The following is a 50,435-nucleotide window of genomic DNA, read 5'->3' on the forward strand; positions in this document are numbered from 1 at the left end:
TTTTCCATGCCCTGGTCCAGCTCCACCGGCATATCCATGCCGCCGGCTCGATGCTCTTCCATCTTCAGGGTGAGCTTGGGCAAAGTCAGGCTGGGCACGTCGCCCTGGAAACTGATGCCATCGACGAACAGGTTCAGGTTGGCCACCCCCGCCCCCTGGCCGGGTCACTGCCCCGCCTCGCCACTGGTCGGCGGCACTTGCCCGAGGCCCAACCGCTTTGCGGCCCAGCGTTCGTACAGGCCGATGGCAACATCGGCGCCGGCCATTGCCGTGAGGCATCCGATCCCGCCTGCTGCCAGGATCGAGACCCCGGCAGCGTGCAGCAGCATGATGGTGCCAAGCCCGCAGACCACACAGGCCCCCGATCTCAGCGCCAGGCGGCGAATCAAGGACCAGCCTCGGGCGCCTGCCTTGTCGGCTCGCCACATCTCCCCGGAGACACCACCGACCAGTGAAAGGACAATCACCATCCAGATCGGCATGTCCACCAGCGTTTGCTGCTCGTTCGTCATTCCCCTGCCCCTTAAACGCAAAAACCCGGCGCAAGGGCCGGGTCTGGTGAGTGTGGTGCCTGCCGCTCTCTGCGGGTCGCACCTATCGAAGATGGCTACTTTTTACAGGTGGATTTTACTGGCAGCAAGCCTATTTTAATGCCACCCGCGAATAAGTGGGCAATACAGGGTGAACGTCTAGCGAATGTCGGTGAATATCCCGTCCCGGCATTCTGTTGATTCGGCGGTGTCTCATATGTCCCATATTTTAAAATTTCTATGGGACACCTGAGAGCGCCTATATTCGGGGCTCTGCCCCATTGTCCTATCTATTTCTTCTTTTTCTCGTGTAAAGAAGAAAATCTAAAAACACGCATGCGCGCGATAGCGCGTACAGGTCTGCGCTCCGCTCATGCGGGCGGGTGGTGTTCCTGATGGGACAATGGGACACACCAACAAACACAAGGCCCGCGCCTGCCCCATCATGTCAAAACACAACGGGACAACGCGGGCCAATGGGACAGCGACAACTGAGGTCATGCCTAAGGTCACGCAGCCTTCCCCATCAGCATGCCCTCGATCTGAACATGCGCCTCATATAATCGCATGTAGTAAGTCCGAGAACTACATGCACAGTGCAACAGCTTCTGAGAGAAAAAGCTGTCCTGATTGCAATAGTGCTCCCACACAACTGTCGAAAGCCGAGGTGGTAGGTGTTTTCTAACGATCAACTCAATACCCCCATCAAGGCAGGCAATCTAGCAAGTCGATGGACCTGCAGCGCGGTTACGCCCTTATCCGTGAGGGCCAAGCCGCGCTGGGCCATTTCCCGGATAATGCGGACAGAGCCATACCCCCTACGGAACAGCTCGATGACAAAGCGAACGCCTTCGGCCCTCTCGGGAATCAGACGAAACTCCTGTCCATCCCACCGCAACCACTGGGGATCTTTGCCGTTTCGAATGACGCCTCGATATGTGCCGGCAATCCAACCCTCGCACTGCCGGCGAATGGCCGCCTTAACCCGCTTCGACTTAGTGTCGGACTCTTCATGCGCACGTATCATCACCAGCAACGAATACACCAGGTCCATCGGCTGAGCCTTCAGGCCGGCCCGGTTGTACTCTCGGCCGTCACTGGCGGTGACCACGGTGATACCGGCATTGATGATCTGAGCCAGCTGCGCCTGGGCCTGGATCGGCTCAGCGCGACTCAGCCGGTCAAGTCCCTCAACAACCAAGACAGAACCGTCGGCGATCCGGCCGTCCTCAACAGCCTGCAGAAAGACGCCCAGTGCCCCCTGCTTGACGTGACGCTGATGATAGGCGGATAACCCCTCATCTCTCAGGGGTAGCGACTCATCCAGAACGAGCCCCTTTTCAGCCGCCCAGCGCTGTGCGTACTGGAGTTGACGGTCGGCACTACTGCCGGTCGCTTGCCTAGGATCGGAGAACCGTAAATAGCTGTATACTCGCGCGCCGTTTTTAGCCATTAGAAAAGATAAGCCCTGATGAGGATCTACCTATTATGATGACAGAGAAAGCCCCACGTGTAGGTATGATATCGTTAGGGTGCCCGAAAGCGCTGGTCGATTCCGAGCGCATCCTCACGCAACTGCGTATGGAAGGTTATGACGTGGTGTCCACCTACCAGGACGCCGATGTCGTGGTGGTCAACACCTGCGGTTTCATCGACTCGGCCAAGGCCGAATCCCTGGAAGTGATCGGCGAAGCCATCAAGGAAAACGGCAAGGTCATCGTCACCGGCTGCATGGGCGTGGAAGAAGGCAATATCCGCGACGTGCATCCGAGCGTGCTGGCCGTGACCGGCCCGCAGCAGTACGAGCAAGTGGTCAGCGCGGTGCACGAAGTGGTGCCGCCGAAACAGGACCACAACCCGCTGATCGACCTGGTGCCGCCACAAGGCATCAAGCTGACTCCGCGCCACTACGCGTACCTGAAGATTTCCGAAGGCTGCAACCACAGCTGCAGCTTCTGCATCATCCCGTCGATGCGCGGCAAGCTGGTCAGCCGCCCGGTCGGCGATGTACTGGACGAGGCCCAGCGCCTGGTCAAGTCCGGGGTCAAGGAACTGCTGGTGATCTCCCAGGACACCAGCGCCTATGGCGTCGACGTCAAGTACCGCACCGGTTTCTGGAACGGCGCGCCGGTGAAAACCCGCATGACCGAGCTCTGCGAAGCTCTCAGCACCCTGGGCGTCTGGGTCCGCCTGCACTACGTCTACCCGTACCCGCACGTGGACGAGCTGATCCCGCTGATGGCCGCCGGCAAGATCCTTCCGTACCTGGACATCCCGTTCCAGCACGCCAGCCCGAAAGTGCTCAAGGCCATGAAACGCCCGGCCTTCGAAGACAAGACCCTGGCCCGGATCAAGAACTGGCGCCAGATCTGCCCCGAGCTGATCATCCGCTCGACCTTCATCGTCGGCTTCCCCGGCGAAACCGAAGAAGACTTCCAATACCTGCTCGACTGGCTGACCGAAGCCCAGCTCGACCGCGTCGGCTGCTTCCAATATTCGCCGGTGGAAGGCGCGCCGGCCAATGACCTGGACCTGGAAGTGGTCCCGGACGAGGTCAAGCAGGACCGCTGGGAACGCTTCATGGCGCACCAGCAGGCCATCAGCTCGGCGCGCCTGCAACAGCGCATCGGCAAGGAAATCGAAGTGCTGATCGATGAAGTCGACGAACAGGGCGCCGTGGGCCGCTGCTTCTTCGACGCCCCGGAAATCGACGGCAACGTGTTCATCGACGGTGCCGGCGACCTGAAGCCGGGCGACAAGGTCTGGTGCCGGGTGACCGACGCCGACGAATACGACCTGTGGGCCGAAGTCCTGTAAGGCGTAAAAAACCGCAAAGCCCCGCTCTCTTCGCGAGATACGGGGCTTTTTTAGGTCTATCGTTTGCTCAGGACCACGGATGCGTCACCACACAGGAGCAAGCGGCATGCGCCATCATTCGGTCATCCACACCCCGAAACACAGCGACTACCCGGAACTGACCCGGGTCTGGGAGGCCTCGGTGCGCGCCACCCACGACTTCCTGCCGGACAGCTACATCGAACTGCTGAGAAACCTGGTGCTGAACCGTTATCTGGATGCGGTGATGCTGATCTGCACCCGGGACCAGCGCCAGCACATCACCGGCTTCGCCGGGGTCGCCGCCGGCAAGATCGAGATGCTTTTCATCGATCCCGCCCATCGCGGCCAGGGCCTGGGCAAGCAATTGCTCAGGTACGCCATCGAACATCTGAACGCCGACGAACTCGACGTCAACGAGCAGAATCCGCAAGCCCTGGGCTTCTACTTCAAGCAGGGCTTCGAGGTCATCGGTCGCTCCGAGCACGATGGCATGGGCCAGCCTTATCCGCTGCTGCACATGCGTTTGAAACAGCCCCAGCAGCAGGCGCTGCGCGGCTAAAAGCCACAGCGGGCAAATGGACCCGCGATTAACCGGCGCCGGGCAGGTACAATGCCTGCCCCCTTTTGCTACGGCCCCTGTCATGACTGACCCGATTCGTCTCTCCAAACGCCTCATCGAACTCGTCGGCTGCTCCCGCCGGGAGGCTGAGCTGTTCATCGAGGGCGGCTGGGTCACCGTGGATGGCGAGGTCATCGACGAGCCGCAGTTCAAGGTCGACACCCAGAAAGTCGAACTCGACCCACAGGCCAAGGCCACCGCGCCGGAGCCGGTGACCCTGCTGCTGAACGTGCCGGCCGGCCAGGACGTCGACAGCGCCATGCAGTCGCTGAGCGCCGCCAGCGTGTCCGAGGAGCACCGCTTCGGCAAACGGCCGCTCAAGGGCCACTTCCTGCGCCTGACCGCCAGCGCCGACCTGCAAGCCAATGCCAGCGGCCTGCTGGTGTTCACCCAGGACTGGAAGATCCTGCGCAAGCTGACCGCCGACGCGACCAAGATCGAGCAGGAATACGTGGTCGAGGTGGAAGGCGAGATGGTCGCCCACGGCCTCAACCGCCTGAACCACGGCCTGACTTACAAGGGCCGCGAGCTGCCGCCGGTCAAGGCCAGCTGGCAGAACGAAAACCGCCTGCGCTTCGCCATGAAGAACCCGCAACCGGGCGTGATCGCCCAGCTCTGCGAAGCGGTAGGCCTGAAGGTGGTCGCCATTCGCCGCATCCGTATCGGTGGGGTTTCCATCGGCAAGGTGCCGGTCGGGCAATGGCGCTACCTGTCCGCCAAAGAGAAATTCTAGGCCGACACCCCATTCAGACGCCGCGCGTGCATGCGGCGCTCAACGTGAACAGACCAGGACTGTAGACATGATTCATAACGATGTACTGCGCAGCGTGCGCTACATGCTCGACATCAGCGACAAGAAGGTCGTCGAGATCATCAAGCTCACCGGCTTTGACGTGAGCCTGGACGACATAGTCGGCTACCTGAAAAAGGACGAGGAAGAAGGTTTCGTGCATTGCCCGGACGAGGTCATGGCGCACTTTCTCGACGGCCTGGTGATCTTCAAGCGCGGCAAGGACGAAAGCCGTCCGCCGCTGCCGATCGAACTGCCGGTGACCAACAACATCATCCTGAAGAAGCTGCGGGTCGCCTTCGAGCTGAAGGAAGACGACATGCACGCCATCCTCAAGGCCGCCGACTTCCCGGTGTCCAAGCCAGAGCTGAGCGCGCTGTTCCGCAAGTTCGGCCACACCAACTACCGCCCGTGCGGCGACCAGTTGCTGCGCAACTTCCTCAAGGGCCTGACCCTGTGTGTCAGGGCTTAAGACAGCTACAAGCTGCAAGTTCAAAGCTTGTAGCTCGAAGCTTGCAACTTGAGGCTGCAAAATGACCTACAGCGTTTCCCCCATCGGCTTCGTGCGTTCCTGCTTCAAGGAAAAGTTCGCCATCCCGCGCCAGCCGCAACTGGCCCCGGCGGCCCGTGGCGTGCTGGAGCTGATGGCGCCCTTCGACCAGGGCGACGCGGTGCAGGGCCTGGAACAGGTCAGCCACGTCTGGCTGCTGTTCCTGTTTCACCAGGCGCTGGAAGACAAACCGCGGCTCAAGGTCCGTCCGCCGCGCCTGGGTGGCAACAAGTCCATGGGCGTCTTCGCCACCCGCGCCACCCACCGGCCCAACGGCATCGGCCAATCAGTGGTCAAGCTGGACAAGGTCGAGGCCAATCGCCTATGGATCTCCGGCATCGACCTGCTGGACGGCACGCCGATTCTCGATATCAAGCCCTACGTGCCCTACGCCGACATCATCGACAACGCGAGCAACAGCATCGCCAGCGCGGCGCCGGCGCTGATCCCGGTGCAGTGGAGCGACAACGCCCTGCAACAGGCTCATGCGCACGCTCAACGCCTGCAGGAGCCACTGGTGGAGCTTATCGAGCAATGTTTGGCCCAGGACCCACGCCCGGCCTACCAGATGCCCACCCCGGAACGCGAATACGGCGCGCAGTTCTGGGATCTGGACGTGCGCTGGCACTACCCGCAGCCGGGCCTGATCCAGGTCCTGGAAGTGGTCCCCGCGCGCTGACCGGCAACCGGAAACGAAAAAGCCCGCGCTGCCTTCCCAGGCAACGCGGGCTTTTTCTGTGCTGCGAGTCGCTTACTTCTCGACAAAAGCGCGCTCGATCAGGTAGTCACCCGGCTCGCGCATGCGTGGCGAAACGGTCAGGCCGAAGCTGTTGAGCACTTCGCTGGTCTCGTCGAGCATGCTCGGGCTGCCGCACAGCATGGCGCGGTCGTCCTGCGGGTTGATCGGCGGCAGGCCGATGTCGCTGAACAGCTTGCCGCTGCGCATCAGGTCGGTCAGGCGGCCTTCGTTCTCGAACGGCTCGCGGGTCACGGTCGGGTAGTAGATCAGTTTTTCACGCAGCGCTTCGCCGAAGAACTCGTTCTGCGGCAGGTGCTCGGTGATGAACTCACGGTAGGCGACTTCGTTGACGTAACGCACGCCGTGGCACAGGATCACTTTCTCGAAACGCTCGTAGGTTTCCGGATCCTGGATGACGCTCATGAACGGCGCCAGGCCGGTGCCGGTGCTGAGCAGGTACAGGTGCTTGCCAGGCTTCAGGTCGTCCAGTACCAGGGTACCGGTAGGCTTCTTGCTGATGATGATCTCGTCGCCTTCCTTCAAATGCTGCAGCTGGGAAGTCAGCGGACCATCGGGAACCTTGATGCTGAAGAACTCGAGATGCTCTTCCCAGTTCGGGCTGGCAATCGAGTAAGCGCGCATAAGCGGGCGGCCATTGGGCTGTTGCAGGCCGATCATCACGAACTGACCGTTCTCGAAGCGCAGGCCCGGATCGCGGGTGCACTTGAAGCTGAACAGAGTGTCGTTCCAGTGATGAACACTGAGGACACGCTCGTGGTTCATGTTGCTCATGTACGGGGGACTCCTGGAAAGTTGTCGGCGCCTGCTCTGCGACAAGCGAGCCGAGCGCAATTGCACAGCATTCTAATGGCGGCGACAATATCTGTTAACTGGATTATTAAGATAAGGGTTATCGGTTATATCGATATGCGATTTACTCTCCGTCAACTGCAAGTATTCGTCGCCGTCGCCCAGCAAGAGAGCGTTTCTCGTGCTGCCGGCCTGCTGGCCCTTTCCCAATCCGCGGCAAGCACTTCAATCACCGAACTGGAACGGCAATCCAGTTGCCAGTTGTTCGATCGCGCCGGCAAGCGCCTGAGCCTCAACGCCCTGGGCAAACAGCTGCTGCCGCAGGCGGTGGCGTTGCTGGACCAGGCCAAGGAAATCGAAGACCTGCTCAACGGCAAATCCGGCTTCGGCTCGTTGTCGGTGGGCGCGACCCTGACCATCGGCAACTACCTGGCGACCCTGTTGATCGGCAGCTTCATGCAGGTCCACCCGGAGAGCCAGGTCAAACTGCATGTGCAGAACACTGCGCATATCGTGCAACAGGTCGCCCACTACGAAATTGACCTGGGTCTAATCGAAGGCGACTGCAGCCACCCGGATATCGAAGTGCAAACCTGGGTCGAGGATGAGTTGGTGGTGTTCTGCGCCCCGCAGCACCCCTTGGCCAAACGCGGCCATGCGAGCATGGAGGAGCTGACCCACGAAGCCTGGATTCTGCGCGAACAAGGCTCGGGCACGCGCCTGACCTTCGACCAGGCCATGCGTCATCACCGCAGCGCGCTGAATATCCGGCTCGAACTGGAACACACCGAAGCGATCAAGCGCGCGGTGGAGTCGGGATTGGGGATTGGTTGCATTTCCAGGCTGGCGCTGCGCGACGCCTTTCGGCGTGGCAGCCTGGTGCCGGTAGAGACGCCGGACCTGGACCTGGCCCGGCAGTTCTATTTCATCTGGCACAAACAGAAATATCAGACCTCGGCGATGCGCGAGTTCCTCGAACTCTGCCGCACCTTTACCGCCGGGGTGCAGCGCAGCGACGAGATCGTGCTGCCGAGCATTCCCTAGGGTCTGTACGAAAAGTCGGCGAGCGAAGGTCAGGCAAGGCAAAAACAGGCGAGGAAGCGGAGTGTAGGGGCCTACATGAGCATTCCGAGCCTGTTTTTAACGCAGCATGGCCGAGTGCAGCCACTTTTCGTACAGACCTAGATCAGGATGACTGCCCAGACCACAGTGATCATGCTCAAGGCCACGAGTTGCGCGGCGCTGCCCATGTCCTTGGCATTTTTCGACAGTGGATGGCGATCCAGGGAGATGCGGTCGATCGCCGCCTCGACCGCCGAATTGAGCAGTTCGACAATCAGCGCCAGCAAGCAGACAGCAATCAGCAATGCCCGCTCGACCCGGCTGACATTCAGCAGGAAAGACATGGGGATCAGAATCACGTTGAGCAGCACCAGCTGACGAAACGCAGCTTCGCCGGTGAAGGCGGCACGCAGGCCATCGAAGGAGTATCCCGAGGCATTGAGGATGCGTTTAAGACCGGTTTGACCTTTGAAAGGCGACATAAATAGGCAACTAGAACAATAAGGAATGGGAAAGCTAGTTCAACAAAAGTCAAAAAAGCGTGAAGAAAGAGCCAGTTACTGGCTGGAAATTGACTCAAGTTGTTGCAGGAGCAGCGCCGCCTGAGTGCGGGTCCGCACCCCCAGCTTACGGAAGATTGCCGTCACATGGGCCTTGATGGTGGCTTCCGATACGCTCAGTTCATAAGCGATCTGCTTGTTCAGCAAACCCTCGCAGACCATGGTCAGCACGCGGAACTGTTGTGGCGTCAGGCTCGCCAGGCCTTCGCTGGCCGCCTTGGCCTCGGCGGAGACGCTGACCTCTTCGAAGGCCTGTGGTGGCCACCAGACATCGCCGTCAAGCACGCTGCGCACGGCCTGTTGAATGACTTCGAGAGAACTGGACTTGGGAATAAAACCGCTGGCGCCAAATTCGCGTGAACGCACCATCACTGATGCTTCTTCCTGTGCCGACACCATCACCACCGGAATCTGCGGGTACTGACCGCGCAACAGCACCAGGCCGGAAAAGCCGTAAGCGCCAGGCATGTTCAGGTCCAGCAGCACCAGGTCCCAATCGGCCTTTTCGGTCAGGCGGGCTTCCAGTTCGGCAATGCTCGCCACTTCCACCAGACGGACATCCGGGCCAAGGCCCAGGGTCACCGCTTGATGCAGTGCGCTACGAAAGAGGGGGTGGTCATCGGCAATCAGGATTTCGTATGTGGCCATTTTTCAAATGATCCTGTTTTTTATGGGAGCACCGATGCATTCGGTCCTCGCCAAGGCAACACAGGTGTCAGCCAGAATGCTGCACCCAAAGAGCACGATCAACGCCAAGAGCCCGAAAATACGGCGTTTCAAAGATCGGTCGCGCCCTAATCGGCGCCAAGCATGCCCAGCGAAGGCCGGGGTGGTCAAGCTTCGGGCTGTGCGGCATCTTAGCTTGCTAACTAATAAAAGTGCCATCATGCAAAGCCACGCTCGCGCGGCTGCGCCTCGATGCTGAGCGGGATGCTGGTAGCGCAGCTCTGGCCGAAAAAATTCCAGTCCCTTGCCTCAGGTCTTACAGAAAAGGCTTGAGGCGCGTGTGCGTCTCGTCGTCAGGGTCGATCTCAAGCTGGAACTTGGCCGACAGATAATGGGTGCTGAACACATCCAGATAAGCATCCAGCACTTCGCCGGCCTGCCGGTCCGCGGCCAACTCCAGGCACAGCGCCGCAACCTCCGCGGTACAGAAATGGTCATCGCGCTTGGAGCGCCGCAGCTTGTAGCGCGACAACTGCTCGGGCTCCAGGCTCAATACCGGCAAGTGTTCAAGATAAGGACTCTTGCGAAACATCTTGCGCGCTTCGCTCCAGGTCGCATCCAGCAGGATAAACAGCGGGCGCTTGCCCGCCTCCAGGCGGACTTCGTTCACCACCCGTTGTGGCGCGACGAACTCTCCGGGGAACACCACATAAGGCTGCCACTGGGGATCGGCCAGCAAGACCAGCAATTGTGGGTCGACTTCTGTTCGCGACCAGGGGAACGCGATGGTGTCTTCTATGACATCGGCGATCAGCCAGCCGGTATTGCTCGGTTTCATGGGTTCGACGTCATGCATGATCAGGCACATCGCCGACCGCGCGGAAACCTTGGGGCGCCAGGCGCACATGCAGTGGCTGGGAATCACCCGACAGCCCGCACAGCGCTCCGCCCGCGAACCCCGGGCGGTAAAAGGTCTGACGGCACGCGCCAGACGTTGAGCACGCAGGCGGGATACGGCATGATTCATTAGAAGCCGCCCTGGCAGAAAGAAGGAATCGACACGAAAAGAACTCGGAAAGCTGAAAATTCGCACAAGTTTATCAGAGCTCTCTGCTCAAACCTGTACCGCCTACCCTCGCTCCCCTATAATTCGCCGCCACTGAACGCACAGTCGCGTGATTGGTCGAAGCATCAGTCACTGAACCAGGAGAGTTTCATGTTGCGCTTTATCGTTCCCACCGCCGCCCTTCTGCTGGCCTTGCCGTTCAGTGCCCAGGCTGCATCGCTGCAAGACTTCGAACTGAACAAGACCCTGCAGAAAACCGCCGAGGAAAGTAACGTCGGCACGCCTCGGGAAGTCAACGAGAACATCCTCGACCAGGGTTATACCGTCGAAGGCAAGGAGCTGATCAACCACCTCAGCGTCCAGGCCGAACACGCGGAAAAAATGCGCGCCAACCCCAAGGCGGTCTACCTGCAACTGGGCGCTAGCGTTTGTCGTGACCCGAACTACCGCAAGCTGATGGCCAAGGGCGCGATCATGCGCTACGAATTCACCGAGAACCGCACCAACCGCCCGGTCGCCTCGGCACGCTTCCAGGAGTCGGACTGCCCGACCCCGACGAAGAAGAAAAAGTAATTCAGTGCTCCGCTGCGTGCCGCTGTTGATCATCGGCACGCAGCTCCGCCAACAGAGCCTGCAAATAGCTCGAATGGCGCTCCCCACCTTCAAGCCGGCGTCGGCATTCCTCTTCAAGAGTCAGATGATTGGCGTCTGCCGCTGACTTCAGCAGTTGATACAGCTGCTCATCTATTTCCAGTACGACTTTGTGCATGACCAGCCTCCGTGCCCCACTCGCCACTACCTGCGCGACAACTCCGACCTGTGTATCCTGCCCTTTGACGCCAAGCTGTCTTGCTAGCGCTGTAACTTAGTAAATCAGAGCCTCCACCGGTCGGCATGCGTCCAGACAAGCGGTGAAAACGCTGCACGCCACCGCTAATAAGTGATTGCCAGCCCCGACTTTCAAGGCCCATGATCAAGTCAGCGCGAATCATCATGAAGGTCTAGATTTCAAAGTGTTCATGCTGAATTTTCCTGGGTGGATCCGGAGGCCGCCCAAGCGCGTCTTGCAGTGCACATGCTTTCTAAATCAAGGAATAGCAGAACCTGTATGGATGGCCCGCTGGCCACGTCAGGGTTTTTCCTCCCTGGCGAATCAGCCGCCAAAGCCGGGCTGACAGCGACACATGCAGTGTCGTGATACCAACGAATGCTTCGTTCGTGTCAAAGGTTCTGTGCAGAAGGAGAAGTTGAATGCCTTACGAACCGAATGACCTCCTCAGTCGTCATTTTCAGAGCAACGGTATCGACCTCAGCAAGGTCGAAGAACAACTCAACCTGATCGCTCCCAACAGCCCCAACATTCCTCTTTATCGCGACATGATTCTCACCGTCCTGCGCATGGCCCAGGACGATCTCAACCGCTGGAACGCGAAAATCACCCTGCAGGCCCTGCGCGAACTGGAACATGCTTTTCGCGTACTGGAACAGTTCAAGGGGCGACGCAAGGTGACGGTATTCGGCTCCGCGCGCACGCCGATCGAGCATCCGCTGTATGGCCTGGCGCGAGAACTCGGCGCGGCCCTGGCCCGCTCCGACCTGATGGTCATCACGGGCGCCGGTGGCGGCATCATGGCCGCGGCCCACGAAGGTGCCGGTCGCGATCACAGCCTGGGGTTCAACATCACCCTGCCCTTCGAGCAGCATGCGAACCCGACGGTGGACGGCACGGAGAACCTGCTGTCCTTCCACTTCTTTTTTACCCGCAAGCTGTTCTTCGTCAAGGAAGCCGATGCCCTGGTGTTATGCCCGGGTGGCTTTGGCACGCTTGATGAGGCGCTGGAAGTACTGACCCTGATCCAGACCGGCAAGAGCCCGCTGGTACCGGTGGTGCTGCTGGATGTCCCGGGAGGAATCTTCTGGCAAGGGGCGCTGGACTTTATCCACAACCAGCTCGAGAACAACCGCTACATCCTGCCAACCGACATGAAGCTGATGCGCCTGGCGCACAACACCGAGGAGGCGGTCGAAGAAATCAACCAGTTCTACAGCAACTTCCACTCCAGTCGCTGGCTGAAACATCAGTTTGTCATTCGCATGAATCACAAGCTCAGCGAACCGGCGCTCGAGCAGATGCAGACGGCTTTCGCCGACCTGTGCCTGAGCGATCGCTTCCATCAACATGCCTACAATGTCGAGGAGCACAACGAACCGGAGTTCAGCCATCTGGCACGCCTGTCGTTCACCTTCAACGCCCGCGACAATGGTCGCCTGCGCGAACTGATCGACTTCATCAACCTGCCGGAAAACTGGGCGATGAATCAGGCCAGGACGCCACAACGCAATAGAGAACCGATCAAGGTCACTTGAGCGGAGAAGCAGCGGCCCGCGCATTCGACTCGCGGGCCCTACAGGTCAATCGTCCACCCTTCGACCGCTCAGCAAGCGGCCGATCATGTCCATCGAATATCCCCGATACCCCAGAAAGCGGCCTTGTTTGGCACGCTCCTTGGCATCTATCGGGAAATGCCCGGCAAACTTGCGTCGCCAGACATCCTCCAGTTGTGCTTGCCAGTCGATGCCGCTCTCACGCAAGGCGAGTTCGATATCGGCACGCTGTAAACCGCGCTGGCTGAGTTCTTCGCGAATACGCATGGGACCGTAGCCGGAACGGGCACGATAGGAAACGAAACTTTCGAGGTAGCGGGATTCGGATAGCAGCCCCTCTTCCGTCAAACGGTCAAGGGCTGTTTCGATCATCTCGAGAGAGGCGCCGCGCTGACGCAGTTTACGCGTCAGCTCGACTCGACCGTGCTCGCGTCGCGCGAGCAGGTCCATTGCGGTTCGCCGCACCGCGACGAGGGTATCGAGTACGGCGGTCATCGGATCGATCAGATATCCGCGTCGGCCATGTCATCGATGGTCTCGTTGACCGGCGAAGCTTTGACATCAGCGGTCGGAGCCAGCAGCTTGTCGCGAATCTGCTTCTCGAGGGCATTACCGATTTCCGGGTTGTCCTGCAGGAACTTGGCCGAGTTGGCCTTGCCCTGACCGATCTTGTTGCCCTGGTAGCTGTACCAGGCACCGGACTTCTCGAGGAAACCATGCAGCACGCCCAGATCGATGATCTCGCCGTTCAGGTAGATACCCTTGCCGTACAGGATCTGGAATTCAGCCTGGCGGAACGGTGGAGCCACCTTGTTCTTGACGATCTTGACCCGGGTTTCGCTACCGACGACTTCGTCACCTTCCTTCACCGCGCCAGTACGACGGATATCCAGGCGAACCGAAGCGTAGAACTTCAGCGCGTTACCACCGGTGGTGGTTTCCGGGCTGCCGAACATCACGCCGATTTTCATACGGATCTGGTTGATGAAGATCACCAGGCAGTTGGCGTTCTTGATGTTGCCGGTGATCTTGCGCAGCGCCTGGGACATCAGGCGGGCTTGCAGGCCCACGTGCATGTCGCCCATCTCGCCTTCGATCTCGGCCTTGGGCACCAGTGCCGCCACGGAGTCGATCACGATCACGTCGATGGCATTGGAGCGCACCAGCATGTCGGTGATTTCCAGCGCCTGTTCACCGGTGTCCGGCTGGGAAACCAGCAGGTCGTCAACGTTGACCCCCAGCTTGCCGGCGTATTCCGGGTCCAGTGCGTGCTCGGCGTCGACGAAGGCGCAAGTGGCGCCCATCTTCTGTGCCTGGGCAATCACGGACAGGGTCAGGGTGGTTTTACCGGACGATTCCGGACCGTAGATTTCAACAATACGGCCCTTTGGCAGGCCGCCGATGCCGAGTGCGATGTCCAGACCCAGAGAGCCAGTGGAAATGGCCGGGATCGCCTGGCGGTCGTGATCGCCCATACGCATTACGGCACCCTTGCCGAATTGACGTTCGATCTGACCCAGGGCCGCAGCCAAGGCTTTCTTCTTGTTGTCGTCCATTAAAGTCCTCACGTAATCAATAAGGCCTGACGGCCAACACCTGTATAAGTAGCCAGTATTATTCCACAGCGTTCGTGGATCGCCTACCCCTGTTTTGAGATTTCTGCCGCGGCATGTTGCAGCAAGCCCTCTAGCGCGGCCTTCACCGTTTGTCGGCGGATGTCGTCCCGATTCCCGACAAAGTGTCGGCACTCGGCCGTTACCGCCTCTCCCACGCCCCAGGCCAGCCATACGGTGCCCACCGGCTTCTGCGGCGAGCCGCCGTCCGGGCCGGCCACGCCGCTGACCGCCACGGCAAAACGCGCCCTGCTTTTGCCCTGCGCGCCCCGCACCATCGCCTCGACCACCTCGCGGCTGACCGCGCCGACGGAAGCGAACAGCGCTTCCGGCACCGCCAGCTGTTGGGTCTTCTGCCGATTGGAGTAGGTCACATAACCCGCTTCGAACCAGGCCGAACTCCCGGGAATGCGGGTGATGGCCTCGGCAATCCCGCCACCGGTGCAGGATTCGGCGGTGGTGACGTGGGTATTCAGAATCTGCAGGCGCCTGCCAAGTTCAGCGGCAAGCTGGGTGATTTCGTTCACGGTCCTCTCCTGATCGGGTTGGCGGAGGTCTTACCGTACACGAGCGATACGCGCTTGCAAGGCACGGAGCGGATCAAAATGTTTAGCGGTTCAACGCCCTGACGTAGGCCTGACACGCCTGCAGGGCGATCAGTCCCTGGTCGCCGGCATCGGTGATACCGATAATTCGTTGAGCATGCGCCGGGTCAAGTCGGGCTCGCGGGGCTCCATGAACCACGCCGGGGGGGGGGGGGGGGGGGGGGGCAGGCACCGGGCAGCCGCCGGCGCTGTCATCGGCGGCGAGGAGGACTGACAGGCGCAGATCAGCAGTGGCAAGACGGTCGCGCAGGCGACCTTGATCACGTTGTGCATCGTTCAAGGCTCGGTAATGGGTTTGGTCGCTGGCTTGCAGCTGTTGCTCCAGGTTCAGCTGACTCAGCGCTTCGCCGTGCAGCCTGGCCTGCTCCGCCAGTTGCCGGCCAAAACGCCACGCCTGGACCTGCCAGGCCAGCGTCCCCGCGACGCCGGCCACCACGGCCAGCAGCACGACGACAGCCATTGCCCGGGAAGACAGGGGCATCAGGCCGAAGGCTGGCATAACACCTCCCGCGCCCGCGCCCAGAGTTGCAGGCGGTCCTCCAGCCCGTTCAAGCCGCCATTGATACGACGGGTGATGCTGTTGAACTGGTCGCGGTCGGCCAGTTCGTTAAGACCGTTCTGCTGCCAGAACCAGGCGGCCGACTCGGCGGCCCACTGCGGCTGTTCCAACAATTCGGGCAACGCCAGCAAACGCTCGTCGCCGAACAATCCGAGGCTGCATTGCCGGTAATTGTCGCGACCGGTGACCTGGATCAGACCACGGCCGCGGTATTTCTGGCCGTCGCCATCGGCCTCCGGGGTATTGCCCAGACGGGCCGCCAGGCTGCCGGTGTCGTATTTGCTCAGGTACTGGTCATTGCCCAGCTCCCGCACATAACGCAACTGCCCCGACTCATGACCGACCTGCGCGAGGAAGGCGGCCATGCGTTTAGGCGTGTTGATATGGCGGTTCAGCATGGCAGTGTTAAGCGCAGAAACAAAAACGCCCGCTTGGGAGCGGGCGTTGGGCATGATGCGTTGAATCATTTCAAGGGTGACAGGCATTTCACTCTACCTCCTCTGCGTCGAGGACGTTCGGAACAAACAGGGTCATTTGTGCTCCTGGAGAACACTTTCAAGCCAGGCTGGCTCGACAGGTCGATATTCATCATCAGGAAAGTCGACAGCTGAAGGCCAGTCCCGCAACGCCTGCCTATAAGTCAGAAGCTCCTTGAACTGCTCGGTATTCAGCGTCGTCCCTTCGCCCATTTCCAGCTCTTCGTTATCACGAATAACCAGCCACTGAGTCGACTCCAAAATCTTGTTACGCCAGGCCCTTTCAACCTCAGGAGTATTTTGGGATGCCGAGGAAATACGCTCGGGAAAACCTTTGCTATTCAGGGATAAAACAGTACCAGGCAGTGCCTCTATTACCAGTGACTCATAGTCTTTATCACTGATCACGAAGGCATCTACTGGAATATTTTTCCCGTGCAGTTCTGAGTTGTAGAAACCGAAAGTTTCGGGAGAAAAGTAATACATATTCAATACCCTATGCCAATAACCCGCGCGGCGATAGTTTGCGACGGCCAATCGGGGCAACGCACATTAATCCCGGTAAGGCTGCTCGCAACCGAAAGATTGCAGACCGTTAGAAAGGTTCCAGAAGCTGTTCCTTCATGAGTGGCAACTGCAAGAAAACGCGCATTGGGAAATGCCAGAGGCCAAGGGTTGTACTCACCGTAGCCATTATTGGCAGTCTGACTTGCACTCCCCGTGATCCATTGAATGATCAGGCCGCCCATCCATGAAGGAAAAACAATGTACCCGGAAGCCCCCACTCTTATCAGAAAGCCCAATCGAAGCTTTTTAGGAGTCACGACAGAAGTGTCACTTGCACCGGCATTGACTTCCGCCTGCGAAGCCACTTTGGCAATACCTGCGATAGACTCCGTTGCCTGGACCAACTTCTTGGCAATAGCCTGAAACACGCGTAATGGCGACATGGTTTTGGCAGTATTGATTCCGGCCTCCGCCTCTTCCTGAGTAGCCAGATTTTCACTTTGTTTCTTTGAAATCAAAGCAGAAATCGCCGCTTTCAGTTGCGAATTGTCAGACTCATTCGGCGTATCCCCTGCTGCTCGAATAACCTCCAGAACTTCCTGTGTAACAGCATTCCCCCAATCAGCCGGAATCAAAGACCCTGGCATACCCGTGAGGGGATTTTCATCGACAAACTTTCCGTTTACCAAACCGGCACTAGGTACACTCTTTGGGTAGTCCACTGTCTAGCCCTCATACAAATTAAACATAAAAAACTTCAGCATTCGGCAAAACCCAATACAGAGTCGACAAACTCAAACGGACTCGGTCATCTGCACCGGCTTTCTCACCCTCTTTCTTTTCACCGTCGCTCCTGTAGTGCCGGAAGTCATTCGCAGCACGGGGCGATCTGCGGCGGCAGGAAACTTTCGTGATTTTGGCCAGCTGCGCAAATCGCAGCGATAGGCTTGCAGGGCGTTGTAGTCGGCATCGGACAAAGTGGTGGCGGCTTGAGACTCCAGTTCATCGCGGTGCCGGGCGACCAGCGCATCGGTCTTGAGCAACTCCGAGTCACGCCAGGCGCGCTCAATTGAAACTAATTGTTCAGGCGAGGGACCGGCAGGGTCGACAAGAATGGGCGCACCGTTGTCATTGGCCACAATCCGCTTGCCCACGCCCTGCCCGGCAAAGAGTTCGGCATATTCAGCCTGGCTGATTTCCACTGCGCCTTCTGGCGGGGCCTCGCTCGCAGAGGCGACAACATCGAAGCCGAGGGTTTTCGCAAAGAAATAAATCTTCATGGTTATCGCCCCCAAACCAGTACGCGACCAGATATGCCCGAGTTCACTCTGATGGTTCCACCAACCTCGACCCATCTGGCCCGGGCGACAGCTGTTGACGTGCTCGATGACGTTACGTCGAATGACCAGACGGTAACGTTGCCTCCCCAGCCTGGCGGATGACCTTCATCAGCGATGCCTCCCAATATGGCATTGGGAAACTTTATGGGCAGCGACAGAGACATGACCCCATTGGCATCGGTTCCACCCATCGCCCATTGCATGATCAGCCCGCTCGGGTACTTCTGATAACCCGCCGTCGACAACTGAGCCCCATACAATGCTGAGTACTTGAGGCTAGCCGTACCATAAACGGTCCAGACTCCCCACTCCCGGACCAGATTCGCACTTTCACCACTGCTCATCACAATGGAGTTCAGATAGTTCCCTTGTGGACTGATCTGCGCACCGCTCTTGCTAGCCACGGTCACCTGCGCGCTACTACGACAATGCAAGCTGATCGTCGCGCCATCTGGAACAGTCGAGACATCCGGCAGGGTGACGGTAAAGGCGGTAGTCCCACCCAGGCCGATGGAACAACCGACATCGGCAATGGTCAGTTGCGTGCTTTCCGATATTCCTCGAGCGCTGGAGTAATTACCCAGCGCGCGCTGTACAAACTCTGGAGTAGCGACCGACCGACTCACGTCAAAACGAGGAGGTGTAGAAAAGAACGTTGGACTGCGTAATGCGCCCAGCAGTTGATCATTCGCCCCCTCGTCTGGCGTCATGCCCGCCGCCTGAACTACGCCGAGAATTTCCTGGGTAACGCTATTCCCCCAACTTGCCGGAATAAGCGAACCAGGCGTGCCGGCCAGCGGGTCTTCATCAACAAACTTTCCATTCACCAGCCCTACACTGGGCACACTCTTTGGATAATCCAAGGTCTTGCTCCTGATAATAAATTCTGTTGGCCCACCTGCGGACCGGGGTCATGCAGCGGCCAACTGCGCGCAAAAAAAACGCCCGCTTGAAGCGGACGTTTTTATTGATGAGCGCAATGCAGATAAATACGCTGCTGATCTATTTGAAATAAACGCAGCACTCGATCAATCAGCTATCTGAAAAAAACTCACTGACCACTCTGGAATCGGCGGACGGGCGGTCATTTCGGGAAAGCTATCGGAGGCGGGCCAATCGCGCAGTGCCTGGCGATACTCGAGCAACTCCAGATACTGTTTCGCCGTCAGCGTCGTGCCCCGTCCCAGCTCCTGTTCATCACGATGGCGGGTTACTAGCCATTGGCTGTCCGTCAACACGGACTGGCGCCATTTGCGCGCCTGCTCCGGAGCATCCTCGTCAGTCGCCTTGCCCCGTACTTCGGAAGCAAACGCCACTGCTGCCGCCACGTCCACCACGGGGGAAAGCGGCGCAACCTGTTCGGGAAGGTGGATCGGCTTCCCCAGCTCAACCTCGACACCCTCAGGGACAGCGACCATCGAACTGAGAAAATCCGCGGCAAACAGCTGGGAAATCATGAAGCTGCCGGTCTCGATCAGCTCGACGACAACGTCGTCTTCGACTCGTGCATAGAGGGCCATTATTCGTACTCCCAGATTTCACAAAAGGCATTGCCGCCGGCGCCACTCACATATGAAGCAGATGGATTGCTCGAGCAGCTGCCGCTGCCGCCGGAACCTCGTTGTCCCGCATTGCCATTGCCATTCACCCCGTTGAAGGGGCCGCCGCCATCGAATGGACTGGCAGCCCCCCATCCGGAAAGCAGGCCCCAATTGGGATTACTCATCGCATAACCGCCCGTTGCACCGCGCGCATTGGCAAGGTTGCCACCCGTTACGACTTGGCCCCCCATACCGCCCTGGACAAATCCAGGGGTGTTCGACACGAAGGTCAGAATCTGCCCCCCTCCTCCCCCAGCGGCGCTCATGAGGCTGCCAAACGACGCAGCGCCTCCCGCGGCCCCCGCACTGGTTCTAGCGGCCCCACCGGCACCCAATGTGACGGGTACACCCGCCAGCATTTCCGGAGTCACGTCGTAAAGACCCTCCGCATAGGCACCAGCCCCTCCGCCACCGCCCAGGCTTTGATAAGTGGCCGCTACCGGCGGACAGCCGGCACCTGAGCCTCCCGCACCGACCAGGCGGACCCGAATACGTCTGGCCTTGGGGTTGGGGCGATAGACTGTGACGCCAACGGTGTCGAACTGCTTCACCGCCAACAGACGCCCACCGGCATCAGTGATGCCATATCCACTCAAGGTGGTTGGGGTGTTCTTCAGTTTGGTGAAGTCGACCAGTGCGGCAATCGCCAGCGCCAACTGGTCGTTTTTCGCTTCCTCCGGCACCAGACCGGCAGCCTTGATGACATTGAGGATTTCTTGCGTCACCCCGTTGCCCCAGGCAGCGGGAATCAGCGATCCCGGTGTGCCCGACAGAGGATTCTCATCGACAAACCAGCCATTGACCAAGCCAACGCTGGGTACACTTTTCGGATAGTCCATATCATTGCCCTGCGATCCCCTTGTTCAGGGAGCCTGTGCGAAAAGCCGCCCACGTTGCAGTGAGCGCCTTAGCATGTTTACGAAAGACAGGCCTGACAAAGACCTGATCAGTTGCCGGCAACCTTGCGAATCGCCTCAATCGCTGCCTCGCAGGCGTCTTTCGCAGCTTCCTGCTTGCCCTTGCTGGCCTGAGCCCGGATGCGTTCTTTTGCCTGCAAGCGCAGCGTACGAAGTGCGAACAGCTTGCTGTTGAGCTCGGCGGCCTTGGCGAGAATCTGGTCGGCCGCTTCCCTGGCGGTACGGCCTTTCACTACCCAGGCGCTTACCGCAAGGGGCACTGCTTTTTTCGGGTAGCCGGCCTCTTTGAACGCCTGGGCGTCGCTGGCGGCCTGGGCATACTCCGCGGCCTTGAGCGGATCGCCACTGATCATCTGCCGGGCGGTGTCAGCCTCTGTGTCCACTCGCCGGCACAGTTGTTCCGCCTCTTGCTCCGCGGCTGCCGCGGCCTGCTGGGAGTCCAGCGCCCACTGGCTGCCATCCCAGTAGTGAGCGGCAGAGGGTGGGGGAACATCGACCCGGGTCAACTCGCCATCCAGCACGAAATGCAGTGCGTCTTTGCGCTTCCATTGTTCGGTAGTGACCGGTAGTACCTTCATGGTCGGCGCAGGCGCGGCATAGGCGAATTGATCGAGATCCTGCCAATCGATGACTGTTCCCGAGGTCACGCAATAAAGAATCTGTTTGCTCATGTTTTCACCACTCGATCAGCATGAAACCGGGTACGCCATTGCCGCCAGGCTGGGCAAGTCCGGTACCCGCGATGTAATAGCCTCCCGCGCCGCTGCCACCCGCGCCATAACCGTAAGCGGGCTTTCCTGCTCCCCCAGAGGTCGTGCCTGACCTGGGGATACCGCCACCAGCCCCGAATGGTCCGCTGGCCCCGGCCCCACCCACACCGGCAACGGTATTGGACGAGACATCCGTCGCATCTCCGCCCTCCGGAAAACCCGCCCCACCCTTAGCGCCAGGGACATAGCCAGAAAGATTGACCCCAGACCCTCCTCCACTCCCGCCAGACAGCGACAAAATCGCCCCCGCCGAGCCGACCAGCGTGTTACCACCACCGGTGGCGAGAACCGCCGCGCTGGCCCCCACCCCGGCCGCCCCGATCACCACGGGAATGACCTGTCCCGGCGTCACGGAGACAGGAAAGCGGATAACCGGCTGCCCGGCACCACCGCCACCACCACCGGAAGCAGTCGCACTCGTGCCTCCCGGGCACGCCCCACCCCCGCCCCCACCCGCACACCCACTCAACCAGAGCTTCGTCACGCCCTCCGGCACGGTGAAGCTGCCATTGGCGGTGAAGCGCTGAATGCCGAGCCCCGCGCTCTTGCGGCTGATGCTGCGAATCGCGCTCAACAGCTGCGTCAGGTTCGCCTCGCTGGGCGTCAGGTCGGCCGCCGTGATCACGGCCAGCAGTTCCTGGGTCACCCCATTGCCCCAGTCCGCCGGAATCAGCGAACCCGGGGTGCCGGTCAGCGGGTTCTCATCGACGAACCTGCCATTGACCAACCCGGCACTGGGCACACTCTTCGGATAATCCATCGGTCTATCCCCTAGTCATAATTGATATGCACCCGCGTATGAGCCGGTGCGCTGCGGTGGATCTGGCATTCCAGGGCCGAGCCCGGGTTCATGCCGAAACGCTCGCCCCAGTAACTCGCGCCAAAGCGCCGGCCCAGGAGCAGTCGTCCACCGGTGTTGAGCGTCCACATGAATTGCGCCTGCCAGGTGCCAAAATGCGCTTGGCCAAACCGCGCGCGGCCCATGCGCGGGGCTTCGAGCTCGGTGATGGTGGCGTTCGGATAACCCTGGCTACGGGCGATCTCGATGTAGTAGGCGAGCGCCTGGCTGCCGACGGCCAACAGTCGCCGGCGCACCGCCAGACGGCGGTCGTCGAACAGCGGGGTCGGGCCCAGGCAGGGGTCGGGCAGGTTCATCACCCGCTCCCAGTCCGGTACCAGTTCGCTGGCACCGGCCGGGTCCATTTCGTTGAGCAGGTCGGCGGCGCGGGCGTCGAGGCGGGCCAGTTCCTGGGACACGCCTACGAGCACCTCCTCGAGCTCCGGCACCCGCTCCGGGTCCCAGGCCGGGCCGCTGGGCAGCAGGCTGCGCAGCTGGCTCTGGTATTGCGCGGCGGTTCTTACTCCAGCCATACGCAACCTCCGAACGTCAGCAACTGGTTACTGGCGGCGGGAACATCCGCGGCCGGCGCGCTGAGCCGATGATCGTTCTCGCCGGCGGCACTGCTGATGGCCTCGCGGATATGGCTGATCAGCAAGGTGTCGCCCAGGCCGGCCTCGCGGTTGTGCAGATCGCGCAACTGGGCCTCGACCGCCGCGCGCACCGCGCTGGTGTCCGGCGACAAGCGCAGGCTGTAGGTCACGGGCGCCTGCTGCGGCGCCAGCACATGCAACTCGGCCGTCACCGGGCGCAACGGTTCGATGTAGGTCTTTACCTCAGCCAATTGCTCGGCATTCGGGATCGGTTGCGCATCGTCGTCGCGCATCACGAACAGACCCACGGTGCCCGGCCCCAGGTAGCTGCCTCGGCACCAGGCCCGGGTAATCCCCGGGCACTCCAGCGCCCAGGTTTCATAGTCCTGGGCCGAGCCGCCGTGGGGGATGATGCGGTAGGAGCGGATCACCCGGGCACGCAGCGATTCCAGGCTTTCCGCGGCGACGCCACCGCTCAGGCCGGGGGCGAGCACGGTGAAGGTATTGCCGATGCCCTGGATCGGTTGCACCGGGATCAGGTTCAGGCCGGCCTCGGCATTGCCCAGGGTGCCGGCGTCGAGGGCCTGGACGGTGGTGCTGTTGCTGCCGGCGCTGGTGGTGCGGGCGGCGGTGACTTTGTAGGTGCGGCCGTCACTGGCCTGCAGCAAGGTATCGACGTCCAGCACCGCGCCTGCCGCCGCCGTGAAGCTCACCGAACCGCTGGCCGCCTGGGCGGCCTTGCGCGGCTGGTTGAGGCGCAGCGCGGCGATACGTTCCAGGGTCGACTCGTCGGCCTTGTCCGGCAGGATCTGATCGGCGATCCAGTCCAGGTAGCCGTAGAGGCCATAGGCGGCGCCACCGAGGGTACGGGCCAGCACTTGCGCATCGGACTGGCGCAGCGCATCGCTGGCCAGGTCGCTTTGGGTGCGCTTGATCAGCACCGGCAGCGAAGGGGTATCAAAGGGCATAGGTCACCTGCCAACTGTTATCGGGGTTGATGTCCAGGCGTTCACCGTTGGCCAGGACCAGCGTCGTGCGCAGGTTCAGGCGCTGGTCGTCGAGACGTTCGCTGATGATCTCGACCGCGCTGCAATGGCCATCGTCGATCAGCCATTGCAGGGCTTCGCGGGCATAGAACTCGGCGTCGAGCTGGGTCTGGCGGGTCAGCTTGACCCGCCGCAGCAGCCACAGCCGCGAGCCGATGCGGTCGTCGGCCACGGTGGGAAAGCTGTCGCCCCACCAGCCGAAGCGCTCCTCGTCATCCAGTGGGTCGTCGTCCGCCGCGCGACGCCAGGTGAACAGGCTGATCAGCACGGCACGGGTCAGTGCGCGGTGCAGGTCTTGGCTGATAAACATCATTGGCCTCCCGCCGGCGCGCCGGTCTGCCCGCTACCCGACTGCACGCCGCCATGCACGTGCTGGATCTGGCTGATGCCACCAGCGACCTGGTCGCCCTGGGAGACGATCTTGCCGGTCTGGGTCAAGGTCGGGGTGTCGATATGCACCGCGCTGCTGGCGCGGATATTGAGGGTGGCGGTCTCGATGTCGATGATCCGCCCACGCTTGAAATGAATCTTGTCGCCTTCGTCGGTGTAAATCGCCACTTCGCCGGGGGCCAGGGCCTTGAGGCGAAAACGGCGGTCGGCGACCACCAGCACGATGGCATGGGAGCGATCGCCGCCGAGAAAGGTGGCGATGCCTTCGGCGCCGGCCAGCGGGTTGCTGGTGAAGCCGTAGGGTTCGAAGTGCTCCATGTCGTCGTTCACTTCGCCGGCGGTCAGGCGCATTTGCAGCGATTGCAGTTTGTTGGCCGAGTTGGCGAGCACGACGGTGCCGCGCGCCAACAGCCGTGTCAGTAGGCTCATGGAAATGTCCTTGGCGGCGAAGCCTGCGCTTTGCGCAGGAGCGACTCCTGCGGATAAGGCGGCATCAGGTTTTGGGGGGCACGGGACTGGCGTCGAAGGTATGGGGCGGCGCCACCTGCAGGGTGGTGATCGAGCCCTGCTCGGAGAGCGAGTAGGTGACCTTGGAAATCAGCAGGTCCTGGTCGAAACCCAGCACCGGGTCGATCACCCGCACCAGGGTGTTGTGGCGCCACAGCTCGCCGTTGCTCTGGCGCCAGCCCTGCACCTTGTAGGTGCTGGTCAGGGCCTTGCCGGTGCGAATGGCGCTTTCCCAGTCGGCCCGTTGCTGGGCCAGCTCCTGGGTCAGCTGGGCTGGTTCGTTGATCACCGTGACCCGCTTGCGCTTGGCCGTGCCGTCGCTGGCCACGCCCGACACTTCGCTGACCGCGGCGCCGCTTTTCTGGTCGTTGCCCTTGTGCTGGCCGATCACCCGGTACTCGGAAAACACCTGGCTGAAGTCCATCGACGCGCTGGCCGAGAGGATGTTCTTGCCCAACTCCAGCACATCCACCGCGCGCCCGCCGCTGCCTGGCCGGGCCAACAGCACCCGGCCTTCGGCGTCGTCGGTGGAGAACACCCGGAACAACGTCAGCAGGCGGTCGATGGACTGGAACACGGTTTCCCCGGGCACGATGCTGTGGCTGCTCAACCGCGTGGTTTCCGCGATCTCGCTGACCACCCCGACGCCGTAGGACGCGGCCAGGGCCTGGACGATTTTCAGCAGGCTCTGCTCGCGCCATTGGCCGGGCTGGTTGATCGCCGCGCAATCCACCAGGTCCTGAGTCAGGGAACTGCCCTCGATGCTCAGGCCGATCTGCCGACCGTCATAGCTGATCGGCGCCTTGAACACATGGCCGCTGAGCAACAGGTCGGCGCCGATGCGCACCTGGCACTTGGCGCCGGGACGGATGCGCTGGTCCAGCGTCTGCCCCGGCCATTGCCAGGTCACGTCGAGCTTGAAGGTGCGAAACTGCCGCTCCAGGTCGGCGCTGATTTCCACGCTTTTCCAGCCGCCGTAATCCTGGCCGTCCACCGTCAACAGAACCCGGTTATCGAAGTTGCCCATGGCTCACTCCCCCGCGACTTTGACGTTGGTCGGCGGCAGGAAACCGGGATGGGCCACGCCGTTGCGCTGCTGTACTTCGGCCGCCCGAGTGGCATCGCCGAACAGCCGATAGGCGAGCACCACCGTCGGCAGGCTCTGCATCGGGTTCTTGACCACCAGCCGCACGCCGGACGAGGCCACCGCGGTGAGGTGGCCGTAGACCAGCTGGCGCAGGCCGTTGAGCACCTCGTAGTGCAGGGCGTCGGCTTTTTCCGCGGCCTGCCAGATCGCCTCGTTGATCGCGTTGCGCAGCGCCAGCACCTCGTCGGCCACCGGCACTTCCGCGCGGGTCACCGGCTGGATCGCCTGCTTGGCCAAGGACGGTGTGCCGCTCAGCTTGACCGCCGGGGTCGCCACCGGCAGCGAGGCCACGGCCTGGGCAATCCGCACCAGCACGGCGTCCTGCACCAGGTCGGCCATGGCTTGCGCCGCGGCGGTGGTGTCCTTGCCGGTGGTGAGTTTCGGCGTGTCGATCTTCTTCACCGCCTCGACCTGCTGCGAGACATTGGCCAGCACGCCGCGGTAACCGTTGCGCGCATAGTCCTTGAGGTCCTTGATGTCCCCCAGCAAGCCCTTGAACTCGGCGCTCACTTCCTTGGGCAGGTCCTTGATCGCCCGCACCAGCAGGTTGAGATCGCGGTAGGTGTCGATCAGCGGCTTGAGCTCCTGCTCGATGGTCTGGTAGACCTCCTTGAGGCTGTTGCGCAGGTCGGCGATGCCGATGCGCGCGGCCTTGACCAGGGTCATGGCCTCCTCGAAGCGGCGCACCGCCGAGCCGATAAGGCTGTCGGCCGACACCAGCAACAGCTGGCGGGTGTTGACCGTGGCGCTGGGGAACTGCAACGGCTGGTCGGGGTAGAACTTCAGGGTGAAGGTCACCAGGCCGCCGTCCTGGCGGCTCTGGGTCATCTCGCATTCGCCGACCTTGACCTGCAGGCGCCCCAGCCACGGGTGCACCAGTTCACCGCTGCCCTGCTCCAGCGCCTGGAGCAGCTTGTCGCGCTGCTCCAGGCAATCGGCACCGACGATGAACGCCGTCAGGTCGTGGGTCCGCGCCTGCCGCCCCAGGCTCTCGTAGAACGGCAGGTCACGCTGCGGGTACTCGTGCAACTGGCCCTTGTGGCCGACCGGGGTTTTCGCCTGGTCGACCCAGAACCCGACGCCACGAAACGACGCCGGCAACAAACGATCACGCCAGCTCATTGGAACCTCCTAGCGAAAGTGAGCGGTAGCCGACACGCGACGACAGCGCCACGCCGGGTTGGTTGATTTGCGGCGCACTGGTACGCAGGCCCGCCGGGGCGTTTTCGAAGCTCACCGTCAGCCCGCCCTGCAATTGCGTGCGGTTGTTGGCCGCGCTCTGCTGCAGCAGCGAGGTGGAGCTTTGCGGCAGGCCGGAGGAAAGCGCCGAAGAACCCGGCGCCGGCTGGCCACCACCGAAGAACGCCGGCGCCAGCGCGCCTTTGCCTTCGGCATTGGTTTGCCGCTGCGCCTCGGTGAGGTTTTCCACCTTGCCGGTGACGCGGGCGACAAAACCGGCGAAACCACCGTCGAACAGTTCCCTGATCGGTGCGATCACCGCCTGCAGCCGTTGCCACAGGCCGCTGAACCATTCGGTGATCGGCTCCCAGTTCTTGATGATCTGCCCCAGGGGCGACCACTCGAACATACCGCGCATGAATTCGATGGCCGGCGCCGCCAGGGCTTTCAACACTTCCCAGAGGGCCGCGAACACATCGCTGATGGGCTGCCAGTTGGCAATGATCTGCCCCACGGGCGACCACTCGAACAGGGTGAAAAAAAAGTCCTTGATGACCTGCGCCGCGCTTTTCAGGGTGGCCCAGATGGCGTCGAAGTAGGTGCTGATCGTGCCCCAGTTATTGATCACCATCCCCAGTGGCGAGGTGTCGAACAACATGACGAAGAAGTCCTTCACCTGTTGCGCCGGACCTTGCAGGCCGGCCCAGAGCGAGGCGAAGTAAGCGCTGATTGCGCCCCAGTTGTTGATCACCAGCCCCAGTGGCGAGCTGTCGAACAGCCCGATGAAGAAGGCCTTGACCCGCTGCGCCGGACCTTGCAGGCCGGCCCAGAGCGAAGCGAAGAAGCCGCTGATCGCGCCCCAGTTGTTGATCACCATCCCCAGCGGTGTCCAGGCGAACAGGCCTTTGAGGAAGTCCATTGCCGGAACGGACAGCGCCTTGAGCAACTCCCACAGCGCAGAAAACAGGCCACTCAGGGGCGTCCAGTTTTCAATCACCAGCCCCAGCGGCGTCCAGGAAAACACCTGCTTGAAGAAGTCGACCACGGACGCGGCCATCGTCTTGAGCTGTTCCCAGAGGCCGGCAAAAAAGCCGGTGATCGCTCCCCAATTGGCGATCACCATTCCCAGCGGGGTCCAGCCGAAGACGGTCTTCAACCCCACCATCAGTTGCGCGGCGGCGTCCTTGATGCTTGCCCAGAGGGTGACAAAAAACGCCGACAGCGGCTCCCAGTTGGCCACGATCAGGCCCGCCGCTACCGCGATCCCCAGGGCGATCAGGCCGATGGGCGAGGCCAGCAGGCCGCTGCTGAACAGGGTCACGGCGGACGAGGCCAGGGTCATGGCGCCGCGGATCGCGGTGAAGGCCAAGGCGCCGGCGGCGAGGCCCTGGACCAGCTGCGGGTTGCTTTCAATGACCTTGGCCACAAAGCCCAGCAGCGGTTGCACGGCGGTCACTACCGAGTTGACCGCCGGCAGCAGCGCTCTGCCGAACTTTTGCGAGATGTCGTCGACGCTGTCGCTGAACGCCTTCAGGTTAGTGCCCGTCTCGCCCAGCACATCCTTGGGCGGTTCGATGCCCTGCGCCACCAGCTTGGCCCGCGCCGCCTGGTTCTCGAATTCGATGGCGGAATTGACCCCCGCCACGAAAGGCGCGGCCAGGCCACCGCCCTTGATCAGGCCGGAAAAATCCAGCCCGCCCAGGCCGCTGTCTTCGATGCTTTTCTTGAAGCGGCTGACTTTCGAACGCACCTCGCCCAGCTCGGCGTCCAGTTTCTGCATGCCTTGCATGACCACCAGCATGTTCACCGTGGTCTGCACGTTGGTCACGCTCAGGCGCTGTTTGATGCTCGTCTGATTCAAGCTTTGATTGATGTTCACCATCACTGCACCTGCTGCATCGCATTGATCCGTTGCGCGTGCTCCAGGGACTCCCGGAGCACATCCAGTGGCCTGGCCATCATCTGTTCGGGGTCAACCTTCCAGAACCAGGCCAGGTCATAGGCAACCGCGATCAGGTCGCTGATGGCTCCGATGCCGCACTCATGAAAAAACTCGCGACCGCCCAGCTCAGGGCGTTGAGATCAGCCAGGTCGAGCTGGTTGACCGAGGACGGAGGGATTCCGGCACAGACCGCGATGTACTTGGCCGCGACGTCCATGTCGAGGCTGACTTCTTCGCTCTTGTCGATCTTGTACGGCAGCGCCTTGATCGCCCGCACCTCCTGCACCGTCGGGCGGCGCAGGGTCAGTTCAGTCAGCGGTTCGCCGTGGGCTTCGATGGCCACACGCAGCTTTACGCTATCGCTCATTGCCAGGTCCCCTTGATGCCTTCGAACTTCAGTTCGATGCTCGCGTCGTCACCCTTGGAAACCGGCTCTTCCACCAGGTAGGCGCCGGCCAGGACGTAGACCTTGCCGTTGCTGAACTCACAGGTGACGGTCATGTCGGAACCGGCCACCAGCTGCTTGAGCGGGAAGTCCGGGGTGTGCAGCGCCGTGACCTTGAAGGACGGGGCAATATCGGTTTCCTTGTAGAAACCCGGCACGATGGTTTCCCGTTTCACGGACATCAGCGGCGCTTCGCAGCCGCCGTTAATGGTCAGTTGAGCGCCGTCCACTTTGACGTAGCAGGTGCCCGCAATCAGTTGACCCATGGTGTTTCTCCCAAAAAATGAGCCCGCACCAGGCGGGCTGGAAAAGCGCAGTGAAAGAGGCTCGGCTTAAGCCGCCGCGTCGTACTGCAGACGGAATTGGTTGAGCAGCGCGAACACACGCAGGCCGTTGATGTAGTCCGGCGGGAACAGCACGTTGACCCGGCTCGGGTCCTGGCTGTCGCGCTCGACGATCAGGTGCTCGGCGAACAGCTCGGCGTTCTCCACGTGGCCTTCCAGTTCGAGCTTGGCGTACTGGGCGATCAGCTCGCCGCGAATGGTGCTCGGGGTCACGATCGGCTGGCCGGCACCGAAGCGGGTACCGTCGGCGGCCAGTTTGTGGCGCCCGTACTTGCTGGTGATCACGCTTTGCAGGCGGCGCACGATAAAGGCCGACTGGTGCATGGTTTCGCTGTCCAGGTAGGAGTTGTCGGCCTGGCCGTAGGCGTTCTTCTGGTAGGTGGTGATCGAACGCTGGATGCGCACATAGCCGCCTTCGTAGTAGGCGGTGGCGATGCCGTAGCTGAGCAGCGATTGACGCTCGGTCAGGGTGAAACGCTCGCTGGCCGGCGCCGGATCGACACCCGGCAGGCTGCCGCTCTGGGTCGGACGGCTGGCATCGGCGGAGATGAACACCGAGGTGCGCGCGGCCAGTGCCGCGGCCTGCACCCAGAACGGCTGCGGTACGCCCGGCTCCAGGGCCTGGATGGTGATGTGCTGGTCGTTGCGGGCTTGCCCTGCCGCCACCAGGGTGCCGACGGTGCCGCGCTTGGCGCTGTAGACGTGACCGAACAGTTGCTTGGCCCAGGACCAGCGACCGGTGCTGTCGTCCATGACGGCTTGCCAGGCGTTGAGGGTCGCGGTGTCGGTCCACGGCATGCAGATGAACTCGAAAGGTTCATCGCCCAGGGCCGCCAGTGCGGCAACCTGATCCGGCACGCCGGCGCCGCCGGCCATTTTGCCGACTGTCACGCTCAAGCCGGCCGGGGTTTCTTCGCCATTGCTCTTGCCCAGGCGGTTGAGCTGCAGGCTGATGTCGTTCGCGCTGTCGCCGGTCCATTTGGCGGTCAGGGTCAGGGTGCCTTCGACCGCGGCGGCGCTCACCGGCAGGTCGGCGGCGGCATTGATTTTCAGCGCCAGCGCGCTGGCGGCCTGAGCCGCGGTGGCGGCATTGACGATGGCGGCCTGAACCCGCACACCACCGACATACAGGTTGAGCACGCCGCTGGCGCTGGCGGTGCCGGTGAACTTCAGCTCGGCCTTGGCCACGCTGCCTTCGACGTTGTGCAGCGGCAGGCACCAGATTTCACCAATCGGATCGGTCTTGCGCCAGGTCTCGTACATGGAGGCGAGCATCGAGCCCTGACCGCCGATGCTCTTGGCCAGCGCGACGCTGGACACCAGCACCAGCTTGCCGGTTTCGGCCGGTGCGATGCTGTCGTTGACCTGGGCCACGATCAGTCGGCGCATCGCCGAAGAAGCGCTATTGGCCGCCGAATTGTCCATCTCGGCGTAGAACAGCGGCACACGAATGTCCGCCGGAATATTGCTGAATCCGATCGCCATTATTTGGCTCCTTGTGGTTTGGCCGCCTTCGCGGCCTTGAGGGTGATATCGCCATCGGCCAGACGCCGGCGCCACCAGGCGTTGTCGTCGACTTCACGGCCTTCCAGCGGCAGCAGGTCGCCGGCTTCGGGGTCCGGCACGGCGCGGCCCGCGGCCGGCAGCACAGTGATGCGTTTGCTCATTGCGTTACGTCTCCAGAGAAAGTCAGTTCCAGGCGCCCGTCGGGCCCCGGGTGTTGCAGGTTGGGGTCCGCCGGATCGATGGCATCGACCCGCACCGTGACCCCGGTAAAGGACGGCAGGCCGTCCAGTTCACGCTCGCGCCAGGTTTCCGCCGGCTGGCTGGCCAGGTTGCGTCCCAGCTGGAACTCGGCGAAAAAGCGCAGCTGATAGAACAACCGCGTGGCGCTGAGCGAAACCAGCTCGCCGCCGTCGTATTCGATCGGGTTGTAGTCCGCGCCCGGCTTGAACCCCACCAGCGCCCGCCACAACTCGGCACGCAGGCTTTCGAGTTGCTCCAGGGCCTGCCGGCCGTCGCTGGCGTCCAGCAACAGGGTGATCACTAGGCGGTCGCGGATGGCCTGGCGGGTAACGTTCTGCCCGGTGCTCGGGCTGGCCAGATCGGCGATCGGCATCACATGGGCACTGGGGGTGGGCAACGCGGTATTGCTTTGCAGCAGCGCGAGATCGACGCCGACGGCCACCTGATTGGCCAGGCCGGGGCAGTGATCGCGCAGTTGCGTGAGGATCGGAGTGATCTTCATGAAGAAGCTCCAGAATCGAATGAGATAAGAAAGCCTGGGAGCTACCCGGCAGCCCTTGGCGGATGCGCAAAGGGCGAACGCTCCCCTCCCCCACATAGGCTTGAGCTTTATCAGGGGCTGACAGAGGAGAAGGTTGCGGACGGCCAGAGAGATCAGGCCGCCGTTGAGCCGGGCAAACTCAGTCCGGCTGGGGCTCCAGGCATTTGGCCGAGAGGGTGCAGCGATAACCCTGGGTACGGGAGCCGCTGGAGGTCACCTTCTTGATCGACCAGCGTCCCCGCATGAAGCCGGGCCAGGTGTCGTCGAGCAGGACCAGCCCCTCGGCCGACAACGCCGGGTTCCCAGGACATTCGATCTGGATATTGCGCGCTTCACGCTCCTGCCTGCGCATCTCGCTGATGGCCGCAGCCAGGGCTTCCTGCTCGCTGGCCCGACGCTGGCCCAACTTGTTGAAGGGTGCGCTACCGACCTGTACTACCCGCTCCTTGGCGGCGGCGCTGTCCCACCAGGTGCTTTGGCAACCCTGGAATTTCGAGCGGCTTTCCTCATCGACCTTGGCCGAGATGAAGGCCGAATCCCCCGGGCGGTTATCCCGGGTCACTGACAAGCGCACATCCGGCAGCGTTTGTCCCGACAGGGACTTGACCTGACCGCTGCGAGCCAGCACATACAGGCCGTTCACCGGTTTGGTCACCGCCCCGTACTCCCTGGCCAGGCGCGTCAGAAAGCTCATGTCGGTTTCGTTGGACTGATCGACATGAGCGATTTGTACCCCATCGAGCTCCGGCGCCACCCGCGGCGAAAACCCGTGGCGGGTGACCAGTTGACGAAACAGCGCGCCGAGGGTGATCGGCCCGTAGCTGGCGGATCGGCGACGCCTGAAACCCGTCTCGTCGCTCTCCTTGAACGGCGCGGCCGTGGCCACCAGCACCAGGCGCATGGGGTACAGGAAGGGTGTGCGCCGGGCAATGATGAACTGCCCCTTGTCCACCATGCCCGACTCCAGGTAACCGACCCGCAAGCCGATGCGGCCGCCCAGGCTGGGCAACCCGTCGAGCCCTTCGGTATCGAGGGTCAGGGTCAGTTGATCGGATTCGATCCCGGCCGCGTCGATGTGCTGCCATTGCACCAAACGCTCATTGAGCAGCGCCGCGTTGGCGCCGTAGATCTCTACAGACGGCGTAAATCCAAGTGCCATGTCGCCTCCTTAATCCCAGGCCGATACTGGCGTAGCGAGTATCGGCCGGGTTTCCAGCTCGGGTAGTTTCACCCAGAGCCCCGCAGGCAGCACCGGCCCATGCTCGGCCAGCCCTGGGTTGAGACGCCAGAGTGCTTCCTCGGCGGCATCATCGCTGCGTCCGAACTCACGGTAGAGCAACAGGTTCACCGAATCGCCGGCAATGCTTCTGACCTTACGCATTGATGAACTCCGTCAGTTCTATGACCCAGTCGTTGACCATCGCCGTGCCATCATCGATCACGTAGCTTTGGCTCTCGGACACACTGTCGATTCGCCACAGGCCCCAGTTGCGGCCGATGCCATCGACCAGCGGCAGCGGCACCCGTAACGCCTGCAAGGCACGCAATTCATCGAGCCGCGTCATGGCGATCGCACGCATGGACTTGCCACTGATTGTCAGCCCTTGCAGGCCCTGACCGGTCTGGCTGGATTTAGGCTTGCTGGTGAGAATCTCCAGGCTCACCCAACCACCACCCGACTTGCGCACCAGGGAGCTGTAAGCGAACCCTCGCGACTGGCCGAAAATAAAACTGCCCAGCACCATTTGCTGTCGCATCAAACACCTCCATCGCTCAGGGCGGCACCGCGTCTTACCGCGAGTGGGTCGGTCATCATCAAGGGTATGAACTGCGCCCTGAGCTGTTGCAGCACGAGGTCGGCAATATGCTGGGAGCTGGCTTGATCGGGCCCGCTGATCTGAATGACCGGAGCGAAGGTGATCGGCGGGTTGACTGCCTGACCGGCACCCGCCGGGTTCGCCGGCTGGCCGCCCACCAGGTCGTTCTTGACCTGCTCCGGCGAGCTGAGGCGATCGACCAGGGCACCGAGCTTGTCGCCCAGGCTGGCGCCGTAGTCACCGCCATAATAGCCGCCGAACAGTCCACCGACGGCCGCACCGAGAGCCGTTCCGATGATGGGCACGACACTGCCGATCGCCCCGCCGAGGGCAGCCCCTGCGGAAGCCCCCGCCCAGCCGCCACCGGCGGTTCCCAGGCCAGAAGCGAGCATCTGGGTATCGCCGGTCACCAGGCCTTCGGCGACATCCACCGCGGCGCCGAGGTACTTCGCCGGCCCTGGAGCCCTGCGGCTCAAGGAACGAACCGAGGCCTGCGACCCGGATAGACCGAAAGCAAAGGACGAACCTGCATGTGGAACAGCGGCCGTGGCTTTCAGTGCTTTCTGGCGCGTCGGCCTTGAGCGGCCCCTCTTTGTGGTTCCGTCTTTCGAGCGTTTTTCCTGTGGGTCGTCGATGCCTGGACCGCTCGGGGTACTCGGAGCACTTGGACCGCCCGAAGAACCTGGAGCGCCGGGCTGGCGAGCGCCTGCACCATCAAGGATGCGTTTGGCGCCGCGGTTGAACACCTCGTCCACCACCGCCTTGGCCTGCTTGCCGATCAATGGCGCCAGCGCCGCGCCGAGCAGCACGATGGCGGCTGTGACCTTGGGAAAGGTTTCGGCCAGTTCGCTGAGGCCATCCACCAACTCGCCAAGAGGAGTAAGCGTACTGTCGACTACCGGTGCCAACGCGTTGCCCGCGGCAGTGGAAAGCCGTTCGGTGCGTGCCTCGAAGGTGTCCCAGGTGGTTTTCTGGGTCTTTGACTGCGCCAGCGCCGACTCCCGTGCCGAGCCGTGGTAATTCGACTCCGAGGGGACATCTGGATCCGAGCCGGCTACCCGGGAAAAGGTTTGCTTAACGTCATCGAGATTCTGCGCCAGACGCAGCACCGCCTGATCGCCCTCGGCAAACAATGCCGTGGCCAGCGTCGACCGCTTCTCGGCGGGCTGCCTGTTCAGAGCCTGCAGCACAGATGCCACAGTTCCCCCGGCATCCTCGCGCAAGCCCCCGGCCACTTTCGCCGGGTCCAGTCCCAGCGCCTTCCAGGCCGCTTGCTGAGTCGTCGTTGCCTGATCGCCCTTACCCAGGGTCGTGGCGATATTCTTGAGCGCCCCTCCGGCATCGGCCTTAGGCGTATCGCTGTTGAGCAATGCCGCCGTGAGCGCCGCGGCCTGCACCGGCGCCAGGCCAACCGAGGTCGCCGCACCACCATGACGCTGGAGGATGGCTCCGATATCAGCCGCCTCGGCGTCACCGGGGGCTTTACCCAGGTGATTGGTCGCATCCGCCAGATCCATGGCCTGGCCGGCGTTGAGCTTCATCGATGTGCGCCAGCCGGCCATCATCTCCCCGGCATCCGTGCCCGACATCTTGAATGCCGTCGCGGTGATTGCGGCAGCATCGGCAAAGGCCAGCAACGCCTTTTGCCTGGCTTCGCCCGAGCCTTGATCGCTACCGATCCCCGCCTTGGCCGCCGTGTATTCGATCCTTACCAGATCGACCGCCTTGGTTCCCCCGGCGGCAATCTGTGGAAGCGCAGCCATTCGCTGGTTTTCCACGGCCATTGTTTCGCGATCGCGCCCCTGGAAATCGACCAGGCGCCCCAGGTCGGCCATCGCCGAGTCCATGCTGATCGCAGGCTTGAGCAGGTCCGGCGGCTCGATGCCGCCGGCCTTGCCCGTACTTTTTTGCTGGCCTGCCTCGCCCTTGGCGCCGCCAGCCTGGGTAGCCGTAACCGCCTGCCGCAGACGTTGCGACGACAGGGTCAGGTTCAGGGCGTCGAGGCTGGTCACCAGCAACCCGATATCGGCGCTGAAGGTATCCAGTGCCCGGTCAAGGTCGGGTAGCCGGTCCTTGGGCTGGGCTGCCAATCCACCCGACGGCGCGATGCTCGCGACGGGCGTGTTCAGGTCGACCGACCTGATGTCACCGAACGTCAACCAGCCTTCCTTGACGGCGGTGTACTTGAGCGAAAACTTATCGTCCGCCATCCCGCTCTACTCCTGTTTCACGCCAAGGCGAGTGATCGCGATGTCGTAGCGGCGCAATGCCTTGCCGGCGTCCCACTCCAGGATTTCCGCCTCACTTACCGAGTAAATGAGCGGCACCACATCGAGTATCACTTCGATGTCGCGCTCCGAAAGAAGGCCGCCGGTTTGTTTAAAAAATCGTCGATGCGTACCTGCAGCTGGGTCCAGTCGGGCACCGTCAGCTGGGCAAGATCGGGAATCATCAGGCCGGTGCAGTGGGCGGTGATGAACTCGGCGCGTTCCTTGGCCGTCTTGAGTTTTTTCATCGCTTTGGTCGCCCGCAGCGCCGGCATTTCCAGGGTCAGCGAGGTCACGTCCTGGCCTGCCACGGCCAACGGCAACAGCAGTTGCACCTGGTCCGGGTTGTCCTCGTTGATCTCGCCCTCGGCCTGTTTGAGGAAGTGGGCGGTCGGACGGGTCGACATCTCGTGAACGTACTGCGCAATGCTCACGTAATCCGGTCGCTTGAGCTGATCCAACTCTTTCACCGACAGGCCGGTGGCCAGTTTCGCCAGCTCGAAGAACTGATCGTCCTCATCGTCGCCGGCGCGGGCCAGCGCTTCTTTCTGCGCGGCGTAGAACAATGGCTTGAGCTGAATCTGCGCGATCTGCGACTCGTCGTCGGCGGTGATTGGGCACAGCAGGACATGGATCGGAGGCGTCCAGGACATGAATGAATTCCTATGTAAAAGGTAGGAGCGAGCGGGCTCGCGACAGGAGATGAACAGCGCTTGCGATGCGGGCTGTCAGGCCGTCATCGCGAGCCGGCTCGCGCCTACAGAGGGGAAGTGTCGCGGGTTACGGCATCAACACAGCGCGGCGCGCATCACCGAGGATGTCGACGCCGTTGAGCATGAACTTCTGGGTGCGCACGTCGATGTCGATCACCGGCACGCCGTTTTCCAGACGGTTGTAGGTACGGCAACTGAGTTCCAGATTGGTCTTGGGCTTTTCACCCATTTTCAGCATCGTCTCTTCCAGGGATTTCAACTTGCCACCGACCGTGTGGTAGGTGAAGTAGGTGTTGCCGTCCTGGTCCTGGCCGGCTTCACGCACATTCAACAGAATGTCGTCGCCCACGCTCACGCCGAGGGCGAGCATGATTTCCGGACCTACGCCCTGGAGGGTCAGCTTGGCATTGAGCACCTTGCCGCCCTTGGCCATTTCTTCGGCGATGAAGCGCCCGCCGCGCATCTCTTCCATGTCGAATTCGATCTTCGGCGGGGTGAACTCTTCCACGGTCGCCGACAACGGCAGGCCTTGCAGGGTGGCCGCGATGGCCTGTCTTACGCGGTTGGTAAACATTAGAGAACATCCTCCAGGAACTGCTCGATGATTTCATCGCGGGCGTTGAGCTGATACACCATGTGCTCGTTCGGCGCGTAGCGGCCGTAGTCGATGACCACGTACCAGGTACCGTTCTTGTACTTCTCGACGCTGTTCAGCTCGGGGTGCAGGTACACGCTGCCGCCCGGGATGGTTTCGTCGGCGACCAGGGTCTGCAGCCAGTCGTTGATGCGCTTGACCTCCTGGTCCATGAAGGACTTGGTCAGGTTCTTGGCCATGGCTTTCTGCCCGGCCTTGACCAGCTTGCGGCTGATGGCGTCTTCCAGGCCGACATAGCTGATGAACTTGCCGGTGATGGAGCGGTTACCCAGCAGCGAGAAGCCGCCGAGCACGGTGCGGGCGTAGTAGCTGACGCCGTAGCGGTTGAGCAGGTCGCCCTCGGTCGAGGTGTCGAGGATGTTGTATTCCACGGTCCGCGAGACGTCTTCGGCGAAGGTCACCTGGTTGCCCGGGCTCTCCCACTGCTTGACCTTGGCCAGCGCGGCGATGGCCAGGCTCGACGGCGCCAGGAACACGTTCTTCTTCGCCGCCTTGGAGTACACGGCCGGCATGTTGTGCACCACCAGGCAACGGTCGAAACCCAGGTCCGCGCCGCCCAGTTCCTTGCTGTAAGTCACCTGGTCGGCGACCGCGGCGTCCTTGCCGTCGAGCACCACACGGGCCTTGATGCGCTTGCCGAAGGCAGCGAACTCACCGGCCACCGCCTTGGTCCCGGTAAAGCCCGGCGCGCCGATGATGGTCAGGTCTTCCGGGACACTGCCCAGGGCAGCCAGGCCGAGCTTGCGGCCGGTGGTGGCATCGACGCCGCCGATCACGTTGTTGACGGTGTCGGCCGGGGTCGCGCCCTCTTCGACGATCACCACATAGACCGGGACCTTGACCACTTTGAGGATCTGGTACACCGCCTGGAACAGGGTGCCCGACTCGGCACCGGTCGGATCCAGCAGGGCCTGGGTGGTGAAGCTGTTGATGCGGAACGGCGCATTGCGCGGAATCAGCGGGTCAGCCTTCGGCGCGGTGCCGACCAGACCGATGACGTTGTCACCCAGGCCACCCATGGCCTCGGGGGATTCGGTGGCATTGACGGTAATGCCGTTGTGCTCGAAGTTCAGGACCTCAGCCATGGTTATTCAGCCTTCTTGGCAGCGGCTTTTTTGGCCGCGGTGGATGGGGTGGCCGCTTCGGCCGGTTGGCGCGCCGCGAGGACGCTGGTCAGTTCCAGGCGACCGGCGGCACGCAAGGCACTGGCCTCGACGTCGAGCAGATCGAGCTGTTGGTCGACCTTCGACCAGTGGCCGCCACCGGTGGGGAACGGCACGAGGACGGTGTAGGTTTGGCGGTTAGCCATTTCAGTCTCTCCAGATACGAAAAAGCCCCAGGTGAGTGGGGCTGTTGGGTGTTGCTTTGCGGACAAGAAAACGCCCCGTCGGTGCGGGGCGTTTATTGGAGTTGTTCAGCCAGCCAATCGGGCGCAGAGGGGCGGTGATCGATCAACGGAAAGTCACCCGACTCGGGCCAATCGCGAAGAGCACGACGGAATGACTGCAATTGTATGTATTGCTCCATTGAGAGGGTCGTTTGCCCCCCCTCCTCTTGCTCGTCACGGTGACGAATAACCGCCGCGTCCGTTAGCAAAAGCCTCTGAGAACGCCAGAAGCGTTCAAGTGCTGCCGAGCGCTCGATAAGATCGACCTCAGGTGCTGGCAAAACCACAACACGGCCATCCTTGACAGAAAGTAAATCGCCTGGCTGACGAGCCATGGCCGCGGTGAAATCTTCTTCAAAAACATCAATAACATCGTCTGGAATATCATCTTTCCGATAACCAAAGTCGTCAGGATAAAACTGTCCCTTAGTTGGGCTAAATTTCATATCAATAACTCCTAACGGCCAATAGCTTGCCAACGAATAGAAGTATCAGTAGTCCAGCTACCAGCAGCATAAAAACCATTATTAGTTTCACCGGTGGTCACTATTACAACTGACGGACAGCCTGCACTATTGTGAGTGGCCACAACACCGAATAACTCATTTGGAAAAGGGATAGGGAAGGCGTTATAGGTACTTTTCACAATTGAGTTGCCGAACGCGCAATGATTTGCGTGACCGCCCGCGCCACCATCCCCCCACATACGAATTAAGCCATTCGGCATACGTTCATAGCCATTCCGCGCAACTAAGGCTTTACCAACCCCACCAATCACTCGATATGAAAAACCCGGTTCGCCAACCGAAGCACTGGACATGACAATGAACTCGCAGGCGCTGCCGTTCCTCAGGACATATGAAGATGACACCATCTGCGCTGCAGGCCCTGCAAACCTCGAGTTTGGCGCCGTTAGCGAAACGTCCCCTCCGACAGCCTCAAGGTAGAAGCTCGTTCCTAAGGGAAGCGTGTTTGCGTCGGGGAGCGCGTACGCCTGTGCAGCCCCGCGGTTAAATCCAATGTATTTTCCGGCATCAGACACCGGGACCGTTCCGCTTGCCGCCTGATAGTCGATGTAGCCACTGCGACTGCCCTGAGCCAACCGAACGAATTCGGTTGTGGCAAGCAACTTGGAGTTATTAAAGCGCGGAGGAGTCGGGCCGGTAGGGCTCCCCACAAATGCCGGCGAAAGCAGACGTGCGAAACCCGCTGTCACATCCTGAAAAGCGAGCGCGGTAGTGCCCAGTACAATCTGACCATCAGTAATCAGTTGCCAGATCGTATCAGCCTGCGTCGCCCCCTCTTCTACCGAAATCGTCAGGTTCGGGGTTACCTTGGCGTTGTTATCCGCATCTTTTGCACGAGTCCATAGTTCATTGGCAACGACATAGATGCCGTTGTCCTTAGCCAGGGTCTGATTCTTGACAAGCACCCGATCACCAGCCAGCACCGCGACACCATCAATCATCTGCGCAGCGCTTAAGACGATATTCCCTGTGGTCGACGCCCTCACTGACTGCTTCGCGTCGAGCTTGGCCAATTCATCGGCGACATAACCCGCCACCCAAGCCCGCGTCGCCTTGACCACCGTATCGTCGATCAGCAGCGTCACCAGCGACGCATTACTGGTCTCGAAAATCGAGCGGATATAGAACTCTTTCCCCGACCCGGAAGTCGCCAGCACCGGCTTGAACGACTCCGGATACTTGATGATGGCGTAAAGGATTCCGGTATCGGTCCACAGGCCGGCCTCGCGCACATACCAGCCGCCGACATCGGGCGGGATAGTCACTTCGGCCAGCAGCCAGCTGGGGTTTTTCTCGTCCTGGAACAGGGCGTTCAACGGGCCGCGCCAGACTTCGCGCTTGAGGGCAGTGTCGGTCGCCGCCGGGTTGTAAACCGCGCCACCGCCGTCACCGACGGAAATCTGCGATAGCTTGATCGGTACGCCTGCTGCCTTGCAGGCAGTTTCGTAGGCGATCCCCGCATTGGTGAGCAGGGTGTAATAGTCGGCCATTTAGGACCCCTGAGGATAAATAGTGGATGTTTCGACGCTGTACAGCCCGTCGGCCATGAAGGCCTGGCCCGAGGCTTCGAGCCCCTCGACGACGATCGGATAGATAGTGGTCAACTCGCCGCAGACGGTCGCCGCCGCGATGGAGTGGGAACCGAATGCGCTCAGGCCCACGGATATCGCCAAGATGTCGCGTTCACTTTTGGCATCCGCCAGGCGCCGATCGAGGCGCGCGTCGATCTCTTCGCTATAAGGCCGCTCGGTGAAGGCCCTGACCGAAAAGCTGTAAGGCGCCCCCGCTGGGGTCTGCTCATACCAAGCGCGAATCTCGGGTATCAATTGCAAAGCCTTGGCGGCATTTTCCAGCGCCTTGCGTGTACCGGCCTGGCGCGCGGTGGGCCAGGCCAGTTCGACCGTCAAGCGTTTTTCGGCCTCGGGCGCTTCAGAGCGCCACTCACCGACACCCCGATCAGCCGCAAGATAAGGCAAGAATTCCACCGGCGTTTCGGCGGGGCTCATCAGCTCCGGAAACGGCGGCGCGACACGTTCGAGCAAGCGGGCAAAACCGAGGTCGAGCGCTCGTTCCAAAGGCGAGCTGTTGACCGGCAGGAGACTCGGGTGAGCGGCTTCGTCCTTCATAGCGCGAGCACCTCAACCTCGACATCCGTGCAGTACGGCGCCTGGAAGGCCGTCGTGACGATCGGCGCCAAGGGTTCGAGAATTTCCAGCTGCACCGCCCCCGCGGCATGCAGCGTGTAATCAATCCAGCTCGGATCCACCCGCCCTTCCAGGCGATGACAGCTGTCGGCGTACGCCTGCAATTGCTGCTGCGTGGCGAGCTGGGTCAGTCCGGAATCGGGCCCCGGGTTGATCTTGGCCACCACGCGGATCTTGTAGGGTTTGATCTGTGCCGCCTGCACCGTCACCCGATCCGTTTCCGGCTTCACGTCCGGTCGGGCAAAGTGTTTGCGCACGCCTTCGAGCAGGTCCTCGGACGGCGTGCCGTCGCCTTCCCGCGAGAGCACCGTGACCTGGACTTCGCCCGGCGCGGTACGGCGCCCGTTGCCATCCTTGACCTGAGCGGCGAAACCGTCCGGGTCGAAGGTGTAGGTGACGGTCACCACGCCCGCCTCGGTGGAGTCCACCTTCACCGTCGGCCGCTCGCCGAGGGTGAAGACTTCGCGGCGGTACTGCATGCGCGAACCGGCGGCCGGCGCGTGGGGCGCCAGGTAGTAGCGCAGGCGGGCATCTTGGTCGCTTTCATAGACCGCGGGGACCGGCGGAAAGGCTGCCGCATCGCCCGGGTCGAGCAACTGCCGCTCCAGGCCCATGTCCGCCAGGCGTGCATCGAGATTGCTGCCGGTGGCCCACCAGGCCAGCATCTGCTTGATGCGGGCGTTGTACTTGCGCTCATGGGTTTGCAGGCGCAGGCAGAAGGCTTCCAGCGCCAGGGTCAGCAGCTCGCTTTCGTTGGCCAGGCTGGCCTGGAGTTTCTGCGCATTGGCGGGGGAACGCTGGGCCACGTAATCGACGACGAAGGTCTTGAACTCAGCGAGCAGTGGCTCGAATTCTTCAACGGTGACAATGGCCGGCTCGGCCAACTGGTGTTCACCGGGTATCAGCATGCTCATGTCACGACCTCGAACGTCTGTTGGCGGTTTTTCCAGGTGCCGGCGAAGCGCAACAGCAACCCGGCGCCGCGCCGGCTGGCGACTATGACCTGCGGCTCGAAATCGCCGATGCCGTTCTGCTCGTTGTAGAACGCCTGCGCCGCATGGCTCTGGGCGAGGATCAGCAAGTCATCGCCGAGGTTCTGGCCCAGCAGGTCGGGAATCAGCGAGCCGTACAAGGGGCGCTTCTGCCGCGTGCCCAGCGGCGTGGTCAGGGCGCGGGTCGCGCGCTGCACGAACTGCAGCCAGTCATCGACCGCGGCGCCGGTGTTTCTATCGACTCCAATCATGGGAAGCCTCTTAATCAAGGGCTGATAACGCGGCCCTGGTGTTCCACCAAGGGGCCGCTGAAGTGGATGCCGGCGCTGTCGAGCAAGATGCCGACCGCGCCCAGCCGCAGCTCGATCGCCTCGGGCCTCATCGCCAGCCGGGCGGGACCGATGCTCAACTCGACCGCCTCGCGAGAGGCGGTGAGCGCGGTCGGGCCATTGCTCCAGTTCAAGACATGGCCGGCATCGTCATAACTGCTTTGGGTGCCATCGGCGTATTGACGGCGGGTCAGCGCGGCCAGGGTCGACACCGGTGGAAAGCGGTCGCAGTTGAGGCCGAACAGCGCCACCGACTGCGCGCCGCCGTCGCCGCCACCGTAGTTGAACAGCAGGCACTGCTCGCCCACGGAGGGAATGCGCGACTCGCTTTGCGCGCCGGCGCTGGGGTTGAAGAAGCGGATCGCCGGGGTCAGCAGCTCTCCGTGGCTGACCCGGCAGGTGTTGCTGGCCGCATCGACCGCCTGGCACACACCGATCCGGCAATGGTTTTCCGCCCGCCGGTGCAAGTCATCGAGTTCGGTTTCCATTTCGGCCAGGCGCTCGATGATCGGGCCCAGCTGCATGCGCAGCAGCTCGTCAAACATGGCTCAGCCCTCCAGTGCTTGGTATTGGTCGGGGTCGTCGATGTTCGAGACTTCCCAGGTGCGGGCGAACTTCGGTATGCCGGTCGGGTCGTCCAGCAAGGGCTGCCCGAGGTACAGCGTCTGGGTGAACGACAGCGTCCAGGCCGCGTGCTGCTGCTCGCCGCGAATCAGGGTCGAGGGCAGGCCCTCGAGGTTCGTCGGCAGGTCGCACTGCGCTGCCGGCAGGCCCCAGCGGTTATCCGTGGCCAGGTCCTTCAGCACGCTGGCCAGATCGCAGGCCTCGAACCCGGACCGCTCGGCCCCCACAGCCGCCACGGCTTGCAGCGAGACTGTCAGGACATGGGCGATACGCCCTTCCTGACTGCGCATGCCCGGGGCATCGCGCTCGATCGCCATCAGCACCCAGGCCTGGTCGAGCAGACCATCGAAGTCCTGGTGACTGCCAACCTTGAGGCCAAGGCCCGCCCCTCGCAGGGTCTCGGCAATGGCGAAAAACAGCTGCGACGGTTTGTCGATGACTGCGGGCATAGAGAGGCCTCCTGTTCAGATATCAGGGGTTGAAGTTGCGCAGGAGCGCTGTGGATGTCGCGCGAGATAGAGGAACAGCGAATGCCGGTTTGGGCAGGATTCTTGATCGCCAGGTCGGCGAGCGACGTCAGGAACGGAATGGGTGATGCAACGGATGGCTCACGAGACTTCGCTGAGGTCCGGCATCACCTTCGATGGAGCCCCCTGCCCTGCGAGCGGTTCGCCTTGATCGAGTCAGGCGTACTTCTCGTTCAGCGCATACAGTATCGCGCAGGTTTCCACGTCCAGTTTCCCGGTGTAGTTCTTCGGCCTGAAGTGCATCTGGAATGCCCGCACCAGCGACTGGAAGAAGTCGTCCGTTGCCTGGGCCGGCACGCCATAGCCGTAGGTGGCGAAAGCCTTGAGCACTTCGGCACGCTCGGGCAGTCCCGCGGCGCGGAATTGCTGGACGTATTTCCTCTTGGTCGGCTCGTCGTACCAGGCGCCAATGCCGGCTTTGTAGAGTTCTTTCCAGGGCAGCTTGGGGCCCGGATCGGATTTGCGGCCCACCGCGATATCGGAGTGGCCCACCACGTTTTTCGGCGACAGGTCCGGATAACGCTGGAGAATATTCAGGGCCAGCTGCTTGAGCGCCTCGACCTGGGAGCGTTCGTAGTCCGGGAACGTGAAGACGCCATTGACATCGGTGGCCTCATTGACGATCTCAATGCCGATGGAGGTGTCGTTCAAGCCGCTGCGACCGGCCCAGTCACTGACACCGGCATGCCAGGCGCGATCTTCTTCGGCCACCAGGTTGAAAATTCGTTGTTCCTGGAAGCCCGCGGCCTGATACGTCGGGTCCTGCAGCGCCGGGATCAGGTAATGGGCACTCGCCGCGCCGGTGGTCAGCGCCTTGACCGATGCCTCGAAGTTCAGCGCCGTGTAATGCAGCACCAGGAAACGCACCCGCTTGTTGTAGGGCGCGAGGGTGCGGTAGCTGTTGTAGTCGATTGGGATCATGGTTTTGCCTCTCTTTGAAACGGATGGGTGTACGACGCTGGGCCGTATCTGGCACCTCCCGGCCGGGAGGGTTGATTGAGTGCCGTTCAATACGAGTACGCGTCCTGCATCAGGCGGGTAGATATCCACGTGGATAAGGCGGCAGGGTCGACTTAATGAATGAACGAATGCTTGCGGCGGTTGTTCAGGCGTCCGAGCGGGGATCCTTGGGCGGCACCTCACACACACCGAGCCGCTTGGCCGCCCAGCGCTCGTAGAGCCCGATGGCCACATCGGCGCCCGCCATGGCGGTCAGGCAACCGAAGGCGCCGGCGGTCCAGATCGATACGCCGGCGGCGTACAGCAGCATGATGGTCGAGACCCCGCAAATCACGCAGGCCCCGGAGCGCAGGGCCAGGCGCCGCAGCAGCAACCAGCCGCGGGCGCCCTCCTTGTCGGCGCGCCACATTTCGCCGGACACCCCACCCACCAGGGCAAGGACGATGACAAGCCAGATGGGCATGTCCAGCAACGCTTGTTGCTCGTTTGTCATGTCACTCCTCCTGAGTGGAAAAGGCCAATGCGCTGGCCCGGTAATCAATTGGCTTGTGTATCAACGGTGCATATCCCGGCATGGCCCACGGTAGGTAGGCATTCCAAAAAGCCCGGTCGCCCGGGCTTTTCAGTAATGCGGTCCAGTTTCAAGGGGACCTGATCGTTCGGCGCTACTGGCGCGGTACGGATCCATTCAAATTGTTCCTCCGACCGCGGTCCCTGCCCGCCGGATAACTGTTCACGGTGCTTTACGCTGCACACCCGGGTCAGTTGCCAACCCTCTGAACCGTCGAGGCCGGTTCATCGCTGCCTTTGCTTTTGCCACTAAAGAGCGGTGTTGCTCACCGCTGTCGGGCGGCTTGGAACGAATAATATGCATGCATGCATATGCAGTCAATGCACAAATGCATTTATTTATGTATGATAAATGCGCCTGCGCATGAACACCGCATAAATAAAGGCGTGGAGGGTTTTCCACAGGCACAAAAAAGCCCGCTCGATGGCGGGCTTTGGCGTTATGGGCTGCGGTTAACGGGCGTACATGCCCCACCAGAAGACGTGACCGAGGATGACGATCTGCTCTTCCTGCATTTCCTGGAAGCTGTAGTCCTCATCCGGATGTTCGTCGCGGTTGAAGCTACGCAGGCGAATGCCGGAAGGCAGGCGATAGAGCTGCTTCACCCGCAGCTGACCGTTGTGGTTGATGGCATACAGGTCGCCGTCGATGATATCGCCGATACCGCACTTGCCGGCATTGACCCCCACCGTGGCGCCATCGCGCAGCACCGGCAGCATGCTGTTGCCGCGGACCGTCACGCATTTGGCCTGGTCGAACTGCACGCCATTGTGCCGCAGGCTGCGCTTGCCGAAGCGCAGGCTGGAGCGCTCGCTTTCCTCGATGACGAATCTTCCTGATCCCGCAGCCAATTCAACCTCGCGAAGAAAGGGGACCGACACCTCGTCGTCATCGACGGGGGTATCGTCGTCCCACAGACTTATGTCCTTGAGTTCCGAATGCGGATCGGCCGACCGGGCAGAGGCGACAGCCGCGCGCCCGCGCAGTTGATCGGTGCTCACCTGGAAGTATTCGGCGATCCGCGAGATGTGTTTGTCCGAAGGATCGACAATCTTGCCGCTGAGGATCCGCGAAAGGGTGGATTGAGGCACGCCGGTACGCCGATGGAGTTCCGTGGGGGAAATGCCATCGCGATCGAGCAGCTCTCTTAAGACGGTAGAAACGTTGCGCTTTTGCATAATGCGCATATTGCGGGTTATTTTCGCCGACGGCAAATGCTAAAATGCATATTCATGCATAAAACACCCGAAATCCTGCTGGGTTCATCCCTGCGAAGGTCGGACCGCCCATGGTAACCTTGCGCCCATCGCGAAAAAGCCGGGCCCATGCCCTCTGCTTTTGCCCACCCTTTCAACGAATCAACCTGACGACCCGATGAATAAAGCGCTCACCGATCTGTCCTCCCACACGCCGATGATGCAGCAGTACTGGCGCCTCAAGAACCAGCACCCCGATCAGCTGATGTTCTATCGCATGGGCGACTTCTACGAAATCTTCTATGAAGACGCGAAGAAGGCCGCCAAGTTGCTGGACATCACCCTGACCGCGCGCGGGCAGTCGGCTGGCCAGGCGATTCCGATGTGCGGGATTCCTTATCACGCCGCCGAAGGTTACCTGGCCAAGCTGGTGAAGCTCGGCGAGTCGGTGGTGATCTGTGAACAGGTCGGCGACCCGGCCACCAGCAAGGGCCCGGTGGAGCGCCAGGTGGTGCGGATCATCACCCCGGGGACCGTCAGCGACGAGGCCCTGCTCGACGAGCGCCGGGATAACCTGATCGCGGCGGTGCTGGGCGACGAACGTCTGTTCGGCCTTGCGGTGCTGGACATCACCAGCGGCAATTTCACGGTCCTGGAAATCAAGGGCTGGGAAAACCTGCTGGCCGAGCTGGAACGCATCAACCCGGTGGAACTGCTGATCCCGGACGACTGGCCACAAGGCCTGCCGGCGGAAAAACGCCGTGGCGTGCGCCGTCGCGCGCCCTGGGACTTCGAACGCGACTCGGCCCACAAGAGCCTGTGCCAGCAGTTCTCCACCCAGGACCTCAAGGGTTTCGGCTGCGAGAACCTGACCCTGGCCATCGGCGCCGCCGGTTGCCTGCTGAGCTATGCCAAGGAAACCCAGCGCACCGCCCTGCCCCACCTGCGCAGCCTGCGCCACGAGCGCCTGGACGACACCGTGGTGCTCGACGGCGCCAGCCGGCGCAACCTGGAGCTGGACACCAACCTCGCCGGCGGCCGCGACAACACCCTGCAATCGGTGGTCGACCGTTGCCAGACCGCCATGGGCAGCCGCCTGCTGACCCGCTGGCTGAACCGCCCGCTGCGTGACTTGAAGGTCCTGCAGGCGCGGCAGACTTCGATTGGCTGCCTGCTGGACGGTTACCGTTTCGAAAGGCTGCAACCGCAACTCAAGGAAATCGGCGATATCGAGCGGATCCTCGCCCGTATCGGCCTGCGCAACGCCCGCCCCCGCGACCTGGCGCGCCTGCGCGATGCCCTGGCGGCGTTGCCGGAACTGCAAGTGGCGATGACCGAGCTCGAAGCCGAGCACCTGAGCCAACTGTCCGTGACCACCAGCACCTATCCGGAACTGGCCGCGCTGCTGGAGAAAGCCATCATCGACAACCCGCCGGCGGTGATCCGCGATGGCGGCGTGCTGAAGACCGGTTACGACGCCGAGCTGGACGAGCTGCAATCGCTGAGCGAAAACGCCGGCCAGTTCCTCATCGATCTGGAAGCCCGGGAAAAGGCCCGTACCGGCCTGGCCAATCTGAAAGTCGGTTACAACCGGATTCACGGCTACTTCATCGAATTGCCAAGCAAACAGGCGGAACAGGCCCCGGCGGACTACATCCGGCGCCAGACCCTCAAGGGCGCCGAACGCTTCATCACTCCGGAACTCAAGGCCTTCGAGGATAAGGCGCTATCCGCCAAGAGCCGCGCCCTGGCCCGCGAGAAGATGCTCTACGAAGCCTTGCTGGAGACCCTGATCGGTCACCTGCCGCCGCTGCAGGACACCGCGGGGGCACTGGCTGAGCTGGACGTGCTGAGCAACCTGGCCGAGCGAGCGCTGAATCTCGACCTCAATTGCCCGCGCTTCGTCAGCGAGCCGTGCATGCGCATCACCCAGGGTCGCCACCCGGTGGTCGAGCAGGTCTTGACCACGCCGTTCGTGGCCAACGACCTGAGCCTCGACGATCAGACCCGGATGCTGGTAATCACTGGCCCGAACATGGGTGGTAAATCCACTTATATGCGGCAAACCGCGCTGATCGTGCTGCTGGCCCATATCGGCAGCTTCGTGCCGGCAGCCAGCTGCGAGCTGTCTCTGGTGGACCGGATCTTTACCCGGATCGGCTCCAGCGACGACCTGGCCGGCGGTCGCTCCACCTTCATGGTGGAAATGAGCGAAACCGCCAACATCCTGCATAACGCCACCGAACGCAGCCTGGTGCTGATGGACGAAGTGGGTCGCGGCACCAGTACCTTCGATGGTCTGTCCCTGGCCTGGGCTGCGGCAGAACGTCTCGCCCAACTGCGGGCGTACACCCTGTTCGCCACCCACTACTTCGAGCTCACCGTCCTGCCGGAAAACGAATCGCTGGTGGCCAACGTGCATCTCAATGCCACCGAGCACAACGAACGCATCGTGTTCCTGCACCATGTGCTGCCAGGTCCTGCCAGCCAGAGCTATGGCCTGGCCGTGGCCCAGCTGGCGGGGGTTCCGAGCGATGTGATCATCCGCGCCCGCGAGCACCTGAGTCGCCTGGAGACCACCAGCCTGCCCCATGAAGCGCCGTCTCCGGTACCGGGCAAGCCTTCGGTCCCGCAGCAAAGCGACATGTTCGCCAGCCTGCCGCACCCGGTACTCGATGACCTGGCCAAGCTCGATCTGGACGACATGACCCCGCGCAAGGCACTGGAAATGCTCTATACATTGAAGACACGCATCTAACGCTGATGCTTTCAAGCTGTTAGAATCTCGCGCGGTTTGGGATGCTGCGGACTATTAGCCTGGTCCGCAGACTATCGCTCCCGAACCTAGCGACCCCGTCCTGAAGGGGCTCCGCTGCCGCCGCCTGAGGAGAGAATTAGAAATGACCTTCGTCGTCACCGACAACTGCATCAAGTGCAAGTACACCGACTGCGTAGAAGTCTGTCCGGTGGACTGCTTTTACGAAGGCCCGAACTTCCTGGTGATTCACCCGGATGAGTGCATTGATTGCGCGCTGTGCGAGCCTGAATGCCCCGCTGTAGCGATCTTCTCCGAGGACGAAGTTCCAGAAGAGATGCAGGAATTCATTCAGTTGAACGTTGAGCTGGCCGAGATCTGGCCCAACATCACTGAAAAGAAAGATTCCCTGCCCGATGCCGAAGAGTGGGATGGCGTCAAAGGCAAGATCAAAGATCTCGAACGCTGATTACCTCGCGTTCCCCAAAAAGGCCCGTTGCGGGCCTTTTTGCTGTTCCGGATTCACTTTTACGCAGGCAAAAAAAAGGGGCGGTATGACCCGCCCACCTTTTTTCCCTAGTCCCTGTGTTCCTTTTCATCGTCCTGATGAATCGCGTCCTGCGATGTCCTGACCATCATCCTTGATGGCTGTGTCTATCCGTCGACACAGGGCTGATATTAGAGAGTTTCCATGACAGAGCAATGGCACTGACAGGTAGAAAAACGTGTCGAACACCGCTCTAATCATTAAAATAAGTTGTTATTAATCAATAAGATAACTAAAAACCTCAGATCAAACAGACAACTTTCATACCGCATAAAAACCGAACACTTACGAAAGAGTCAGCCTTTACTTACATGCTCGTTCAGCTATTGAACATGCGCCTGCATATTTCATCTGACTCCTAGAAGGTGTAGACAAAATAAACTAAAGTTACCATTTCTTCTGCCTGGACAGCCTCGAAGTCATGCCTAGAATCGGACGCCCGCCCGCGATTACCGCAGAGCAGTACCCAATGCTAGTCAAGCTTGCACAAGCCCATCCCTTCTCCAGCCAAGCTGAATTAGCGGATGCATTCCACGCTGAAACGGGTATCACCGCTCATCCCGACACCTTTGCCAAAGCCTTGAAGCTGGCGGGGATTACACGCATAAAGCCGCGCACCAAGGGCAGCTTTGTGTCATCCGAA

Annotated in this window: 62 protein-coding genes and 1 pseudogene; 11 read left to right on the forward strand and 52 right to left on the reverse strand. The window is 61.6% G+C overall.

Annotation, left to right across the window (positions count from 1 at the left end; translation table 11 throughout):
- The 4 genes and pseudogenes from CRO75_RS29310 to CRO75_RS29325 form a co-directional block, all read right to left on the reverse strand.
- Nucleotides 1–146 (reverse strand): phage major tail tube protein (locus CRO75_RS29310; protein ID WP_177409807.1); only part of this gene is annotated, 146 nt, incomplete at its 3' end.
- Between the two features lie 18 nt (nucleotides 147–164).
- Nucleotides 165–512: a phage holin family protein gene (locus tag CRO75_RS29315; RefSeq protein ID WP_097139971.1), complete on the reverse strand. Its 348-nt coding sequence runs from the start codon at nucleotides 510–512 to the stop codon at nucleotides 165–167.
- Between the two features lie 527 nt (nucleotides 513–1,039).
- Nucleotides 1,040–1,228: pseudogene (locus tag CRO75_RS33430) on the reverse strand (hypothetical protein); the annotation flags it as partial.
- Nucleotides 1,219–1,983, reverse strand: a complete 765-nt coding sequence (locus CRO75_RS29325; protein WP_097139973.1) for a recombinase family protein — start codon at nucleotides 1,981–1,983, stop codon at nucleotides 1,219–1,221. The gene CRO75_RS29325 and the pseudogene CRO75_RS33430, both read right to left, overlap by 10 nt.
- A 38-nt stretch (nucleotides 1,984–2,021) precedes the next feature.
- Between CRO75_RS29325 and rimO the strand changes: the two genes are divergently transcribed.
- From rimO to tsaA, 5 genes are all read left to right on the forward strand, one after another.
- Nucleotides 2,022–3,347: a 30S ribosomal protein S12 methylthiotransferase RimO gene (gene rimO, locus CRO75_RS29330; RefSeq protein WP_164486546.1), complete on the forward strand. Its 1,326-nt coding sequence runs from the start codon at nucleotides 2,022–2,024 to the stop codon at nucleotides 3,345–3,347.
- Nucleotides 3,348–3,453: 106 nt separating this feature from the next.
- Nucleotides 3,454–3,927: a GNAT family N-acetyltransferase gene (locus tag CRO75_RS29335; protein ID WP_085529982.1), complete on the forward strand. Its 474-nt coding sequence runs from the start codon at nucleotides 3,454–3,456 to the stop codon at nucleotides 3,925–3,927.
- Between the two features lie 82 nt (nucleotides 3,928–4,009).
- Nucleotides 4,010–4,720 carry an rRNA pseudouridine synthase gene (locus CRO75_RS29340; protein WP_097139977.1) on the forward strand — a complete coding sequence of 237 codons (711 nt, stop codon included), beginning with the start codon at nucleotides 4,010–4,012 and terminating at the stop codon, nucleotides 4,718–4,720.
- 67 nt (nucleotides 4,721–4,787) lie between these two features.
- Entirely contained in the window at nucleotides 4,788–5,249 is a 462-nt protein-coding gene (locus tag CRO75_RS29345) for a DUF1456 family protein (RefSeq protein ID WP_097139979.1), read from the forward strand.
- 61 nt (nucleotides 5,250–5,310) lie between these two features.
- Complete coding sequence (gene tsaA, locus CRO75_RS29350) at nucleotides 5,311–6,006, forward strand: tRNA (N6-threonylcarbamoyladenosine(37)-N6)-methyltransferase TrmO (RefSeq protein ID WP_097139981.1); 696 nt, start codon at nucleotides 5,311–5,313, stop codon at nucleotides 6,004–6,006.
- Between the two features lie 72 nt (nucleotides 6,007–6,078).
- On the opposite strand, the gene fpr is transcribed toward tsaA, so the two are convergent.
- The gene (gene fpr, locus CRO75_RS29355) at nucleotides 6,079–6,858 is read right to left on the reverse strand and encodes a ferredoxin-NADP reductase (RefSeq protein WP_007923929.1); all 780 of its coding nucleotides are present in this window, start codon (nucleotides 6,856–6,858) and stop codon (nucleotides 6,079–6,081) included.
- 135 nt (nucleotides 6,859–6,993) lie between these two features.
- Here fpr and CRO75_RS29360 point away from each other — a divergent pair, with 135 nt between their 5' ends.
- Complete coding sequence (locus CRO75_RS29360; RefSeq protein WP_097139983.1) at nucleotides 6,994–7,920, forward strand: LysR family transcriptional regulator; 927 nt, start codon at nucleotides 6,994–6,996, stop codon at nucleotides 7,918–7,920.
- A 137-nt stretch (nucleotides 7,921–8,057) separates the two neighbouring features.
- On the opposite strand, the gene CRO75_RS29365 is transcribed toward CRO75_RS29360, so the two are convergent.
- From CRO75_RS29365 to CRO75_RS29375, 3 genes are all read right to left on the reverse strand, one after another.
- Nucleotides 8,058–8,420 carry a diacylglycerol kinase gene (locus CRO75_RS29365; protein ID WP_097139985.1) on the reverse strand — a complete coding sequence of 121 codons (363 nt, stop codon included), beginning with the start codon at nucleotides 8,418–8,420 and terminating at the stop codon, nucleotides 8,058–8,060.
- Between the two features lie 75 nt (nucleotides 8,421–8,495).
- Nucleotides 8,496–9,146 (reverse strand): response regulator transcription factor ErdR, encoded by a 651-nt coding sequence (gene erdR, locus CRO75_RS29370; protein ID WP_007923933.1) that lies wholly within the window; start codon nucleotides 9,144–9,146, stop codon nucleotides 8,496–8,498.
- A 334-nt stretch (nucleotides 9,147–9,480) separates the two neighbouring features.
- Nucleotides 9,481–10,191: a tRNA-uridine aminocarboxypropyltransferase gene (locus CRO75_RS29375; RefSeq protein ID WP_097139987.1), complete on the reverse strand. Its 711-nt coding sequence runs from the start codon at nucleotides 10,189–10,191 to the stop codon at nucleotides 9,481–9,483.
- Nucleotides 10,192–10,380: 189 nt separating this feature from the next.
- Between CRO75_RS29375 and CRO75_RS29380 the strand changes: the two genes are divergently transcribed.
- On the forward strand, nucleotides 10,381–10,803 hold the full coding sequence (locus tag CRO75_RS29380; protein WP_097139989.1) for a PA3611 family quorum-sensing-regulated virulence factor: 423 nt from the start codon (nucleotides 10,381–10,383) through the stop codon (nucleotides 10,801–10,803).
- Between the two features lies 1 nt (nucleotide 10,804).
- Here the strand turns inward: CRO75_RS29380 and CRO75_RS29385 are convergent, their stop codons facing one another.
- Nucleotides 10,805–10,999, reverse strand: coding sequence for a hypothetical protein (locus CRO75_RS29385; protein WP_097139990.1), 195 nt, complete (start codon nucleotides 10,997–10,999; stop codon nucleotides 10,805–10,807).
- A 482-nt stretch (nucleotides 11,000–11,481) separates the two neighbouring features.
- On the opposite strand from CRO75_RS29385, the gene CRO75_RS29390 reads away from it, so the two are divergent.
- Nucleotides 11,482–12,597: a TIGR00730 family Rossman fold protein gene (locus CRO75_RS29390; RefSeq protein WP_097139992.1), complete on the forward strand. Its 1,116-nt coding sequence runs from the start codon at nucleotides 11,482–11,484 to the stop codon at nucleotides 12,595–12,597.
- Between the two features lie 45 nt (nucleotides 12,598–12,642).
- Here the strand turns inward: CRO75_RS29390 and recX are convergent, their stop codons facing one another.
- From recX to CRO75_RS29605, 43 genes are all read right to left on the reverse strand, one after another.
- Nucleotides 12,643–13,110 carry a recombination regulator RecX gene (gene recX / locus CRO75_RS29395; RefSeq protein WP_097139994.1) on the reverse strand — a complete coding sequence of 156 codons (468 nt, stop codon included), beginning with the start codon at nucleotides 13,108–13,110 and terminating at the stop codon, nucleotides 12,643–12,645.
- 8 nt (nucleotides 13,111–13,118) lie between these two features.
- A complete protein-coding gene (gene recA, locus CRO75_RS29400; protein WP_007923942.1) occupies nucleotides 13,119–14,171 on the reverse strand; it encodes a recombinase RecA in 1,053 nt (350 codons plus the stop codon).
- Nucleotides 14,172–14,254: 83 nt separating this feature from the next.
- Complete coding sequence (locus CRO75_RS29405) at nucleotides 14,255–14,755, reverse strand: CinA family protein (RefSeq protein ID WP_097139996.1); 501 nt, start codon at nucleotides 14,753–14,755, stop codon at nucleotides 14,255–14,257.
- A gap of 82 nt (nucleotides 14,756–14,837) precedes the next feature.
- Complete coding sequence (locus tag CRO75_RS29410; RefSeq protein ID WP_097139997.1) at nucleotides 14,838–15,332, reverse strand: lysis system i-spanin subunit Rz; 495 nt, start codon at nucleotides 15,330–15,332, stop codon at nucleotides 14,838–14,840.
- Nucleotides 15,314–15,877: a glycoside hydrolase family 19 protein gene (locus CRO75_RS29415; RefSeq protein ID WP_062823505.1), complete on the reverse strand. Its 564-nt coding sequence runs from the start codon at nucleotides 15,875–15,877 to the stop codon at nucleotides 15,314–15,316. Before CRO75_RS29415 ends, CRO75_RS29410 begins: the two co-directional genes overlap by 19 nt.
- A gap of 45 nt (nucleotides 15,878–15,922) precedes the next feature.
- Nucleotides 15,923–16,354, reverse strand: coding sequence for a phage tail assembly chaperone (locus CRO75_RS29420; protein ID WP_097139998.1), 432 nt, complete (start codon nucleotides 16,352–16,354; stop codon nucleotides 15,923–15,925).
- Between the two features lie 2 nt (nucleotides 16,355–16,356).
- Nucleotides 16,357–17,097 (reverse strand): hypothetical protein, encoded by a 741-nt coding sequence (locus CRO75_RS29425; protein WP_097140000.1) that lies wholly within the window; start codon nucleotides 17,095–17,097, stop codon nucleotides 16,357–16,359.
- Between the two features lie 72 nt (nucleotides 17,098–17,169).
- Entirely contained in the window at nucleotides 17,170–17,655 is a 486-nt protein-coding gene (locus CRO75_RS29430; RefSeq protein ID WP_110402634.1) for a phage tail assembly chaperone, read from the reverse strand.
- 2 nt (nucleotides 17,656–17,657) lie between these two features.
- Nucleotides 17,658–18,578, reverse strand: coding sequence for a phage tail protein (locus CRO75_RS29435; protein WP_097140002.1), 921 nt, complete (start codon nucleotides 18,576–18,578; stop codon nucleotides 17,658–17,660).
- Between the two features lie 165 nt (nucleotides 18,579–18,743).
- A complete protein-coding gene (locus tag CRO75_RS29440; RefSeq protein WP_097140003.1) occupies nucleotides 18,744–19,235 on the reverse strand; it encodes a phage tail assembly chaperone in 492 nt (163 codons plus the stop codon).
- Entirely contained in the window at nucleotides 19,235–20,155 is a 921-nt protein-coding gene (locus CRO75_RS29445; RefSeq protein WP_097140005.1) for a hypothetical protein, read from the reverse strand. Before CRO75_RS29445 ends, CRO75_RS29440 begins: the two co-directional genes overlap by 1 nt.
- A gap of 107 nt (nucleotides 20,156–20,262) precedes the next feature.
- Nucleotides 20,263–20,904: a hypothetical protein gene (locus CRO75_RS29450; protein WP_097140008.1), complete on the reverse strand. Its 642-nt coding sequence runs from the start codon at nucleotides 20,902–20,904 to the stop codon at nucleotides 20,263–20,265.
- Nucleotides 20,905–20,908: 4 nt separating this feature from the next.
- Nucleotides 20,909–21,763 carry a hypothetical protein gene (locus CRO75_RS29455; protein WP_097140010.1) on the reverse strand — a complete coding sequence of 285 codons (855 nt, stop codon included), beginning with the start codon at nucleotides 21,761–21,763 and terminating at the stop codon, nucleotides 20,909–20,911.
- An 11-nt stretch (nucleotides 21,764–21,774) separates the two neighbouring features.
- Complete coding sequence (locus CRO75_RS29460; RefSeq protein WP_097140013.1) at nucleotides 21,775–22,374, reverse strand: putative phage tail protein; 600 nt, start codon at nucleotides 22,372–22,374, stop codon at nucleotides 21,775–21,777.
- Complete coding sequence (locus CRO75_RS29465) at nucleotides 22,362–23,402, reverse strand: baseplate J/gp47 family protein (RefSeq protein ID WP_097140015.1); 1,041 nt, start codon at nucleotides 23,400–23,402, stop codon at nucleotides 22,362–22,364. The genes CRO75_RS29460 and CRO75_RS29465 overlap by 13 nt, the downstream gene beginning before the upstream one ends.
- Complete coding sequence (locus CRO75_RS29470; protein ID WP_009047315.1) at nucleotides 23,392–23,790, reverse strand: phage GP46 family protein; 399 nt, start codon at nucleotides 23,788–23,790, stop codon at nucleotides 23,392–23,394. The genes CRO75_RS29465 and CRO75_RS29470 overlap by 11 nt, the downstream gene beginning before the upstream one ends.
- A complete protein-coding gene (locus CRO75_RS29475; RefSeq protein ID WP_009042427.1) occupies nucleotides 23,790–24,299 on the reverse strand; it encodes a phage baseplate assembly protein in 510 nt (169 codons plus the stop codon). Before CRO75_RS29475 ends, CRO75_RS29470 begins: the two co-directional genes overlap by 1 nt.
- A 64-nt stretch (nucleotides 24,300–24,363) precedes the next feature.
- Nucleotides 24,364–25,404 carry a phage baseplate assembly protein gene (locus CRO75_RS29480; protein ID WP_097140017.1) on the reverse strand — a complete coding sequence of 347 codons (1,041 nt, stop codon included), beginning with the start codon at nucleotides 25,402–25,404 and terminating at the stop codon, nucleotides 24,364–24,366.
- A 3-nt stretch (nucleotides 25,405–25,407) separates the two neighbouring features.
- Nucleotides 25,408–26,646 carry a DNA circularization N-terminal domain-containing protein gene (locus CRO75_RS29485; protein WP_009042425.1) on the reverse strand — a complete coding sequence of 413 codons (1,239 nt, stop codon included), beginning with the start codon at nucleotides 26,644–26,646 and terminating at the stop codon, nucleotides 25,408–25,410.
- Complete coding sequence (locus CRO75_RS29490; protein ID WP_097140019.1) at nucleotides 26,633–28,585, reverse strand: phage tail protein; 1,953 nt, start codon at nucleotides 28,583–28,585, stop codon at nucleotides 26,633–26,635. The genes CRO75_RS29485 and CRO75_RS29490 overlap by 14 nt, the downstream gene beginning before the upstream one ends.
- Nucleotides 28,586–28,715: 130 nt before the next feature.
- Entirely contained in the window at nucleotides 28,716–29,012 is a 297-nt protein-coding gene (locus tag CRO75_RS29495) for a phage tail assembly protein (protein WP_007923972.1), read from the reverse strand.
- Nucleotides 29,009–29,356, reverse strand: coding sequence for a phage tail tube protein (locus CRO75_RS29500; protein WP_007923973.1), 348 nt, complete (start codon nucleotides 29,354–29,356; stop codon nucleotides 29,009–29,011). The genes CRO75_RS29495 and CRO75_RS29500 overlap by 4 nt, the downstream gene beginning before the upstream one ends.
- Nucleotides 29,357–29,422: 66 nt before the next feature.
- Nucleotides 29,423–30,919 carry a phage tail sheath subtilisin-like domain-containing protein gene (locus tag CRO75_RS29505; protein ID WP_097140021.1) on the reverse strand — a complete coding sequence of 499 codons (1,497 nt, stop codon included), beginning with the start codon at nucleotides 30,917–30,919 and terminating at the stop codon, nucleotides 29,423–29,425.
- Nucleotides 30,919–31,101 carry a DUF2635 domain-containing protein gene (locus CRO75_RS29510; protein WP_007923975.1) on the reverse strand — a complete coding sequence of 61 codons (183 nt, stop codon included), beginning with the start codon at nucleotides 31,099–31,101 and terminating at the stop codon, nucleotides 30,919–30,921. Before CRO75_RS29510 ends, CRO75_RS29505 begins: the two co-directional genes overlap by 1 nt.
- Nucleotides 31,098–31,682, reverse strand: a complete 585-nt coding sequence (locus CRO75_RS29515; protein WP_097140023.1) for a hypothetical protein — start codon at nucleotides 31,680–31,682, stop codon at nucleotides 31,098–31,100. Before CRO75_RS29515 ends, CRO75_RS29510 begins: the two co-directional genes overlap by 4 nt.
- A gap of 178 nt (nucleotides 31,683–31,860) precedes the next feature.
- Entirely contained in the window at nucleotides 31,861–32,880 is a 1,020-nt protein-coding gene (locus tag CRO75_RS29520; protein WP_097140025.1) for a contractile injection system protein, VgrG/Pvc8 family, read from the reverse strand.
- 9 nt (nucleotides 32,881–32,889) lie between these two features.
- Entirely contained in the window at nucleotides 32,890–33,102 is a 213-nt protein-coding gene (locus tag CRO75_RS29525; RefSeq protein WP_097140027.1) for a tail protein X, read from the reverse strand.
- Nucleotides 33,095–33,478, reverse strand: coding sequence for a phage tail protein (locus CRO75_RS29530; protein ID WP_007923988.1), 384 nt, complete (start codon nucleotides 33,476–33,478; stop codon nucleotides 33,095–33,097). The genes CRO75_RS29525 and CRO75_RS29530 overlap by 8 nt, the downstream gene beginning before the upstream one ends.
- Nucleotides 33,478–35,748, reverse strand: a complete 2,271-nt coding sequence (locus CRO75_RS29535; protein WP_097140029.1) for a phage tail tape measure protein — start codon at nucleotides 35,746–35,748, stop codon at nucleotides 33,478–33,480. The genes CRO75_RS29530 and CRO75_RS29535 overlap by 1 nt, the downstream gene beginning before the upstream one ends.
- A gap of 128 nt (nucleotides 35,749–35,876) precedes the next feature.
- Entirely contained in the window at nucleotides 35,877–36,458 is a 582-nt protein-coding gene (locus CRO75_RS29540) for a phage tail assembly protein (RefSeq protein WP_023969820.1), read from the reverse strand.
- A gap of 127 nt (nucleotides 36,459–36,585) precedes the next feature.
- Complete coding sequence (locus CRO75_RS29545) at nucleotides 36,586–37,092, reverse strand: phage major tail tube protein (RefSeq protein ID WP_023969819.1); 507 nt, start codon at nucleotides 37,090–37,092, stop codon at nucleotides 36,586–36,588.
- Nucleotides 37,092–38,258 (reverse strand): phage tail protein, encoded by a 1,167-nt coding sequence (locus CRO75_RS29550; protein WP_053259818.1) that lies wholly within the window; start codon nucleotides 38,256–38,258, stop codon nucleotides 37,092–37,094. The genes CRO75_RS29545 and CRO75_RS29550 overlap by 1 nt, the downstream gene beginning before the upstream one ends.
- A gap of 2 nt (nucleotides 38,259–38,260) precedes the next feature.
- Nucleotides 38,261–38,482: a hypothetical protein gene (locus CRO75_RS29555; protein ID WP_097140031.1), complete on the reverse strand. Its 222-nt coding sequence runs from the start codon at nucleotides 38,480–38,482 to the stop codon at nucleotides 38,261–38,263.
- Nucleotides 38,483–38,574: 92 nt separating this feature from the next.
- Nucleotides 38,575–39,006 (reverse strand): phage tail protein, encoded by a 432-nt coding sequence (locus CRO75_RS29560; RefSeq protein ID WP_097140033.1) that lies wholly within the window; start codon nucleotides 39,004–39,006, stop codon nucleotides 38,575–38,577.
- Between the two features lie 11 nt (nucleotides 39,007–39,017).
- Nucleotides 39,018–40,577: a phage tail protein gene (locus CRO75_RS29565; RefSeq protein ID WP_097140035.1), complete on the reverse strand. Its 1,560-nt coding sequence runs from the start codon at nucleotides 40,575–40,577 to the stop codon at nucleotides 39,018–39,020.
- On the reverse strand, nucleotides 40,578–41,213 hold the full coding sequence (locus tag CRO75_RS29570; RefSeq protein WP_097140037.1) for a phage tail protein I: 636 nt from the start codon (nucleotides 41,211–41,213) through the stop codon (nucleotides 40,578–40,580).
- The gene (locus CRO75_RS29575; protein ID WP_097140039.1) at nucleotides 41,210–42,205 is read right to left on the reverse strand and encodes a baseplate J/gp47 family protein; all 996 of its coding nucleotides are present in this window, start codon (nucleotides 42,203–42,205) and stop codon (nucleotides 41,210–41,212) included. The genes CRO75_RS29570 and CRO75_RS29575 overlap by 4 nt, the downstream gene beginning before the upstream one ends.
- Nucleotides 42,202–42,534, reverse strand: a complete 333-nt coding sequence (locus CRO75_RS29580) for a phage baseplate protein (protein ID WP_007924012.1) — start codon at nucleotides 42,532–42,534, stop codon at nucleotides 42,202–42,204. The genes CRO75_RS29575 and CRO75_RS29580 overlap by 4 nt, the downstream gene beginning before the upstream one ends.
- A 14-nt stretch (nucleotides 42,535–42,548) precedes the next feature.
- Nucleotides 42,549–43,157, reverse strand: coding sequence for a phage baseplate assembly protein V (locus CRO75_RS29585; protein ID WP_097140041.1), 609 nt, complete (start codon nucleotides 43,155–43,157; stop codon nucleotides 42,549–42,551).
- Between the two features lie 3 nt (nucleotides 43,158–43,160).
- On the reverse strand, nucleotides 43,161–43,685 hold the full coding sequence (locus CRO75_RS29590; RefSeq protein ID WP_097140043.1) for a hypothetical protein: 525 nt from the start codon (nucleotides 43,683–43,685) through the stop codon (nucleotides 43,161–43,163).
- 234 nt (nucleotides 43,686–43,919) lie between these two features.
- Entirely contained in the window at nucleotides 43,920–44,684 is a 765-nt protein-coding gene (locus tag CRO75_RS29595) for an N-acetylmuramoyl-L-alanine amidase (RefSeq protein ID WP_053259810.1), read from the reverse strand.
- Between the two features lie 184 nt (nucleotides 44,685–44,868).
- Complete coding sequence (locus CRO75_RS29600) at nucleotides 44,869–45,216, reverse strand: phage holin family protein (RefSeq protein WP_007924020.1); 348 nt, start codon at nucleotides 45,214–45,216, stop codon at nucleotides 44,869–44,871.
- Nucleotides 45,217–45,746: 530 nt separating this feature from the next.
- The gene (locus CRO75_RS29605; RefSeq protein WP_177409808.1) at nucleotides 45,747–46,481 is read right to left on the reverse strand and encodes an XRE family transcriptional regulator; all 735 of its coding nucleotides are present in this window, start codon (nucleotides 46,479–46,481) and stop codon (nucleotides 45,747–45,749) included.
- A gap of 187 nt (nucleotides 46,482–46,668) precedes the next feature.
- Between CRO75_RS29605 and mutS the strand changes: the two genes are divergently transcribed.
- From mutS to CRO75_RS29620, 3 genes are all read left to right on the forward strand, one after another.
- Nucleotides 46,669–49,248 carry a DNA mismatch repair protein MutS gene (gene mutS / locus CRO75_RS29610; protein WP_097140045.1) on the forward strand — a complete coding sequence of 860 codons (2,580 nt, stop codon included), beginning with the start codon at nucleotides 46,669–46,671 and terminating at the stop codon, nucleotides 49,246–49,248.
- Between the two features lie 142 nt (nucleotides 49,249–49,390).
- Nucleotides 49,391–49,714 carry a ferredoxin FdxA gene (gene fdxA / locus CRO75_RS29615; protein WP_007924025.1) on the forward strand — a complete coding sequence of 108 codons (324 nt, stop codon included), beginning with the start codon at nucleotides 49,391–49,393 and terminating at the stop codon, nucleotides 49,712–49,714.
- A gap of 499 nt (nucleotides 49,715–50,213) precedes the next feature.
- Nucleotides 50,214–50,435: helix-turn-helix domain-containing protein (locus tag CRO75_RS29620; protein WP_143504241.1), on the forward strand; the 222-nt coding region annotated here is incomplete at its 3' end.

This window comes from Pseudomonas sp. LAMO17WK12:I10 (genome assembly GCF_900215185.1).
Lineage (GTDB): Bacteria > Pseudomonadota > Gammaproteobacteria > Pseudomonadales > Pseudomonadaceae > Aquipseudomonas > Aquipseudomonas chlororaphis.

Bases quoted from the DNA above. Each gene is read 5' to 3' on its own strand.
- CRO75_RS29315 (WP_097139971.1), bottom strand. From the start codon at position 512: ATGACGAACGAGCAGCAAACGCTGGTGGACATGCCGATCTGGATGGTG.
- CRO75_RS29325 (WP_097139973.1), bottom strand. From the start codon at position 1,983: ATGGCTAAAAACGGCGCGCGAGTATACAGCTATTTACGGTTCTCCGAT.
- rimO (WP_164486546.1), top strand. From the start codon at position 2,022: ATGACAGAGAAAGCCCCACGTGTAGGTATGATATCGTTAGGGTGCCCG.
- CRO75_RS29335 (WP_085529982.1), top strand. From the start codon at position 3,454: ATGCGCCATCATTCGGTCATCCACACCCCGAAACACAGCGACTACCCG.
- CRO75_RS29340 (WP_097139977.1), top strand. From the start codon at position 4,010: ATGACTGACCCGATTCGTCTCTCCAAACGCCTCATCGAACTCGTCGGC.
- CRO75_RS29345 (WP_097139979.1), top strand. From the start codon at position 4,788: ATGATTCATAACGATGTACTGCGCAGCGTGCGCTACATGCTCGACATC.
- tsaA (WP_097139981.1), top strand. From the start codon at position 5,311: ATGACCTACAGCGTTTCCCCCATCGGCTTCGTGCGTTCCTGCTTCAAG.
- fpr (WP_007923929.1), bottom strand. From the start codon at position 6,858: ATGAGCAACATGAACCACGAGCGTGTCCTCAGTGTTCATCACTGGAAC.
- CRO75_RS29360 (WP_097139983.1), top strand. From the start codon at position 6,994: ATGCGATTTACTCTCCGTCAACTGCAAGTATTCGTCGCCGTCGCCCAG.
- CRO75_RS29365 (WP_097139985.1), bottom strand. From the start codon at position 8,420: ATGTCGCCTTTCAAAGGTCAAACCGGTCTTAAACGCATCCTCAATGCC.
- erdR (WP_007923933.1), bottom strand. From the start codon at position 9,146: ATGGCCACATACGAAATCCTGATTGCCGATGACCACCCCCTCTTTCGT.
- CRO75_RS29375 (WP_097139987.1), bottom strand. From the start codon at position 10,191: ATGAATCATGCCGTATCCCGCCTGCGTGCTCAACGTCTGGCGCGTGCC.
- CRO75_RS29380 (WP_097139989.1), top strand. From the start codon at position 10,381: ATGTTGCGCTTTATCGTTCCCACCGCCGCCCTTCTGCTGGCCTTGCCG.
- CRO75_RS29385 (WP_097139990.1), bottom strand. From the start codon at position 10,999: ATGCACAAAGTCGTACTGGAAATAGATGAGCAGCTGTATCAACTGCTG.
- CRO75_RS29390 (WP_097139992.1), top strand. From the start codon at position 11,482: ATGCCTTACGAACCGAATGACCTCCTCAGTCGTCATTTTCAGAGCAAC.
- recX (WP_097139994.1), bottom strand. From the start codon at position 13,110: ATGACCGCCGTACTCGATACCCTCGTCGCGGTGCGGCGAACCGCAATG.
- recA (WP_007923942.1), bottom strand. From the start codon at position 14,171: ATGGACGACAACAAGAAGAAAGCCTTGGCTGCGGCCCTGGGTCAGATC.
- CRO75_RS29410 (WP_097139997.1), bottom strand. From the start codon at position 15,332: ATGCCAGCCTTCGGCCTGATGCCCCTGTCTTCCCGGGCAATGGCTGTC.
- CRO75_RS29415 (WP_062823505.1), bottom strand. From the start codon at position 15,877: ATGCCTGTCACCCTTGAAATGATTCAACGCATCATGCCCAACGCCCGC.
- CRO75_RS29420 (WP_097139998.1), bottom strand. From the start codon at position 16,354: ATGTATTACTTTTCTCCCGAAACTTTCGGTTTCTACAACTCAGAACTG.
- CRO75_RS29430 (WP_110402634.1), bottom strand. From the start codon at position 17,655: ATGAAGATTTATTTCTTTGCGAAAACCCTCGGCTTCGATGTTGTCGCC.
- CRO75_RS29440 (WP_097140003.1), bottom strand. From the start codon at position 19,235: ATGGCCCTCTATGCACGAGTCGAAGACGACGTTGTCGTCGAGCTGATC.
- CRO75_RS29445 (WP_097140005.1), bottom strand. From the start codon at position 20,155: ATGGACTATCCGAAAAGTGTACCCAGCGTTGGCTTGGTCAATGGCTGG.
- CRO75_RS29450 (WP_097140008.1), bottom strand. From the start codon at position 20,904: ATGAGCAAACAGATTCTTTATTGCGTGACCTCGGGAACAGTCATCGAT.
- CRO75_RS29455 (WP_097140010.1), bottom strand. From the start codon at position 21,763: ATGGATTATCCGAAGAGTGTGCCCAGTGCCGGGTTGGTCAATGGCAGG.
- CRO75_RS29460 (WP_097140013.1), bottom strand. From the start codon at position 22,374: ATGGCTGGAGTAAGAACCGCCGCGCAATACCAGAGCCAGCTGCGCAGC.
- CRO75_RS29465 (WP_097140015.1), bottom strand. From the start codon at position 23,402: ATGCCCTTTGATACCCCTTCGCTGCCGGTGCTGATCAAGCGCACCCAA.
- CRO75_RS29470 (WP_009047315.1), bottom strand. From the start codon at position 23,790: ATGTTTATCAGCCAAGACCTGCACCGCGCACTGACCCGTGCCGTGCTG.
- CRO75_RS29475 (WP_009042427.1), bottom strand. From the start codon at position 24,299: ATGAGCCTACTGACACGGCTGTTGGCGCGCGGCACCGTCGTGCTCGCC.
- CRO75_RS29480 (WP_097140017.1), bottom strand. From the start codon at position 25,404: ATGGGCAACTTCGATAACCGGGTTCTGTTGACGGTGGACGGCCAGGAT.
- CRO75_RS29485 (WP_009042425.1), bottom strand. From the start codon at position 26,646: ATGAGCTGGCGTGATCGTTTGTTGCCGGCGTCGTTTCGTGGCGTCGGG.
- CRO75_RS29490 (WP_097140019.1), bottom strand. From the start codon at position 28,585: ATGGTGAACATCAATCAAAGCTTGAATCAGACGAGCATCAAACAGCGC.
- CRO75_RS29495 (WP_007923972.1), bottom strand. From the start codon at position 29,012: ATGAGCGATAGCGTAAAGCTGCGTGTGGCCATCGAAGCCCACGGCGAA.
- CRO75_RS29500 (WP_007923973.1), bottom strand. From the start codon at position 29,356: ATGGGTCAACTGATTGCGGGCACCTGCTACGTCAAAGTGGACGGCGCT.
- CRO75_RS29505 (WP_097140021.1), bottom strand. From the start codon at position 30,919: ATGGCGATCGGATTCAGCAATATTCCGGCGGACATTCGTGTGCCGCTG.
- CRO75_RS29510 (WP_007923975.1), bottom strand. From the start codon at position 31,101: ATGAGCAAACGCATCACTGTGCTGCCGGCCGCGGGCCGCGCCGTGCCG.
- CRO75_RS29515 (WP_097140023.1), bottom strand. From the start codon at position 31,682: ATGAAGATCACTCCGATCCTCACGCAACTGCGCGATCACTGCCCCGGC.
- CRO75_RS29520 (WP_097140025.1), bottom strand. From the start codon at position 32,880: ATGGCACTTGGATTTACGCCGTCTGTAGAGATCTACGGCGCCAACGCG.
- CRO75_RS29525 (WP_097140027.1), bottom strand. From the start codon at position 33,102: ATGCGTAAGGTCAGAAGCATTGCCGGCGATTCGGTGAACCTGTTGCTC.
- CRO75_RS29530 (WP_007923988.1), bottom strand. From the start codon at position 33,478: ATGCGACAGCAAATGGTGCTGGGCAGTTTTATTTTCGGCCAGTCGCGA.
- CRO75_RS29535 (WP_097140029.1), bottom strand. From the start codon at position 35,748: ATGGCGGACGATAAGTTTTCGCTCAAGTACACCGCCGTCAAGGAAGGC.
- CRO75_RS29540 (WP_023969820.1), bottom strand. From the start codon at position 36,458: ATGTCCTGGACGCCTCCGATCCATGTCCTGCTGTGCCCAATCACCGCC.
- CRO75_RS29545 (WP_023969819.1), bottom strand. From the start codon at position 37,092: ATGTTTACCAACCGCGTAAGACAGGCCATCGCGGCCACCCTGCAAGGC.
- CRO75_RS29550 (WP_053259818.1), bottom strand. From the start codon at position 38,258: ATGGCTGAGGTCCTGAACTTCGAGCACAACGGCATTACCGTCAATGCC.
- CRO75_RS29555 (WP_097140031.1), bottom strand. From the start codon at position 38,482: ATGGCTAACCGCCAAACCTACACCGTCCTCGTGCCGTTCCCCACCGGT.
- CRO75_RS29560 (WP_097140033.1), bottom strand. From the start codon at position 39,006: ATGAAATTTAGCCCAACTAAGGGACAGTTTTATCCTGACGACTTTGGT.
- CRO75_RS29565 (WP_097140035.1), bottom strand. From the start codon at position 40,577: ATGGCCGACTATTACACCCTGCTCACCAATGCGGGGATCGCCTACGAA.
- CRO75_RS29570 (WP_097140037.1), bottom strand. From the start codon at position 41,213: ATGAAGGACGAAGCCGCTCACCCGAGTCTCCTGCCGGTCAACAGCTCG.
- CRO75_RS29575 (WP_097140039.1), bottom strand. From the start codon at position 42,205: ATGAGCATGCTGATACCCGGTGAACACCAGTTGGCCGAGCCGGCCATT.
- CRO75_RS29580 (WP_007924012.1), bottom strand. From the start codon at position 42,534: ATGATTGGAGTCGATAGAAACACCGGCGCCGCGGTCGATGACTGGCTG.
- CRO75_RS29585 (WP_097140041.1), bottom strand. From the start codon at position 43,157: ATGTTTGACGAGCTGCTGCGCATGCAGCTGGGCCCGATCATCGAGCGC.
- CRO75_RS29590 (WP_097140043.1), bottom strand. From the start codon at position 43,685: ATGCCCGCAGTCATCGACAAACCGTCGCAGCTGTTTTTCGCCATTGCC.
- CRO75_RS29595 (WP_053259810.1), bottom strand. From the start codon at position 44,684: ATGATCCCAATCGACTACAACAGCTACCGCACCCTCGCGCCCTACAAC.
- CRO75_RS29600 (WP_007924020.1), bottom strand. From the start codon at position 45,216: ATGACAAACGAGCAACAAGCGTTGCTGGACATGCCCATCTGGCTTGTC.
- CRO75_RS29605 (WP_177409808.1), bottom strand. From the start codon at position 46,481: ATGCGCATTATGCAAAAGCGCAACGTTTCTACCGTCTTAAGAGAGCTG.
- mutS (WP_097140045.1), top strand. From the start codon at position 46,669: ATGAATAAAGCGCTCACCGATCTGTCCTCCCACACGCCGATGATGCAG.
- fdxA (WP_007924025.1), top strand. From the start codon at position 49,391: ATGACCTTCGTCGTCACCGACAACTGCATCAAGTGCAAGTACACCGAC.